The organism is Ureibacillus manganicus DSM 26584, assembly GCF_000772945.1.
GTDB lineage: Bacteria > Bacillota > Bacilli > Bacillales_A > Planococcaceae > Ureibacillus > Ureibacillus manganicus.
In genome coordinates, this window is the sequence record NZ_JPVN01000012.1 from 57,672 (window position 1) to 115,342 (window position 57,671).

Below are 57,671 nucleotides of genomic sequence, written 5' to 3' on the forward strand. Positions count from 1 at the left end.
GGCAAGTCTAATAAATAAATACCTCTTTGAATACAAGTAAATACTAGCTTTCCTGTCACTTCATGCGCTTCACGGAATGGCATACCTTTTGTTGCCAAATAATCAGCAAGCTCGGTTGCATTAGAGAAATCGCTATGAACTGCTTTGTGTAGTCTTTCCGTGTTTACTGTCATCGTGCGGACCATGCCTTCAAAGATCTTCAAAGAGCCTAGTATTGTTTGAACAGTATCAAACATACCTTCTTTATCTTCTTGCATATCTTTGTTGTAAGTTAACGGTGTTCCTTTCAATACCGTTAACAAGCCCATTAGGTTACCGTAAACACGACCAGTCTTGCCTCGAATAAGTTCAGCCATATCTGGGTTTTTCTTTTGAGGCATAATTGATGAACCTGTAGAAAATGCATCATCTAATTCGATAAATTTAAACTCATCTGTTGACCATATAATAATCTCTTCAGCAAAACGAGACAAATGGGTCATTAGAAGACTAGCGTTTGATAAAAATTCTACGATGAAATCACGATCACTAACCGCGTCCATTGAATTTTCATAAACTTTACTAAATCCAAGGTATTCTGCAGATTTCAGACGGTCAATTGGAAAAGTTGTTCCAGCCATCGCGCCAGCACCTAGCGGTAAAATATCGATACGTTTCATTGAATCATTGAAGCGTTCTTTATCACGCTCTAACATCCAAAAATAAGCCATTAAATGATGACCAAAACTGATAGGTTGAGCACGTTGTAAATGTGTATAACCTGGAGCAATTGTTTCAATATGTTGTTCAGCTTTATCTACAATCGTTTTTTGGAAAGTTTCAATTAGATCGATAACTTCCACAACACGTTTCTTTAAAAATAGATGAACGTCTGTTGCAACTTGGTCGTTACGGCTACGGCCTGTATGGAGTTTTCCTCCAACAGGACCGATTATATCCGTTAACATTTTTTCTAAATTTAAATGGATATCTTCGTTTGCTACACTAAACTCGAGCTCCCCAGCCTCTGCTAATCTGTTAAGCTCTGCTAAACCGCCAAGAATCTTCTCTACGTCTTCAGTAGACAAAATACCTTGTGCGCCTAACATTGTTACGTGTGCAACACTACCTTCTAGATCTTCCATTACTAATTGTTGGTCAAATCCGATTGATGCGCCGAATTCATCTACCCAGCTTTCCGCTGATTTCTGAAAGCGGCCACCCCATAATTTTGTCATGGTGACACCTACTTTTTTAGATCCAAATGATGCAAGTGGAAATTATTTAGTAACCTTTTCTGTGTTTTTTGCAACTTCTGCTGCTACTACTGTTGGAAGACCCCATAATTCAATGAAACCAACTGCAGAATTGTGATTGAATTTATCAGCTTTTGAGTAAGTTGCTAATTCTTCAGAATATAGTGAGTTTGGTGATTTACGTCCTTCAACAATTGCATGACCTTTGTATAACTTCACGCGAACTGTTCCATTTACATATTTTTGAGTTTCTTTTAAAAACGCTTCGAGTGCTGTACGAATTGGGTTGAACCAAAGACCTTCATAAATGATTTCAGATAGTTTTTGTTCAACAATTGGTTTAAAGTGAGCTAACTCTTTTACTAGAGTTATATCTTCAAGTTCTTTATGAGCAGTTAAAAGCACCTTTGCACCAGGTATCTCGTAAACTTCACGTGATTTAATACCAACTAAACGGTTCTCAACGTGATCGATACGTCCAATTCCATGTGCACCTGCTACTTTATTTAACTCTTGGATTAGATCAGCTAATTTCATTTCTTGTCCATTAATCGAAACTGGTTTACCTTCTACAAATTCAATTTCAACATATTCTGCTGTATCAGGTGCGTTTTCGATTGAAACAGTTAATCCATAAGCTTCTTCTGGTGGAGCAACCCAAGGATCTTCCATTACACCAGCTTCGTTCGCACGTCCCCAAAGATTTTGGTCAATTGAGAATGGTGAATCGATTGTTGCAGGAATTGGAACACCGTGTTTCTCTGCATATTCGATTTCTTCGTCACGACTCCATCCCCACTCACGAACTGGTGCAAGAACTTCTAGGTCTGGGTTTAAAGCTTTAATAGATACTTCAAAACGCACTTGGTCATTTCCTTTACCTGTACATCCGTGAGCAACTGCATCTGCATTTACTTGGTTAGCAATCTCTACTAATTTTTTAGATATTAAAGGACGAGATAATGCAGAAACTAATGGATATTTTTGTTCATACCAAGTATGACCTTGTAAAGAAATAAGAGCATATTCTTCAGCAAATTCGTCTTTTGCATCAACCATATATGATTCAACTGCACCTACTTGAAGTGCTTTGTTTTTAATGAATTCTAAATCCTTACCTTCACCTACATCTAAACATACAGCAATTACGTCCCAACCTTGTTCTTTTAACCAAGGAATTGCCACTGATGTATCTAAACCGCCTGAATAAGCTAAAACAACTTTTTTGTTTGCCATAATGTATTGCCTCCGATAAATTCATGTCTGTATTTTTATACAACTATATAAAACTTTATACACGAATAGTATCATGTAATAAAAATAAAAACAAGTGAAATTTTATTAATATAAGACAATTCAAAAAATGAGCAGAAACCTATACTTAACAAGCATTTTTGGTTCTACTCAGACAATAATTATTTCTTATTAAAAAATCTTCTTCCCACTTTTTCAGCTATACTAGGTGCAATTGCATAAAGTTTACTTGTAATCCCTAATACTTTCGGTAAATTTACTTCTCTTACTGGATGATTAATGCAATTTACTACACATGTTGCTACCTTTTCAGGCTTTAATAGGAAGTTTTTTATTGTTTCTCTATATGCATTTGTTGCATCAGCCTTTTGTAAAAATGGTGTATCAATTGGACCTGGATAAATCGTTGTTACCTTCACATTATAAGATTCAAGCTCTAATCTAAGTCCATTTGAAAAGCCTGTTATCGCATGTTTGGATGCAGCATATACACTAGCTTTTCTTGTTGCAACTTTTCCAGCTTGAGAGCCAATAAAGATAATATGCCCTGAATTTCTCGTAATCATGTTTTTCGCCAATCTTCTCGTTAAAACAATAGGAGCACGAACATTTACATCAATCATCATATCAATTTCTTCATCTAATAGATCAAATGCATTTTGAAATATACCTAACCCAGCATTCATTATTGCAACATCAATGGGAGGTAGAGAATTACAAACGTACTCAATATCTTCTGTTTTCGTTAAATCAGCTTGCAAGACATTTGCTCCTAATTTACTTAACATTTCAAGTGAAGGTTCATTTCGTCCAGTTGCATATACAGTATGTCCAGACTTTACACACATTTCTGTAATCAATCGACCAATTCCACTAGTAGCACCCGTTATAAAGATTACTTTACCATGCTTCAAATTGTATGTTCCTTTCTTAAATATCCATACTTTTTTATATAATGTGGACCCAATCGAAAGTTTTCTTTTTTGACTGCAATTAAATTAACCACATTAAAAAAGAGTATAGAAAACTCTATACCCTTCAAATTTAACCTATTTCATATTTAGCAAATTAAATAATTCATCTTTAGATGTTAAAAAGTCTGCTAAACAGTATTGGTCAAGTACTTTTAAGTAAGCCTTCAATGCTTCACCTAATGCATTTTTAAGTTGACAGGCAGGAGAAATCCTACACAAATTATTTTCAGAACTAAAACACTCAACTAAGTGGAAATCTTCTTCTGTTTGACGTACTACTTGCCCGATCTTTATATCCTTAGGATCCATGGCAAGTCGAATTCCACCACCTCGCCCACGGATTGTCTCGATATAGCCGTGTTGACCTAAATCATATGTTACCTTCATTAAATGATTTTTTGATATATGGTAAGCATCTGCAATTTCTTGTATTGTTGTTAACTTATCTGGACTTTTCAGGCCAAGATATAGCAAAGTCCTGAGTGAGTAATCTGTATATAATGTTAAGCGCATTAGTTACACCACACTTTCTAATTACATTATATCATCATTAATAGTCAAATATTAAATATGACACATAATTTTACCTCTTTAAAGATGTATTTTGAATACATCAATTGTGGCGATTTTGTTAAAGGTGTATTTTAGATAATTTTTTGTGACCATTTTGTTAAACATGTATTTATGATATTGCTTTTAAAAATACTCGAGAGTATAGTGGCATTAGAAAGGACGTGTTAGATTATGTTATCTCAACAAACAATCGACATTATTAAATCAACAGTACCGGTATTAGAACAACATGGTGTTACAATTACAAAAACTTTCTATCAAAACATGTTTAATGAACATCCAGAATTACTAAACATTTTTAACAAAGCAAACCAACAAAGAGGACGTCAACAAACTGCTTTAGCAAACACTGTTTTAGCTGCAGCAAAATACATTGACAACCTTGAGCCAATCGTTCCAGTAGTAATGCAAATTGCACATAAACACCGTGCATTAGGTATTCTTCCAGAACATTATCCTATCGTTGGTGAAAATTTATTAAAAGCAATTAAAGAAGTACTTGGAGATGCTGCAACAGACGATATTATCGGTGCGTGGGCAAATGCATACGGAGTTATCGCAGATGTATTTATCTCAGTTGAAGAAGATTTATACCAAAAAGCTGAGGCTAACGGAGGATGGCGTTTATTTAAGCTGTTTAAAGTAGCTAAAAAAGTTGAGGAAAATGCAGAAATTACTTCATTCTATTTAGTACCAGAAGATGGTTCTGCTTTACCTGGTTTTGAAGCAGGTCAATATATTACGGTCCGTGCAAAAGCACCAGGAGAAGAGTATATTGCAAATCGTCACTACACTTTATCTCAACCGTCGAATGCAAATGAATTCCGCATTTCAGTAAAACGTGAAGACGCTTGTGATCCAAAAGGTGTAATTTCAAATTACCTTCACAATAATGTAAACGAAGGCGACGTTATTGAAGTAAGTGCACCAGCTGGTTTATTTACTCTAGATAATTCGGACAACCCTGTATTATTTGTTAGCGGTGGTATCGGAGTAACACCATTAAACACAATGCTTCAATCAATCGAAACTGGACGCGACGTTACATTTGTTCACACAGCTCGCAACGAAAATGTAATCGCTTTCCAAGAACAAATTGAAACTAAAGTGAATGAATTAAACGGCAAATACCGCGCCTTCTATTCTGATTCTGAAGGATACATCACAAAAGAAGTATTAGCACCTTATGTGAAAGAAAATACAGAGCTTTACGTATGTGGTCCAACACCATTCTTAGAAGCAGTAGTTTCTATTGCTAAAGAATTAAATATTCCAAATGATAAAATTCACTATGAATTCTTTGGTCCTGCAATGACGTTAAAAGCATTCGCAAACGCTTAATTAATACGAGCGATTCAAATTTAAATCCTAACATTATTTAGTCCTGAATGATTGGCCCACCATCCAATCGTCCAGGACCTTTTTTAACTTCGCGAATATATATTTAGTCCTTCTATTACTTCACATTTTACTAAACCTTCACTTTCTAAAATATCTAAATATCCGATTGTTTTAGATATTGTTAGTCCTAGCTGAGTTCTGTAAATTGATGAATATAGTTGTTGTGTTACTTCTATGACTGATTTCGGTTTATCTAAAATATCATAAACCTGCTCTGCTCTCACTCGGTCTCTTTCAAGCCTTGTTGTAATAAGCTCAGACACGTTTGTTATTTCGTTACCGTGCCCAGCGTATACCTTATTTACTTGGAGATCTTTTAATAATACTAAAGAATTTCTATATTCTAGTAATGCTTTAGATCGTTCTAAAGTTAAATTTACAGGAGGTTCTATTAATGGGTTTGAGGCAACATGCTCTAACAGTAAATCACCACCGATAACAGAGTTTGATTTCGTATCATGGAAAATGAGATGGCTTTCAGCATGACCTGGCGTATAATACGCCTTTAAACCAGGATGACCAGGAACTTCATCTTGATCTTTAAGTAATTGAGTTAATGGAATCGTTCCAAAATAAGACATTTCTTCACGATTCTCTAAATATTTTTCAATAAACTTTTCAGGTACTGCGTTTCTCTTTAAATGAAATCTGTAAAATTCGCTTCGGTACTCTAGAAAGTCTTTATTTTTTCTTAGAAAATGATCAATATATTCATGGCCTAGAATGTTAGCTTTTGGAAAGGCATCTACCCATCCTGCATGATCTGGATGATGATGCGTTAAGACAACCTGTTCAATGTCATTAAGATTATATCCAGCATCATTAATACCCTGCTTTAATGCCTCATAAGCATCTTTCGTCTTAGTACCAGCATCGAAAAGTGATAAAGTATCTCCCTTGACTAAGAACGCATTGACATCGCCAATTTCATATGGAGTAGGAATGACGATTTTATGTATTTCCATTACAGTATCCCCCTAGTATTAAAAGCAACATATATAAAACTGAATCAGTATTCATTCTACTCTTATTTATTATTTTCGTCCAATAAAAGTTGACATTTTTGAATTTAGTGCATATAATTTGCATATTCAAATATTAAATACGATGATGAAGCCAAGTAAATGAATCGATGGTTATAGAGAGTGCTATAAATGGTGTAAATAGCATACCCTCTCGACTTCATTGAACCTACTTCTGAGTAGTTATGACAACATAACCGTAGCCTTTGCGATAAAAGGATTCGAGTTGTGCCATTTTTTTGGCGAACTAAGGTGGTACCGCGGAAATGATCATGCGTTTTTCGTCCTTATTGAAGGATGAAAAACGCATTTTTTTATACTCTAAGAAGTAAAACTGTTTGAGATGGAGGGATTGTTTTGCAGAAGATTGTTTTTGTAGGAGCTGGAGCAATGGCCGAAGCGTTAATCCAAGGATGGATTTACCAAGAAGTAGCCGAAACAAACAATATCTATATGTCGAACCGTTCAAATTATGAAAGATTAGATTACCTAAGCTCGACATATGGTGTCAACATTCTACAAAATAAAGAACAATTATTTGACGCTGATTTAGTTGTTTTAGCGATTAAACCTAAGGATGGTAAGATAGCAATGGAAGCAATAAAACCTTTCATCGCTGATAATACACCTATATTAACTGTAATGGCAGGAATTTCGATGGAAACTGTTAGCAATATTCTCGGGGAAAGACCAATTGCTCGCGTTATGCCAAATACTTCCGCTTCAATTGGGATGTCTGCTAGTGGTGTAGCGTTTAATGAATTTGTTACAGAAAAACAAAAAGAGCGATTTATCGAAATGCTAGATGCAATAGGAATCGTTATTGAAGTAGACGAAGACAAACTTCATGCAGTAACTGCACTATCAGGAAGTGGTCCTGCCTATTTATATTATTTAGTTGAGGCATTCGAAAAAGCGGGAACAGAATTTGGTTTACCAAAGGAAACAGTTCGAAAGCTTATGGTACAAACAATTGCTGGATCAGCAGCTATGCTAGAACGTGTTAAAGAAGAACCAAATGTACTAAGACGCAAAGTGACAAGTCCAGGTGGTACGACAGAAGCGGGTATTCAAGCATTAGAAGATCATCACTTTAATGAAGCAATATCTAATTGTATTAAAAGTGCTGAAGCAAGATCCCGCGAATTAGCAAAAAGTGAATGAACAAACCTATAAAAGGAGTTGTCTTTAACTATGACAACTCCTATGTATTTATAAAGTTCCTGCCTTTATACGTTTGACAATTGAGTATGTAGTATACAAAGCCATTGGCGCTAAAACTGCTGCAATTATGAGCCAAAGATTTAAAGCACCCGCAGCTTGTAACCCATTGAAATTTGTGACAATATAAATAATCATTCCAAAAAGTAGAAAATAACTTAATACATTTGGAAAAATGACAAGAAGCCTTAGAATTGCTGGATTGATTTTAGTTTCATTCATAAATACCCCTCCCCTATCTTCTATATTCTACTAAAATTTACTCGTTAATTCTATTTTTTTCTAAAATAAATAGAAAAGATAACTTGAATACGATTACTCAAGTTACCTTTACATTATATTTCCTGTATTAACTCATTATTTTTCCAAGAGAATTGATCAAAATCTTTTACTAAATATAAGTCTGGGAAGGTTTCTTTAGCATCTAATACCAATTTTTGAATATCTGCCGGCAAGAAGCGTGCGCTAATATGATTTAATAGGAGGTAGTGTGCACCTGCTTCTTTAGCGATTTGTGCAGCTTCAATATTAGTAGAATGACCGTAGTTTGCGGCGTGCTGTGATGTTGAGTGATCAAATGTTGCTTCATGCACTACAATATCCGCCTGACGACTTAATAGTTTAGAGTTGTCGCACAATCGCGTGTCCCCTAAAATTGTCACTATAAACCCCTTTTTAGGTGGTGAAGTGACCTCCTTACTTAATATAATTTCACCATCTTCTAAGGTGATATCTTGGCCATTTTTCAACTTTCCAAGAAGTGGTCCCTTTGGTACACCAAGTTCCCTCGCTTTTTCAACTAATAATTCACCTGGTAGTGGCTTTTGCTCAATACGAAAACCAAAACACTGAATTACATGTTCAAGCTCCATTGCCGTGACAATAAATTGTTCATCCTCAAAAATAACACCTTCTTGAATCTCCACAAATTCAATCGGATACGTAATATGTGTATTTGATAATTCAAATGAAAACTCAATCCACTCTTTCAAACCTTTTGGGCCATATAGTGTTAATGTATCTTCCCCACCTAAAAAAGATCTTGAGCTCAATAATCCTGGCAAACCAAAAATATGATCGCCATGTAAATGAGTAATAAAAATTTTCTCTATTTTCCTTGGACGAATGGAAGTGTGCAAAATTTGATGCTGGGTTGCTTCACCACAATCAAATAACCAAACTGTTCCTCTTTCCTCTAGTAATTTTAATGCAAGTGCACTAGTATTTCTTTCCTTTGAAGGCATCCCTGCGCCTGTCCCTAAAAATTGTATTTGCATGTTAACACCACGTTCATTTTTATAGTTAAAACACTATTTCTTTAGTTATCTTTTAAATCTTCTAAAAAATCTTTACTAAAACTTGTTTTTGAAGCATAAGTTGATTTTTTATCAATAGCTATTCCTTTTTGTATGGAGCCCTTTCCATATTTCTTCTCAATTTCATCGATTAATTCATAAATAGGTTCATCTTTTGCATATTGTTCGAAATTATCAAAAGATAATTGGACTGCAACGTTTTTTATATCTTGAACATTTGAAATGGTAATCCCTAACAAACGAATGGGAGAACCATCCCAAGCTTTATGAAACAGATTAATCGCTTCATCATAAATATCTACTTTTAAGGAAATGGGGTTTTGTAATGTCTTACTTCTAGAATGATTATGCCAATCTGCATCACGGATTTGTATACTTATTGTTGTACCACATAATTTCTTTACAGAAAGTCTCTCAGCCACCTTTTCAGCTAACCTTTCAAAGGTTTCTTCTAATTTTTCGATGTCTGTTTCGTCATAAGGAAGTGTGGTTGAATTTCCAACGCTTTTCGTATCATAAATGGAATCTGGGTCAACTTTTCGCGTATCGTTCCCATTTGCCCGTTCGCGTAGTCGTACTCCATTTTTTCCAAGTTCTTGTTTTAATAATCCTTCATTTGAGTTGGCTAGCTCTCCAATAGTGTATATTTTTAAAGAAGCTAACTTTTTAGATGTACTTTCTCCTACACCATGCATTTCAATTACCGCTAATGGCCAAAGTTTTTCCTTCACATCTCTTTTCCTCAATACTGTTATTCCCATCGGTTTTTTCATATCTGATGCAGTTTTTGCTAAAAACTTATTTGGACCAATCCCAATGGAACAAGGTAAATCTAATTCATGCAAAATGCGTAGTTGAATTTCTTTTGCTATTTCTAGTGGATGCCTTTTCTTTGAAACCTCAGTAATATCAATATATCCTTCATCTATAGAAACAGGTTCTACCATATCTGTATACTCTCTTAAAATAGAAAACATTGCCTTAGAAGCAGTTCGATATTTTACGAAATCTGGTGATAAAACTATAAGATCAGGGCATTTTCTCAAAGCTTCACCAACATTCATTGTCGTATAAATTCCCTTAGCTCTCGCTTCATACGAACTAGTAACAATAATCCCCCGTCTTTCTTTTGGATTGCCTGCAATAGCAACTGCTTTCCCTTTCAAATCCGGGTTGTATGCCTGTTCAACCGATGCATAAAAGCTATTCATATCTACATGGAAGATGATGCGTGCTGCCCCCATTATTCCACCTCACTTTCTAAAATATTATCATAATAGCGTCTCATTTAAAAAATGAGTTGACAAAAAAATGAAAATATAATAATCTCATTTGTGTAAACTTAAAATTTTAATAGGTTAACACAAAGGAGTGCTTTTATGAAATCCAAAACACAAATGTATGTAGTTACTGCCTTTGCGGCAGCAATCATCGCAGTACTTGCACAAATTTCAATTCCATTACCAATGGGCGTTCCAATTACAGGACAAACTTTAGCTGTAGGACTAGTTGTAACAATTTTAGGTACGAAGTATGGATCTTTAGCCGTATTAGTTTATATTCTTCTTGGTGCAATTGGTATGCCTGTATTCTCAAGTATGTCAGGTGGTATAGGTGTTTTAGTAGGCCCAACTGGAGGATATATTATCGGTTTCCTAGCACAAGCGTTTATCCAAGGTTTATATATGGATAAATTCGGTTACACATATGTACATGCAATTATTTCTAATTTAATCGGTATGGTAATAACTTTAGCATTTGGAACAGCATGGTTGAAAGTTGCACTGAGTATTTCTTGGGAAGCCGCTTTCATGGGTGGAGTTTATCCATTTATCATACTAGGTATTGTTAAAGCGGTAGCAGCTGCTTATTTTGGAATAATTGTTCGCAACAGGTTATTAAGTCAACAACTTATTCCATCATTAAAATACTAAATTCACTGTTATTTGTTAACCTCTCAATCTTGAGAGGTTTTTTATTTTTGCAAATTCCAACATACTTTTCTCACAATGATACTAAATATTATTTAGATTCTTCATACGGAAACAGTCTATAGGCTTATACATCTTTTTAAAAAATAGGTTTAAAACCATCTTAAGAATACACCTTTTCATATTTATATAGTGTAGCATCACTAAATTTTTTATGGGGGACATTTCTTCGAAAAATAAATATTCAAACACTATATAACCGTATACGGAAAGAATGTGAAAGGAAAATGCATCCAATAGTAATTATTACCATCCTAACATTTTTGGTTACCTTAGTATTTATCCTTTGGAGACCTAGAAACATAAACGAAGCAATTCCTTCTACGATTGGTGCTTTAGTTATTTTACTATGTGGGACCGTGACACTTGTAGATTTAATAGATATTACAAGAACAATTAGTGATGCTGCGATAACCATTATGGCGACGATTGTAATGGCGATTGTCTTAGAAAGCTTTGGGTTTTTTAATTGGGTTGCAGAAAAACTTGCGGAAATAGCAAAAGGATCGGGTATACGATTATTTTGGTATGTCAATCTCTTATGTTTCTTAATGACGCTTTTCTTTAATAATGACGGTAGTATTTTAATTACAACACCTATTTTAATCATGCTACTAAATAACATGGGATTAAAAAATCATCAAAAAATTCCTTATTTACTATCAGGTGCTTTGATCGCTACTGCATCTAGTGCTCCAATTGGCGTTAGTAATATTGTAAATTTAATAGCACTTAAAATTGTTGATATGAGTTTAACTTCACATACAGCCATGATGTTTGTTCCTGCTACACTAGGACTTTTACTTTTAGTTTCACTGCTATTCCTATACTTTAGAAAAATCTTACCAAAGACCGTTCCAACTAAAGTTGCTGGGATGTCATCCCCTTCATACCATCCGATTAAACAAAAATTATTACAACAATCAAAGAAAGATCGCAATAAATTCATGCTATATGTACTTCTTTTTGTTTTTGTCGTTCGAATTAGTCTATTCTTTGCGTCATTTTTATCAATTCCGATTTCTGTAATGGCAGTACTCGGATCAATCGTCTTGCTATGTTGGAGATGGATTTATTTAAAAATCCCCCCAACAGATATGATCAAAAAAACCCCATGGTATATAATCGTTTTCGCCTTCAGTATGTATGTACTCATTTACGGATTAACGAATATCGGATTAACGGATATGTTAGTACAAACAATGAGACCTATAGTAAATGATAACCTATTCCATACAAGTGTCTTAATGGGAACTCTACTATCTGTACTATCAAATATTTTCAATAATCACCCTGCACTGATGGTTGGAACTATTACACTTACTAATATGGATCTAAAACCGCTTGAACTAAAGGTTGCTTATCTAGCAAATGTAATCGGAAGTGATATGGGTGCACTCTTACTTCCAATGGGAACATTAGCAACTTTAATGTGGATGCACATTTTAATTAAAGGAAAAATAAAGATAACATGGTGGCAATATATTAAAGTTACAATTGTAGTAATTCCTCCAACAGTAATCTTTACATTAGTTGTTTTATACTATTGGGTTACATGGCTTTTTTAACATCAATTAATAAAAATTCACTAACAAACACATAAACAACTAATTACAACCCTCTTGTTTTCTAAGTAAAATTGCATTTACATTGTAGCCATGAAAAATGACCCGTCATAAAAAATTATAAAAAGAGAGAGCCATTTTTTGGACTCTCTCTTTTACGATTAGATTAATAAATGTTAAATTCATTCCAGTTATTCACTCTTGGAATATTTATTTCTTTGTTATAAGATTGATTTTTTACGTATACTTTCGTAGGAATATCTCTTAAAGTTTCTAGAACTGCTGGTTTATCATCAAAATAATAATCTAATTTCAAGTCTTTTATAATATTAATTTTTTCTTGATCCTGCATTCCACAAAAGAAATGTTCGTCTTTTACCGGAAAACCAAGATTCTTTACCCACTCTTTTGTTCGTGGACAATATTCTAAAGGCCGTGACGTAATATAAAAAATTTCGTGACCTTCTGCCTGCAGCCCATTTAAAAACTCAATTGCTCCATCGAATGCCGGACAGTTTGTGAAGTAAATCTCCTCTAACAAGCTTGTCCACATTTTTCCACCTTCTACTTTATCCATTCCAAAGGCTTCGTGAATTTCTACTGTCTTCAACTGGTGAAACACTTCTAATCCAACATCTTTATTTAATTTTTTATTATAAATATGGAAGGCGTGCTCCCTTAAATTAATTAAAGTATCGTCTATATCAAATCCAAATCTCACAATATACCTACCTTTTTATGAATAAATAACAAACTGAGTTGCAAAGTTTTGCTCTTTTTCAATTTGAATTTTTTGTAATTTTTCGATTTCCTTTTTCCGTTCTGTTTCACATTGTATTAAATCTAGTTTATTTATTTCTTCTGGTGTAATGATCTGTGCTAAACATTCCGCATCTTTCATTGCACTATTTAGACCAAATGCTCCTGTTGGGGTCATTGTGTGTACAGCATCACCTAAAAAAGCAACACCATCTCTCACCCAAGTCTCACTGAAATTACTATACACATCAAGTAAGACAAAATCATTCCATGATGTAATATTTTCTTTAACAGAACGGTCAAGTATAGGAAAAGCCTGAATTAATTTTTCAATAAATGTAGTAAATGGTTGTTTACGTAATTCAGGAAATGAACCTTCTTCGATGTTCCACCCGATTTGTATATACCCTTTTGCCTGTGTAAATAAAGAAAGCTGAAAGCCATCAATAAGTGCCATTTTAATGGAAGGTTCCCAACCAGGTGGTGCAGGAATTCTTGCCCATAGTAAATCGTAGCCATGTTTTATCTTCGAAACTTCAATTCCCGCTTTTTTTCTTACTGTAGAATAACGACCGTCTGCACCAATAGTTATTCTACTTTCAATTGTCACTTCTTTTCCTTCACACATCGCTTTAACACCGAGTATTCTTTCTTCATCGTTCATTAATAAATCAATGACTTTTGTATTTGTCATTAATGTGAAAGGAGGAAATTGTTGCGCTTCCCCAAGAATTACTTGTAAAAGATGCGCTTGTGGGACATGAATACCTAGATGCCCTATTTTAGGGTCAGGGAGAATTTTCTTTAACAGCTTTCCATTCTCCCAATATTCCAATGACTCCATGGCAAGGAGACCTAATTCCTCGATTTTAGAGTATAGATCATATTTCTTTAATATTTCTTCGCCAACTTCGTTTAAATGTTCTCCGCGAAATGCTTTGGCAATTTTTTGATGACGTTCGATTAAAATGACAGATACATTTTGTTTGGCTAATAAATAAGCTAGTAATGCGCCACCTGGTCCCGCGCCAACAATACATACATCCGTTTTATAATTCATTATTTCACCTTTTCTTTGGATAAGCTGTTACTAATAAGTCTTGTCCAAATTGTTGATAAGACTCAAATTCAAGCTCAATTGCATCGTCCATTGTTTGCAAATCTTCGCCTAAAAATGGAGACTTAGAATTTTTACCACCTAGAACTTTTGGTGCAATATAAACCAGGTATTTATTAATTAGTCCTGCTCTAAGGAAAGATGCATTCACTTCTCCCCCACCTTCAACTAATACATCAGTAATCCCAAGTTTATATAATTGGTCTAGCATTTCTTCTAAATCTAATCCATTATTGTTTTTCTTAACGAAAACTATTGTAATGCCTTTGTCCTCAAGTGTTGCCACTTTGGCTGTATCTATATTTGATGTAGATGTAACGATGATTGTTTTCGCTTCACTAGTGTCTAACACTTTCGCTTCCATTGGCATGCGTAGTTGACTATCTAAAATTACACGAATTGGATTTTTTACATTACCAGTCTTCAAACGCGTTGTTAACTGTGGGTTATCAGCTAAAACCGTTCCAATCCCAACTAAAATTGCATCTACATTATTGCGAATTTCATGCACATGATTCCTAGCATCTTCCCCAGTAATCCACTTTGAATGGCCATTCGAAGTCGCAATTTTCCCATCTAATGTCATGGCAAATTTAGAGATAACAAATGGACGGCTCGTTAACATGTTGTGAATAAAACGTTCATTGAGTTTAATAGCTTCATCTTCCAATACACCAACATCCACTTTAATGCCCGCATCCTCTATTAAACGAATTCCACGACCTGCAACCTCTGGATTAGGATCTCGAGTTGCAACAACAACACGTGATACTTTTGATTTCACCACTAGATTTGCACAAGGTGGTGTTTTCCCGAAATGGGAACAAGGCTCTAAAGTTACGTAAAGCGTTGCCCCTTCAGCATGATCTCCAGCCATATTAAAAGCATGCACCTCTGCATGAGGTTCCCCTGCTTTTCGATGCAACCCAGAACCGACAATGACACCATCTTTTACTAACACTGCACCTACGACAGGGTTTGGATTTGTTTTTCCTAATGCAGAAGCTGCTAAATCTAAAGCTAATTGCATATAATCTCTATCTGTTTTCAATACATGCACCTACTTACACACTAATTTTAGAATCAACAATATGTCCTGATTTTTCGATTTTTGTACTTAAATAAAGGCGATTTGTTTCTGTTAAACCACCCCAAATTGAAATATGTTTTTCTGCTAATAATCCGTGTTTTTTCAATGCTATTAATTTGTTCGGATTGTTTGTTATTAATGTAACAGGTTTCTCTCTTAGCGACTCTAATACTTGAATAGCTTCTTCATAAGATCGCGTATCGTCTTCAAACCCTAATGCTTCATTTGCTTCTACAGTATCATAGCCTTCTTCTTGTAGTAAGTATGCTAATGATTTTGAAAACAATCCAATTCCACGACCTTCATGGTTCGCTAAGTAAAAAATAGCGCCACAACCGTGTTCCTTTACCATTTTCATCGATTCATGTAACTGATAGCCACAATCACAACGTTGGCTACCAAAAATGTCTCCAGTATGACAAATACTATGCATACGAATAATTGCATCATCTTCGTTTATAAAATCACCATATACCAATACAGATGACTGTTGTTTCGAAGCCAAATTTTCACTCAAGATTAAATCAAGAATGTCTTCCTTCGTTTTTTGCCCATCAACTGTTAACCAAGTATACCATTGGAATGTAGTCTCAAAATCTCCCTGCTTAATCGGTAGTTTTACAGGTCCTACTATGCAAATAGTTTGTTTTTCTTTAAATTGTACAACTTTCATTTTATTAAATAATACTTCTTTTTTATTTTCTAATAAAAGATTTTTCATAAGAATCACCCATTCATTTCTGCTGTAATATCCCACAACTTACTTTTCGTAAGCAAGTGTACATTAATAATTAAATTGCGTCAAACTATTGTATGTAAAATTGGTATTTTTATATATGACGAATAACCAAATCGTTAAAAATAATACAATAGAAGAACATACTTGAAATAACAATTATAAATGATGTATTTCATTAGATACAGTAATTCGTTTTGATGAAGAAATGAGTGAAAGTTGGTGATTGTATTGAAAGATAAAATAGCTTGGGTCACAGATACTTCTGCTATGTTAAATGAGGAATTTATCAAAAAAAATAATATTTTTGTACTACCTATTGTTGTTATTTTTGAGGATGGGCCATTACGAGAAACAATAGATATGTCCCTTGAACAATTTTATGTAAAACTAAAGTCTGCTAAAAAACTTCCTACCACTTCACAACCTGTAATTGGGGAGTCCATAGAATTATATAAACGGTTAAAATCAGAGGGCTATACTTGTGCTATTGCAATTCACACATCAAGTAAACTTTCTAACACCTATGAAAGTTCATACACAGCTGCCCATCAAGCAGGTTTTAAAGTGTATGCGATTGATTCAAAAAGCATCTCTTACCCTATGGAAAAATTAATCGAACGTGGAATTGAATTAGAAAAGGCAGGATACGATACTCCAACAATCATTGACTCCTTAGAAAGAACTGCTGAAAATATATTTTTAACAGGTGTACCTGCAAATTTAACCCAACTATACAAAAGTGGTAGGGTTCCCGGAATTGCAGCAATGATTGGTAATTTACTTAGGCTTAATTTGATTTTATCATTTGAAGACGGACTTGTTGTGCTAAAAGAAAAAGTACGCACATTCAATAAAGCAAAAAACTATTTAAATAACCTACTAGAAGATCAATTACAACGACATACAATTTATGAAGTTGCAATTGTTCATTGTAATAATGAACAAGAAGCTATTAGATGGAAAGTAGAATTACAACAACAATTCCCAACGATTCAATTTATTATCTATCCATTTAGTGCTGCAATTGGAGTTCATGCCGGTGAAGGGACAACAGGACTAAGTTGGATACGTTACTAAAATAAAAAGGTTGATTTAAAACTTCTTCTCGTTTTAAATCAACCTCTTATTTTAAAAATTCACTTTTAACATCTTCGCCATTCGATGATTTAACTTTGAATTAGTGGTTCTCACAAATGTGAATCTCAGAAGCACTTTTCAAACGTCATCTTTCACTTTAGTTTTGCGTTGTAGCAGCTGTTGTTAATTTTGTATCTTCAATAGCAATTTGTTCTGGATATCCATAACTTCCGTGTTCACTAATATCAAGACCCATAATTTCTTCTTCCTCTGAAACACGTAATCCTATCACCATATCTAAAACTTTTAAAACGATAAATGAAACTGCAAATGCGAAAGCTCCTGAAGCCACCACCCCTAATGCTTGAATTCCTAACTGAGTAAAACCACCTCCATAGAATAATCCAGCTTGACCCCATTCGATATCAGTCGATAAAGCTGGAACTGCAAACAATCCATTTGACAAAGTACCCCAAACTCCCACAGTACCATGCACCGATAATGCAGCGATTGGATCGTCAATTTTCATTCGATCAAATAGTTTCATAGAGAATACAACCATTACCCCACCAACAATTCCAATGACTACTGCTGCCCAAGGTTCCACAAATCCACAAGAAGCAGTGATAGCAACTAATCCAGCCAGTGCTCCATTCAGTGTTGTTGGTACCTCAGCTTTACCTGTAACAGCCCAAACTGTAAACATGGCAGCAATCGCACCTGCACCTGCTGCTAATTGCGTATTTAATAGAACGAAGCCTAAAAATCCATCCGCTACGCCAAATGTTGATGCCCCGTTAAATCCAAACCAACCTACCCAAAGGATTAATACACCTAATGCAGTGTAAACTTGATTGTGACCTAAAAGATTATTTGAAGATCCATCTTTATTGTATTTTCCAATACGTGGTTTTAAGATCATTGTTGCAGCAAGTGCGGCCATTGCACCAGTTAAATGAACAACTGTTGAACCTGCAAAATCCTGTTTTCCATGTTCAGCTAACCAACCTCCACCCCAGACCCAGTGTGCAACAATTGGATAAATAATGGCTGAAAACACTACAGCAAAGATGACATATACAGATAATTTGGCACGTTCAGCAAAACCACCAAAGGCAATTGTTAAAGATACTAGAGCAAACATTACTTGGAATGTGAAATCTACAGCAGGAGTTAAACTTCCGTCAGTAGCAGAATAATCACCATAAAAGAAGTTCGATAAACCGATAAAAGCATTTCCTTCACCATAAATAAATCCATAACCAACTGCCCAGAAAACTAAAGATCCAATACCAGCAGTGAAAATTGTTTTACCAGCAATATGACCAGCATTTTTCATTCTTGTTGATCCAGCTTCTAATAAGATGAATCCCCCAATCATAAAGAAAACTAATATGGCCCCAATGGATACCCAAAGGTTATCCATTAGAACAACGACAGCACCTACATCCATAAAACATTCTCCCTTCCCTTAGTTTCCATGTAACTTCTATTACAATTTTAATGTTAGATAATGTTACATGATTAATATAGGTTAATTTTAACTTATTTGGAAACACAGTCAATATCATTATTCGATGATATTTATCTAATGTTAGAAATAGTTACATTAAGTGAAGGTGAAAGCATGTTTTTAAGATCCCCAACACGAAAAAGGTCACAATCACTTGTGACCTTTTTTAAGTATTGTTTAATTCAACATTTTATCAGTTAAATAACTCGGAAACATATAAATGCCATCAATCAGATCTAAATCATAATGCTTTTGTCTAAATTTTGATTGATATACGTATTCCATTAGGACAATTTCATCATCTGTTGCTTCACATAATACACCTGAAATTGACAAGCCATTTTTAAATGCTACTCCGATTGGCTGACCTATTAACGCTTTTATTCGATCCTGCATAGATTAGCCCCCCTTCCTAACAGTTTATGACTAGAAGGACCGGGGGCTTGTGTTTTTGTCTATATACAAGTTGGAACAAAATTTACTTACTCTTTCTTTTGGTGACCTTTCATTAGTCTCTCAAATCGTGACATCATTGGATCTTCTATTGGAGTAAAATGATACGGATTTTTTTCCACTCCAAATTCCTCATCTTGCTTCGTATAAGTGAAAACACTTAATTTGTCTCCAGCTGAAGCAGTTGAATCATTTATTATATTTTCTTGCATTCCATCTGCATGTGGACTTGCTTGGACATGCTGATTTTGTGTATCTTTTGGCATAATTACATCTCCTCCTATTATTATTTTGAGGCTAAAAGATATACTTTATGCAATTCAAAAAATACCATGTTATCTTTTCTGACACAACTTAATTGAAATGAACAATAGCTTAAATTGTATAACTTTAATCAATTACAAAAACATAATATAACTGACATCGCACAAACTTTAAATAGATTAATTACACAAAAAGCTTTGACATCGTAGAAGAAATAGGTTAAATTACCAAAGGGCGAACAATTATAGCCTATTATTAAAAAATATTCGTTTTTGGGGTGTGTTTTTATGGATAACGTATTTGACTATGAAGATATTCAACTAATTCCTAATAAATGTATTGTAAACAGTCGTTCAGAATGTGATACTTCAATACTTTTTGGTGGTCACAGATTTAAATTACCGGTTGTACCGGCAAACATGCAGACAATTATCGATGAAAAAATTGCTATTAATTTAGCTGAAAACGGCTACTTTTATATAATGCACCGTTTCAATCCTGAAACTCGTGCTGATTTCATTAAAGATATGCACGCAAGAAAACTTATTGCTTCTATTAGTGTTGGGGTAAAAGAAGAAGAATATAAATTTATCGAACAATTAGCGATTGAGGATTTAGTTCCTGAATTTATAACGATCGATATTGCTCACGGACATTCTAATAATGTAATTGCTATGATTAAACATATTAAAGTTCACTTACCACAAAGTTTTGTTATTGCTGGGAATGTTGGAACTCCTGAAGCAGTGCGTGAGTTAGAAAACGCTGGTGCTGACGCAACAAAAGTTGGTATTGGACCAGGTAAAGTATGTATTACGAAGATTAAAACAGGATTCGGTACTGGTGGATGGCAACTAGCTGCCTTACGCTGGTGTGCTAAAGCTGCAACAAAACCGATTATTGCAGATGGTGGTATCCGTACACATGGTGATATCGCAAAATCTGTACGATTTGGCGCTTCTATGGTAATGATCGGATCATTATTTGCTGGCCACGAGGAATCACCAGGTCAAACAGTTGTAAAAGACGGAAAAATGTATAAAGAATACTTCGGCTCCGCTTCTGAGTTCCAAAAAGGCGAGAAGAAAAACGTTGAAGGAAAGAAAATGTGGGTTGAACATAAAGGTAATTTGAAAGATACTTTAATTGAAATGGAACAAGATTTACAATCATCAATCTCATATGCAGGCGGTACGAAACTTGATGCTATTCGTACAGTTGATTATGTAATTGTAAAAAACTCTATTTTCAACGGCGATAAAGTATATTAATAAATAATAATGAGGAACCCTTTAAAAGGAGTTCCTCATTTCTTATTTATATTGTTCTAAAAGGGTATTGTATATCTCAAACCACTTTTCCCACTCATTATCCGGCACTTCTACCGATTCATCATTAATGACATTAGCTAAATGCATTAAGCAAACTTGCCAACCCGCTAAGTCTTTCGGTGTATGATCAGTTAAATGATGAATAGATTCCTTCATAATTAATGTTGTCCCTTCATCAGTTTGTATTACTTCAAAACGGACGAAGTCTTCACCCCATTCGAATTCAATCATAGAATGTTCTTCATAATCTGTTATGACCATTTCTTCAAATTGATCAGACCCATCATTGTAATGAAAAAGAATTTTTCCGTTTTTACGTAAATCCACGATTTCTAAATGATCCATCCATTTTTTCAATTTCTCATTATTTGTAATACTGTTCCATACCTTTTCTGATGGTTGTTTTAATTGTCTAACATACTCTGCTGTATAACCATTTTCGTCTTTCATTAAAGTTGCAATTGTCAATTGAATTTCCTCCATAGTGTTATTTACTACATTCTACCTTAATTTCTAAACAAATGTTGAATAGTTATCTTTAAGTATTCCGCGTTATAACTAATCATGTCTGATTTTGTTACAGTAATTAATAATCAAGTGTATCTTTACACACTAAAAAATATTCTCAATCGTAATCTACATACGACATATTTAAAATTATGTGAAACTTACGCATAATTCTTAATATGTCGTATGTCAAACTCGGTCAGTGAGTGAAATGTGCTATAAAAAGTTCAATTACAAGAGAAAACGACTATGAATAGTCAATAGTCGTTTTACTTTTTAAGCTAAATATGCTTCTTTAATTTGTTCGTTCTCAATAAGCTCAGAACCTGTTCCCGTTAATACAATAGATCCATTTTGTATAACATAACCACGGTGAGCAATACTTAAAGCCTGATAAGCATTTTGCTCGATTAATAGAATGGTAATTCCCATAGAATTCAATTGAAGGATGATTTCAAAAATTTGCTCTACAATAATCGGAGCTAAACCCATGGAAGGCTCGTCTAACATTAATACTTCCGGTTGCATCATGAGTGCACGACCTATTGCAAGCATTTGCTGCTCCCCACCACTCATCGTTCCACCTTTTTGACTCAATCGTTCTTTTAATCTAGGAAAGTAACTAAATACCGTTTCCATCCGTTCTTGTATTACGTCTTTCCCTTTGACAGAATACGCGCCCATTTGTAAATTTTCCTTCACAGTCAATTGTGCAAAAATTCTCCTACCTTCCGGAACATGTGCAAGTCCCAAAAGTGTTGTTTCATGTGGAGGTCTATTTGTAATATCCTTATCTTTATATAGGATCGATCCAGTTTTCACTTTTGCTAAACCACTAATTGACTTTAACGTAGTTGATTTACCCGCACCATTACTTCCAATTAGTGTAACAATCTCTCCTTTTCCGACTTCCATACTAATCCCTTTTAATGCTTGAATGGCACCATAATATGTTTCAATATTATTCAACTGTAGTATTGGCATTTGTCTCACTCCTTTGCCCTAATTGCACCGCACCTGAACCTAAGTAAGCTTCGATAACTTTAGGATTTGTTCTAATATCATCTGGATTACCTTCAGCAATTTTTTCACCATGATCTAATACATAAATGTGTTCGGAAATTTCCATAACGAGCTTCATATCATGCTCAATAAGCAAGATCGATACACCAAATTCTTCGCCCATTTTCTTAATGATATCAGTTAGCTCTTTTGTTTCCTTTGGATTCATTCCTGCTGCAGGTTCATCTAATAATATTAATTTAGGTTTCGTTGCAAGGGCACGAGCTATTTCAAGCTTCCGTTGTGCACCATAACTTAAATTCTTCGCCTTTTCATTCAACAATTCTGCAAGATCAAAATATTCCAACAAACGATAAGCTTCCTTTTCCGCCTCTATTTCTTCATGTCTAGTACTAGGTAAATTTAATAGTATTCCAAGCAAACCAGTCTTTAAATGTTTGTGCATACCAACTAGAACATTTTCAATAACAGTCATTTCTCCAAATAAGCGAATATTTTGAAATGTTCTTGAAATACCTCTTTTTGCTACTTCATCAGGCTTTAAACCAACAACCGATTTACCCTCTACTAAAATCTCTCCAGAAGTTGGTTGATATACTCCTGTTACTAAATTAAAAAATGTAGTTTTACCTGCTCCATTAGGTCCAATAACTGCAGTAATGGAGCCTTCTTGTACACTTAACGTTATATCTTTATTAGCAGTTAACCCACCAAATTCCTTCGTTACATTTGTTACTTCTAATATCGGCATATATACCCCTCCTACAATGAATTGCTGAATGAAGTTAAACGTTATCTTTATCTATCGCTACAGTATTTTCCCGGTCGATAGCAAGTCTGTTTGTTTTCAACTTTTTCTCATCAAACTTTTTGTTTTTCGCAGGGATTAATCCAATAGGTCTGTATAATGCAAAGATTACTAGAAGTAAACCAAATATTAGTTTTTGCATTTTAGCTGGTGATAAGGCATCTGGAACATTAATGATTCCATTTAAAGTTAACTGATTTACCCAGTTTGTCAGCTCTGTTAAAACTTGTAAGTTCAAGATTGTAACAAGAGCAGCACCTAAAATAACTCCAGGAACACTACCCATACCACCTAAAACAACCATTACTAGAATTGTGAATGATTCTAACAAGGTGAAACTAGTTGGGTCTATGAATGCCTGTTTAGCTGCAAAGACAACTCCCATCATCCCTGAAAATGTAGCCCCTAGCGCAAATGCCAAAAGCTTCGTTTTAACTAAAGGAATTCCCATAGCTTGAGCAGCTATTTCATTTTCACGAACGGCCTTCCAGGACCTTCCAAGCTTTGAATGTTCAAAACGTAAAACTGCAAAGATTGTAAAAGCTAGAATCACTAAAGTTACAAAATAGAAGTGGTGTGGAAATACTAGCTGTATACCAAAAATAGATGGAGGTGTAACAGAGGAAATACCCATTGCACCATTAGTAAAGTTCACTGGTCGATCTAGATTATTAAACACGATACGAATAATTTCCCCAAAGCCAAGTGTTACAATTGCTAAATAATCCCCTTTTACACGTAGTACCGGTATCCCAATAAGTACTCCCGCAATAGCAGCGCAAATACCGCCAATAATTAAAAAGATCCAAAAGCTTTCCCCACCTAATGGGTAACTTCCAAACGGCATAAAGTTGGAAGCTTGTGGTGTAGCGAAAATAGCATACGAATATGCACCAACCGCAAAGAATGCAACAAACCCTAAGTCTAGTAATCCAGCTAAACCAACAACTATATTAAGTCCAAGTGCCATTGCAACATATATTCCAACCATCGTTGCTACTTCCATATACGACTGGAATGCTGGTCCTCCACTTGACGCCATCGGTAATAAGATAAATAAAATTCCTCCACCAATGATCCACTTTGTTAAATTCTTTAATTTCATATAATAAAGAATAAGTAATGATGCTAATAACAATAAAAAGGCTACTACTGATTTTTGAGATAAATATAAAGATAGGGAAGTAATCACGACAAATAATGTAAATAAAATAACTTGTGACCATTTATTTTGTAAAAAGCCAATTAATTTCTCTTTCATCATAGTCACCTACACTTTCTCTGCAGTCGGTTTGCCTAGTAATCCTTCTGGCCTGAAAATAAGCACAATGATTAAAATAGCAAACGCGAATACATCTTTATATTCTGCACCGAAGATTCCTCCTGTTAGAACAGAGAGATTTGCAGCTGCAAACATTTCCATCACACCAAGTAAAATCCCCCCAAGCATAGCTCCGCGAATATTACCGATTCCACCTAATACTGCAGCAATAAACGCTTTTAACCCAAGGATGAACCCGATGTAAGGGTCAATCGTCCCGTATTGCATAGCAAATAATACACCTGTAGCTCCACCTAGCGCAGATCCTACAAAAAATGTAGTTGAAATTACTTTATTCACATTAATAGACATTAATGAAGCTGTCTCACGATCTAATGAAACCGCACGGATAGCAGTTCCCCATTTTGTTCGATTTACAAAGTAATCAAGTGCAACCATTAGCAAAATTGCAGTAATTAAAACAATAAGGAAAGATGTTTTAAAACTAGCGTTATTAAACCAACTTGAAATTGAAGAAAAACTAATTGTTATTTGATCAGAGAATAGTGAAGGACCTGTTAAGATGTAGCGACCAGTCGTAAGTTCCGCGATGAAACGGATTACATCTTGCAGGATAAATGAAATACCGATTGCCGTAATTAATGGAATTAATCTTGGAGCACCTCTTAACGGTCTATAGGCAACCCTCTCCATTCCCACTCCAATCAATCCAGTAAATGATGCAGTTATTAATATTACAATTATAAATAAAAGTAATTGAGGAATTGCCGCAGCCCAGCTCATTCCCATTAGCATTATAAAGAAGCCTGTTCCTATGAAAGCACCAGTCATAAAGATTTCACCGTGTGCAAAGTTAATCAGTTGTAAAATACCATAGACCATCGTGTAACCAAGTGCTACTACAGCATAAATAGCACCTAATGCAAGTCCATCTATTAATACTTGAGGTAAACTGAATAATAATTCCTGAAGCATCCTAAACCCTCCCTAAATCAATCTTTTCCTAGATGCGAACCATATTCAATGCTATTAATCATCTCGATTAATTCGATAAATGCATTCGGATAATATTTTTTAAAGTTGTCCCAATCCTATGTACAGAAAAAGTGTTGAGAGAGAAACCCCAACACCTTTTTTTGCACATTAAGAATGTGGTCTATTGTCTAGCTTCGAACGCCAGCTCCTCGAAAACTTCAGAACTGCCACCAAGGGCAAAGAGCGCGCCATTGTTGTCAGTTCTTCCAGTTTTTTTCGGAGCTAAGCGGGCGTTCTTCGCTTTTCTATTGACCTACTTCACCAACTTGGACTGGAGGATATGAGGCTTCTTCAAATTCATAGATAAACACTTTCGCATTTACGTTATCACCTTTATCATCGAACGTTACAGTAGTTAATGCACCTTCATAATTTTCAATTGCACGAACTGCTGCAGCCACATCTGCTTTAGATGGAAGCTTACCACCATTAGCTTTAATTGCATCCTCTAAACCTTTTAAGAATACACCCATTGAATCGTAAGCATATACAGAGAATGATTCAGGATCTTTATTAAATTTCGCCTTGTAATCAGCTACGAACTTCTTACCAGCTTCTGTCGCATTACTGTCTCCTGCGATTGAAGTGATAAATGTGTTCTTAACTGCATCACCAGCAATATCAACTAAACCAGATGAGTCCATCCCATCTCCACCCATGAATGGTACAGTTATACCTTTGTCACGAGCTTGTTTAATTAAAATTCCACCTTCAGAATATAGACCACCAAAGTATACTAAATCAGGTGATGCTGTTAAAACTTGGTTAATTACTCCATTGAAATCTTTCTCACCGATCGTAACAGAACCTTCACCTACAATTTCAGCACCTAATTTTTTTGCTTCTGCAGTAAATGTATCTGCAATTCCTACACCATAAGCTGTTTTGTCAGTAATAACGAAAATTTTCTTTGCACCTAATTCGTTAACCGCATAATCTGCACCTGCAGGACCTTGTAAATCATCACGAGCTACAATTCGGTTTACTGTCTTTAAACCGCGCTCTGTCACTTCTACCGCAGTATTTGCCGGCGAAACCATTACAAGATTATATTTTTCATACACCTCAGAAGAAGGAATGGCAACACCGGAGTTATAATGTCCAATTACACCATAAATCGCTTCATCCGCACCAATTACGTTCGCATTGGATACACCTTTTTTCGGATCTCCCTGATCATCATATGGCTCTAGTTGAAGAACGAAGCCCATTTCTTCAAATTTTGCTTTTTCTTCTTCTAATTTCATTTGAGCCCCTGATTTAATTGCATCTCCAATTACTGAAGATCCACCTGAAAGTGGTGATTGCGTAGCTATTTTGATAACTGTTTTTCCGTTACTTGTCTCTGTGCCTTTACTTGAATCAGATGTACCTGATGAACAGGCAGCTAATAACCCAACCGTAAGTACACTGGAGAGAAGTACCCCAATTGCCTTTTTAAACTTCATAGCAAACCCCCTATTTCTTTTTAGTTGTTATTTTACTAGTTTTGAAACTAGTTCTTTCTAAGTATAAAGATGAAATTTTTAAATCACATTAAGCTTGTCAGATGTTCTTACACACTTTTTATTAATCAAAGTAATTTGTAACATTAATATTTTTCATACATCGAATATTTGTTGGATATTGTCAAAATATAGGGTTATTTGTGTAACGTTTTCTTACGCCATCGACAGGATTTTTGTTGTTTTCGTTAAGTAAAATAAGTAGAATATAATGAATTATCCATTTTTCCGAATCTTTTGAAAGTGAGGTCATTCAATGCCATTAACTGATGGTTCGTTTAAACATAAAAAGGTAATTTCGATTGGTACAGTAAGTGAACTAACTGGCTTAACTGAAAGACAAATTCGTTACTACGAGTCTCGTAAACTAATCTTTCCTGAACGTTCTAAAACGGGCCTTCGAAAATTTTCATTTCAAGATATTGAAACCTTAATAGAGATCGCAAATCGACTTGAAGATGGAGTATGGACAAATGAGATTCGTAAAGAATTAAAAGGACGGGAGCAATTCATAGCAGAAGCTAAATTATCAAATCACCTCATTAATGGTAAAATTAATGCGCAACTTAAACTGTAAGTCACTTAATCATAATTTTATGTTCTCTCGATCTAAATATGAATAAAAAAGACTAATTTGAAAATCACATTTATATTAAATATGATTTATCAATATTAGTCTTTTTTACTATTATGTTATTTAATTGCTAACCATGTTCGATTCTGCTCGTACTGAACGGAAATTCGCCTCTCAAAAAATGTAGACAAGGTACCTTCAGTTAACAAGTTTTCAGACTTCCCTTGTGCAAAGACAGTACCTTTTTTTAATAATAAAGAATGTGTAAAACAAGGTAAAACTTCCTCAATATGATGAGTTACATAGATTAATGTGGGGCCATCCTCTTGTTGTGCCATTTTTTCTATAAACATCAATAATTCTTCTCTTGCAATGATATCAAGCCCATTACATGGCTCATCCAATATTAAGATTTTTGGGTTAGCCATAAGGGCTCTTGCAATCAGCACTCTTTGCTGCTCACCTTGTGAAAGCACACCATAATCCTCATCTTCTAAATGTAAACAATTTAAAAATTCCAAATATTTTCGAGCTATTTCTACATCTTTCTTATATACTGCTTCATATAAACCAATAGAAGCAAATTTCCCACTTAATACAACACCCAGCACACTTTCATTTTTCAGGAATTCATGTTTTATAGATGAACTAACCAAGCCAATTTCTTTTCTTAATTCTTGTAAGTTTGTTTTTCCAAACTCTTTACCAAGTATGCTTACTCGACCTTCTTGAGGGTACACATAGCCATTAATTACATTTAATAATGTGGTCTTACCTGAACCATTGAGACCAAAGATGCACCAATGTTCTCCCCTATTAACAGTCCACGAAAGATCCTTAAGTATATATTTTTTATTGCGTAATACATTTATATGTTCGATATTAATCATTTTATATCGCCTCTATTTTTACTAACTTTCTTTTCTTTTACAATCATTGAAATTAGTAATACTAAAATTACACCTGCACAAATCATATTAAAATATGATAATACTCTATCTTCTGTCCAAAAGAAAAAGCCTTGGATTATAAAAATGATAACAAGTCCTACTCCATAAAACTTCATCCACTTTTTTGGTGATTTATTTATTTGTTACTACTTCCTTTAACCAGTTTTCTAGCACTATATTAAATTCAGAAGCTACTTTGAATGGTGCATTATGTGCAACTTTTTCAAAAACATGGCCAGTTGAATTCAATGAGTTGTTTATCAACTTTTCAAAAGATTGTTTCACAATATTTTGTTCCTTACTTCCCATTGTAAAAAGAATAGGAAGCTCTATTTCATGGAATGATGCCGGAACGTGAAAGCTCATATTTTCTTTCATCATATTGAGAAAAGCTTCTTTTGAGAATTTCAGTGATTCTTTAAAATATGTATTAAAATATTTTTCAGGTACCCCCATACTACTAGCTTGAACTTTTGCAAAAAGTCGACTTTTAGTTAATGGATATGAAGATTTTAATGTTACGTCCATAAATCGATTTTGAATTGGAATTGTTAATGCGCTATTAATCATTGCAGTTGAAAATATTTTAGGATCATTCCCAAGCATCTCTATACTTATTTGAGCACCTATACTAAAACCAACGAGTATAACTTTTCGGTTTTCAATGTAGTCATATAAGATTTGATTTAACTCTAATGCAGTTTTGTTAATTGTAAACTGAGGATTAGAAAGTGGGAGTTCCGGTACTAGAAGATAATAATTCTTTTCAAAGTACTGAATTTGTTCCTCCCACATCCATCCTCCTACACCTCCACCGTGAAGGAATAGGATGATTGGATTTTTCTGATCCCCATAAGTATTTATCTTCATAGGCTTTGTTTTCCCCCTTTACCAAAACAGTTTTATATTTTGAAAAGGGAATATTCTTAACTTAGACTCACCCAAAATTGAATCTATTGGAATTAACCCATAATGTCTACTGTCAGCGCTTTTTAATCGATTATCCCCTAATACGAATATAAAACCCTCTGGTACAGTATCTTCACCTGTAATTTCTTGAAGTGTAAAATTCTCTGTAATTCGATTTTGTAAAGGATTGGCATCCTCACGATTTACATATGATTCTTCATATTCGACACCATTAACGGTTAATACATCATCTTTCATCTCTACAGTATCGCCCGGCAATCCAATCACTCGTTTAATATAGTATTCATCTTCATATGGTGCTTTAAAAACGACATGGTCAAATCGGTTGAGTTGACTAATTTTACTTACTATGATGACATCTTTATTTTCATAAGTTGGAATCATAGAAGCACCTTTGACGACAACAGGAGAAAATATATATTCTCTACATACAAATGCAACAACAATCCCAAAAATAATAGCAAATACCCAAGAGATGAACTCTCTTTTAGCTGAAGTTTTTTTCTCTGTCATTCACCCTACTCCTCGTATCAATTCATTCACTGATTTAATATTACATGATTTTCCGTAATTTAGAAAATAATGACTACCAATTTAATATAGTATTAACATACATATTGTATTCAAAAGGAGTTGAATTAAGAAAAAATGACTCAAAAGGAGTTACAAACCCCCTTTTGAGTCATTCGTCTATTTTATTTATTTACGAACTGTTTTTAATGCTCCGCTCCATGCAATTAACTGGTCAAGCATATCATTGACAGATTGCTTTTGAACATCAGCTGGTTTGAATACATTTCCATTTTCAAAATCAGTGAATAGTGATAACGCTGGATGTACACGAACATCCGCTACTAATAACTCGCCTAGAATACCTCTTAAGTGTTCAGCTGCACGAGCACCACCTACTGAACCGTAACTTACGATACCAGCAGCTTTGTTGTTCCATTCTTCACGTAAGAAGTCTAGAGCGTTCTTTAAAGCACCTGAAATACTATGGTTATATTCAGAAACGATGAATACGAATCCATCACAACTTGCAACTCTTTGAGACCAAGCTGCTACACCAGAAGCGTCGCCACCAGGTTCACCTAATAATGGTAATTTGAATTCTGCGATATCGATGATTTCATAAGTTGCATCTCCGCGCGATTCAGCAATTCCTTTTACCCATTCTCCAACTTGTGGGCTTACACGGCCTTCACGAGTACTTCCTAGGATGATCCCGATTTTTAACATTTCTTTTCCTCCATTTTGTTGTTCGTTCACTTCTTGTTTGCTTACTTGTTGAGTTACTACTTCTTTTTTTCCAAATAATTTACTGAAAAATCCCATGTTAATCCTCCTGTAATTCCATCAAATACGTCGTAATTGAATAGAAGCTATATTGTGAATTTGTTTGTCATACATCAATCCTTTTACAACTTATTAAATGGAATTGGGAAAACATTTAACATTAATAATTTCACCATTCATAGTTCCATTTATTCACGTTTTAAATAGGATAATATTAGTAAAGACAAAAATTTTGAATTCAAGATATTTAAAAATTAAATAATTTTAGCGTTATAACCAACCTTTTTAAGGGAATCAATTAAGATTTTTATTTCTTCTTTTGTTAATATGCTAAAAATTTCCTCAATCTTTTCAACGTGTGCTGGAAAGATTTCATCCATTAATTTTTTTCCTTCAACAGTAATTACTGCATAAGTTACACGACGATCAGTTGGGCATGCTCTTCGTTTTACAAAACCTTTCTCAACTAACTTGTCCACAACATATGTGATACTACTACTAGCTATTAAAATTTTCTTACCTATAACCTGAATGGGCTGTTCACCTTTATGGTATAGGAACTCCATAACTGCAAATTCAGTTGGATTGAGCCCTAATTTTACATGATCTTTTCTAGAAGCGTCCTGAATCGACTGACTTGCTCTTAAAAGAACAGTAAATGCTTTTAATGCACTGTTTTGTTGGTTCAAAGGTGCTCCCTCCTTATCACACCAACTATCTCGAAGCAATATATCTTTAATTCGAGATAAATATACCATTATATTTTATAATTGTCAATGAACGAAACTTAGAATGCATTAATATTAATAAAAACTCGTGAACAATCATCACGAGTTTTATTTATGGCGTTTGATATATTTTTGCAATTCTTCTATTGTAATTTGTATACTTTGAAATCTAGGGATTTCGGGAACACTTTTTTCTGGTGCACTGATTTTTAGTTCCACCGCATTTGCTAATGTTTCAAAAACAAGTAAATATTGTGCTAGCTTTTCATCACTTAATTCGGTTCTATACTTCAATCTTGAACTCTGTTCTAGTAAATAGCCCAATTCTTCAATTGCAAAAACAATTGGCCAATAATATTCTAGCGCTTGTTTATCTTTCGGAATTTCACCAGATGACGTATCATAAACCGTTTTTAAATTCAACATATTTGTTGTCATTTTATTAAACTCAATGTTTTCCGTAAATTTAGTATGTGTTTTATGATCTGAAAATAGTAAATAAAAACTTTGTGCTTGGCTACGAATCGTTTTGGATATTAAGTGTGGTAATCTACTTGAAGCAGATTTTCTTCCTACTAACCAAACACCAATTAAACCAATTATAACCCCAATCGCCACATCGATTAACCTTGCAGAAGCAAAAAATTGAAACGAATACACACCTGGGTTTCCACTTTCAGCCATGATGAGGGCATTTGGAGTAAAGAATAGTGCAGCTAATCCATAATTTTTTACGATAAATAATTCAGTTATGAACGTTAATAAGAAAACCAAAATTGCAACAAAGAATCCTGAAGGATGTAAGGATAGAATGACACTTGCTATTAGAATCCCCAAAATGGTTCCAAAACTTCGTTGGATTGCACGGTGGAATGTCGCCACCGCAGTAGACCCAGCCATCACTGCAACACAGGACAAAGGTACCCAAAAAGAACGCTCAAATTCAAATTCATAAGCAATAATTGCCGCTATTACCGTGAAAAAACCAAATCTTATAGCATTAATAAAAATAATCGAGTTTTTATCAAATGCACCTAAAATAACATTTATAGCAGATGGTTGAGTAATATTTACTTGTTCTTTTAAATTTACACTGGATAGTTTTAGACTATCCTTTGCTTCCTGAATTTCCATGAAAAGCAAAGCGCTTTTTTCTTCCATTGATTTTGGATGTGGTAATTGTATTGTTGCATCATCTTGAAGATTATTAGAGTCAATAAGTTTTGCAATTAACCTCAATGATTCACCAGTTTGTAGAGGTATTTTTTCATTTGATTTTTGAAAATTTTCCACAACAAATAGAAAAATTTTATGCGCATAATTACTTAAAACATAGAGGCGATTAAATATATCTGTTCTTCTCCAAGGTAGATATCCTGAGGTTAGAATTTCACTTGCCTCTTTTAAAGTTGCCATTACATGATGTTGTCTATCGTTTTCTTTCTCTGTACCTAAAGCATCTAAATAATCAGCTAATACATTGTACGTTCTTTTAACTATGTTCTTCTCTGAACCATAAGGGTTAAATATCCAACCAGTCATAGCTATGATAAATGATAATAATCCGCCTAAGAATGCTAATCCAGCTCTAATAAAGGCATCATCAGGCTTCACTGGCATGCCGGTTGTCATTGCAAAAACAAGAACAAAGAATATGGCAGACGGTCCAATTAATCGAAATGCACCGAATATAAATATTGCAGTTGATCCAATCAATCCCATCATAATTGCTGTTGCAATAGGATAAGGGGCTAAAATAGTACCTAGAAATACACAAGCAGTAATTGATAGTACTACCAATGCTAACTTTTTCGCTAATTGTGCATAAGGAATTGGAAATACATATAAATAAGTAAAACCACCTAATCCAGCGATAAGTCCATATTCAAATTTACCAGTTAAAAAACTAAACAAGATTATTGGAAGACCTGCAGCTACACCAGCTAAAAATGCCTTTAACCATGGAAATGGTTTTTTATTTACACTGATTGCTTGTCTAAATAATGAAGGTGTTTTCTTACTTTTTTGCACAAATCGGTCTCCTTACTTTAAAATTACATGAAATTACACTCAGAATCCCCTTTTTTAGTTATAATCATCCTAAAGATTCGTTAATCATGCTCAACATTTATACAAAAATACTATAGTAGAATTATATCATACCAATTTCTCTCAATATTCAGGATTAGAATTTTATGCTAAATGTAAGTAATTTCATGATAATATGTAGAAAATGGAGGAGTTATCAATGGGACAAAATGAAACAATATTTTATTCATTATTTGAGTATAATGGTTGGTCTATGTATATCGCAGCTACAGAAAAAGGATTATGTTACACGGGATCACAAAATGAACCATTTGACGAATTTGAGAAATGGGTCAATAAAAAATGGAAGAACCGAATCCTTCTAAAAGACGATGAAAGACTAACTCCTTATGTCAAAGAGTTAGTTCAATATATAGATGGGGAATTGAAAGAATTTACTTGTTCTTTTGACTTAAGAGGCACTACTTTTCAAATAGACGTTTGGAATGTTTTGCTTAAAATTCCATATGCTAAGACTATTTGTTATTCTGATGTTGCGAATATGATTGGAAATCCTAGAGCAGTTCGAGCAGTTGGGACAGCAATTGGAGCTAACCCAATTGCAATAATTATCCCTTGTCATCGTGTACTTGGTAAAGATGGTTCGTTAACAGGTTATAGTGGTGGTATTCCTGTAAAAGAAAAATTACTTCAGCTTGAAGGAATTCAATATAAACAATAACCTATTATTTTGATCTTCGTTTTAATTGACGTAGTTCATTTTTAGTATCTTCAGTAATTCGATTAGATTCAATCATTTTTTGTATTGCTTTATTATGAGTAAAGTCATCTAAATCATTATTACCGAGAAACTTAATTGTCTTGTTTGGGAAATGTATACAACAAACTGAAACTGCCCAAGCAACTGCCATTTTTACATAATAACCATCATGTTTAACACTATTAAAGAGTCTTAAGATCATTACGATATATTCTTTTTCGACAAAATAGTTTAATAACATGACAACTCCAAAACGAACATCATATTCGTTCGTTGAATTTAAGTATGGCATAATAAAGTCCCATACTTTTTTTCTATCTTTCTCTGAAATTTTTAGTCCAGAACAAAAACTATCACCAATAGACCAATTCGAGATTTTAGGTACAAACCATTCAATCCATTGTAGTTTTTCATCTATTGACATTTTTATGTATCCAATAACTAAACCTTTTAACATGACTTCATCGAAGTACTCTTCAGGTGCTTGTTCTAAAAAGTTTTGCCAATCGCCTTTTGAAATGTCTTTTGCCATTTTTCGAAGCACAGGTAATCGAACCCCGATAAAACTTGAAATTTGTAAATTAGGTATTAGTTTGGATTGAAATTCCTGATATTTTTCATCAGACTGTTCAATTAATAGCTTTCTTATCGTATTATCCATTTACTACCTCAATCATTTTCATATAATATTATACACAGTTAATCATTTTAGTGTATTTTACCACTTACATCAAAGGAAAGGATTTTTACATGAAATTAAATAAGTGGATTTTATTGTTTATTATTATTTTTTCTATCACTGTATCTTTTATAGCTGGCTATTACGTAGGAAAACATAATAATTCTGAATACTTAACTGAATCCTTTTATGCTAACGTATTAAATAATGACAATGGCACGCTCCATCTTGGTGGTATACCTGAAAATGATATAAACCATCGCGGAGAATTTACGATAGCCCATAAAAATATTGACGAAGTGTTCAATAATCATTTAGAAAGTATTAATGTAGTAGATTTGCCAAAAGGGTCCCAAATACGCGTTATCTACGATGGGATGGTAATGGAATCCTATCCAGCTCAAATTACACATGTATTGCGAATCGAACAAATCGAATAAACAACTTTAACAAGGTAACTTTATGATGAAAAGTTACCTTGTTTTATTACTTGTTATATTACTTGTTTAATTCTTTTCTTACTACTGGAGCTACCTTTGTAGCTAGGAGTTCAATTGTTCTTTCAATATCCCGGAACGGTACGCCACCAATATCTACCTGTGCTAAAAATCTTTGATGGCCGAACAGCTCATGTTGATGAAGAATTTTTTCAATAATTTCATTTGGACCTCCAACAAATAATGCACTATTTGGAGCAGTCATTCCTTCAAATCCTTCTTTAGTAATTCTAAATCCCATACCTCTTTGTTTGTTTACATATGTCCAATAGTTTGCGTAATATGGGAAAAACTCATCTCTTGCTTGTTCAATCGTTTCTGCAATATAAGTATGACCAGTCACACCAATTTTTAAGTTATCCTTTGCATGACCAGCTTCTTTGGCAGCTTCATAATAACCATCAACTAAGAATTTAAAACGCATTGGATCCCCACCTAAAATTGCAAGAGCCATCCCTACTCCCAATCGACCAGCACGTAAGGCACTTTCATATGTACCCCCTACACCAATCCATAACGGAATTTCTTTTTGAACTGGTCGGGGGGCTATTTGTGCATTTACCAGTGCAGAACGGAATTTTCCTTCCCACGATACAATTTCTTTTTCGTTTAATAATTGAAGTAACTCAAGATGTTCTTCAAATAATTCATTATAATCATTTAAATCATAGCCAAATAACGGAAACGACTCTATAAAAGCACCTCTACCAGCAAGGATTTCAGCTCTACCACCAGATATGAGATCAAGTTGCGCGAAATCTTCAAACAAGCGAACAGGATCTAATGTACTTAACACAGAAGTAGTACTAGTTAAACGAATTTTTTTTGTAACCATAGCCACTGCAGCTAACAATACTGCTGGTGACGAAACCGCATAATCTAGTCGATGATGTTCACCAACCCCAAATATGTCAAGGCCTGCATCATCTGCAAGCTTTGCTGCCTCGATAATCTCTTTCGTACGTTCTTCTGCACTTATAGTCGTTCCAGTTAATGGATTTGGACCTATATCTGCTAATGTGTATACACCTATTTCAAACTTTGACATTAAATTGTCCTCCTAAATTTCAAGTTACATTTTGTAACTAAGTATATTTTAGTAATTTAATATAGTCAAATTTCCGATATAAAAAAACAGTGCACAAAAATGCACTGACGCTTAAATATAATATCCAATTGCAAAGAGTAGAAGTCCACCAACTAAATTTATTAATATATAATTGATGCCTTTACTTATATGTCCTTTATTAAAAAGTCCAACAAAATCAAATGCAAAAGTTGAAAATGTAGTAAAAGCACCTAATACACCAACTACTAAAAATGAAATTATCATTTCTTCATTTAGACTATGGATTACTATTCCAAGTAAAAATGAACCCACTAAATTGACAACACCAGTGGCGTAATATGCGGGATAATGTAGTTTAGTAATAAATAATGTTACTGCGTATCTTAGAAAAGCTCCAACTCCACCACCTATGGCTACCATGATCCACTCCACACTAATCACCCCGAACTATTCGATACCCTAAAAAAGCAGAAATCAAACAGGATGCTGTCATAACAATACCGAAAAGTATTCCTTCAATTAAATTTACCTTTAGGATGTGAAACCACATTTCCGAAAAGGTTGAAAACGTAGTAAAAGCTCCTAACATACCTGTTGTTAAAAATAATCTCAGTGCTTCATTATCCTTTTTAGTAAACAAACCATTTAAACAACCTATTACAAAGCTACCTATTATATTAACTATCCAAAGCATGGTATAAGTGTTTGTAAGTGATTGAACAAGAAATCGTAAGGTAGCCCCTGTTGCTCCACCCATAAATACAAATAGCCAATTTTTCAAGTTTAAAACTCCCAAACAAAAACATATATCATATGTTTAGTATTACTTTATTTTTGAAATTTTATAAATTCCAATAATCATAGGAATCATTACTAATCCTATAAATACCGGAAGAAACCAGCCACCTAACGACTGAATTTCGCCCTTAGCTACACGAATAATTTGTATTATTAGTATTGCAAAAATAATTAGGCACATATTTTTTGTCATATTTAGCATAAGTCTACTATTTAGATAAAATTGTTTTACATTGTTCTCATTTAGCCGTTTAGGATAGTTATGCATATGTGGTGCTTTTTCGAATAAGTTCATTAAAACAAAAATAAACAGGCCAATAACTGGCAAAATAATAATTTCATATTTCGAGCCCCAGCGGTCAACTTCGCCTAAACTATTAAAATGACCCGGTATTTGATCAGGCAATTGAGGCCAACTTACGACTGCATACAGTATTGAGAATAGAAAGATTGCACCACAAATAGCATTTAGAACTTTTTCTAAACGAGTTTTAGGAATATCTAAAATGGGACGATATGGATTATACATAATCATCACCTCGTAATCATAAAAATCGTACTTACTTACATTATTATAAAAGAAAGGCTAGAATTAACCAATTATTATTGGTAAATTCTAACCACTACATTAATGATTATTCTCATCATCGAGCATTTCTCTCAAATACTCAATAATTTCCCTGATCCCTTCTAGAGAATTTACTAAAATTTTAGGATCTACACAAGTAATCATTCGATTCTCTAAATTTGCAATAGCAGTGAAATATTGGGTCTTGGCATAGTTTACTAATCCCATTTGAGTTAGTTCTTTTTCACTAAAGTTAAGTATTTCTTTTGCTTCTTCTACAACTAGACCGTAGTTTACAACTTCAGTATTCAATACAATCAACTTTGATGTACTACTTGGACTGGGTGTATTGTATAAAATGATTCCAAAATCCAAAACAGGAATTAATTCACCACGAATACGAGTAAACCCTAATAAATAATGTGGTAAATGTGGTACTGGTGTAATCTTTTCCATTTTCTCTATGGAAACTACTTGCTCTACTGGTACTGCATATTCTTCTGTTCGAGATTGGAAGACAATAGATTTTTCAAATGACATAAATTCGGCACCCCTATTTTTACTTAGCAGAACATTTTACAATTTCAACTAATAGATCAGCTAATTTTTCTAATTCTACAATTGGCATGCGCTCATTTGTTGTATGAATTTCTTCATATCCAACCGATAAGTTAACAGTCGGAATTCCAAACCCTGAGATAATGTTTGCATCACTACCACCACCAGATACCCCTAAGTTTGGTTCTCTACCAATATTTTTTACAGCTTCCATTGCAACTTGTACAACTCGATCTTCTTCAGTAACAGAAAAACCAGGATACATTACTTTAACTTCAACTTCAGCTCTACCACCATTTCCTTCTGCAACTGTTTCGAAGATTTCTTTCATATGTTGTGTTTGAGTATGAAGTTTTTCTTCATTAATTGAACGTGCCTCAGCTAAAATATAGACTTCATCACAAACGATATTTGTAGCTTTTCCACCTTCAAAGCGACCAATATTTGCTGTTGTTTCATGATCAATTCTTCCTAAATTCATTTTGGCAATTGCCTTTGAAGCTAATGTAATCGCCGAAATCCCTTTTTCTGGTGCAACACCTGCATGTGCTGTTTTACCAATAATTTTCGCGTTCACTTTTGCTTGATAAGGTGCACCAGTAACAATACCACCTACCTGACCAGTACTATCAACTGCAAATCCATATTTAGCGATAATTTTTTGTGGATCTAATTCTTTTGCTCCCACTAAACCAGACTCTTCTCCAGCAGTTATGATCAATTGAATCGTTCCATGAGGGAAATTTTGTTCTTTAAGTCGTCGTGCCATTTCAAACAAAGCAGCCACTCCTGCTTTATCATCCGCACCTAAAATCGTAGTACCATCTGAATAAATATAACCATCTTCTTTTATCACAGGTTTGATCCCTACACCAGGTACTACTGTGTCCATATGAACTGTAAAATAGATTGGTTGCACGTCAAGGGAACCTTTTAGTGTAGCAATAATATTACCTGCTCCATGTCCGTTTCTAGTATGTGCATCATCTTGGTATACTTCAAATCCCATGTCTTCTAATTTATTTATAAGAATTGGAGCAATAATTTCTTCATGTTTTGTCTCAGAATCTATTTGTACTAATTCTAAAAATTCATCCACTAATCGGCTATTCAATGCAAAAACTCCTTTTTTTACTATATTTTCTTCCTATTTTACGCCTGTAAGTATATAAAAACAACATTTCTACTTTTTTAGATTCGTTACATTAAGAGTGATATCACTTTTTGATATTTGCCTAATCATAACAATATTTTTATTTTTGTGATTGGAATTCGGTACATCCGTTTGGTGTTCCTGTTAATAAGGGTAGGAATTGTTACACATACATGTTTAAGAAGAATACTTAAAGTAGCATACTTCAAATTAGTGATAGTTTAGTAAGTCTAGAATTAATGCTTAAAGCTAGAGGAGGGGTTGAATGTTCCAATCCATTGGAGTTCCAGGACTTGTAATTATATTAGTTATCGCTTTAATCGTTTTTGGTCCATCAAAATTACCACAACTTGGCCGTGCAGTTGGTCAAACTATAAAAGAATTTAAAGATGGAACTAAAGAAATTGTAGATGATGTTAAAGAAGAATTTGTATTAGATGACCCTAAATTAGGGCTATCTGTTGGGGAAACATTAAAATTAACTGAAGAAGGTGAAGCAATCAAAAAGAAAGAAGTAAAATAATCATTTTAAAAACTGATTACCTATGAATTAAAGTAATTTGAAATAAAAGGCTGGGACATAAGTGAAAAGGTACAATCCATCATTCAATTTGGATTGTACCTTTTTGATATAGTGACGTTCGTTTCCGATGCATGCCTTCGCGCATCCAAGGGAAGCCATGAGCCTCCGGGAGCTAAAGCTCTCCGGGGTCTCGGGCCAACAGGATGTTGGTCACAAAGGCGTTGCAACAGGACGTTGCGCTCTTAGCCTTTGATCCTTGAGGCTTCTACGTCCTGCAGGACAAGGAATGCTTCCTTGAAATATCATCGCAACGAGAAAATACTTTAGTATTTTCGAGAGAGTCTTCGCATGCCTCGGAAGCGACGACTTTCTAATATAGCGTTAGCAGATTTTTATCATAAGCAATACTGACTCTTGGTTGAAAGTTATCTTTTGTCCCAGCCTCTTTCTTTGATTATAGCGGGATATTCCCATGTTTTTTCGCTGGTCTTGTTTCTTCCTTGTTAGACAACATATCTAGCGCTTGTATTAGCTTAATGCGTGTATCGCGAGGGTCAATAACATCATCTACCATACCTCGAGATGCTGCTACGTAAGGGTTTGCAAATTTCTCTTTATATTCTTCAATTTTAGCTGCACGAGTGCTTTCTGGGTCTGGTGAATTTGCAATTTCACCGGCAAAGATAATATTTGCTGCACCAGCTGCCCCCATTACTGCAATTTCAGCATTTGGCCATGCAAACACTAAATCTGCACCAATAGATTTAGAGTTTAATGCTACATATGCACCACCATATGCTTTACGTAGAATAACTGTAATTTTAGGAACTGTTGCTTCGGAATAAGCATAAAGTATTTTTGCACCATGGCGTATAATTCCACCGTGTTCTTGCTTAACTCCAGGGAAGAAACCAGATACATCCTCAAATGTAATAATAGGAATATTGAATGAATCACATGTTCGGATAAAACGAGCAGCCTTGTCAGAAGAATCAATATCTAATCCACCTGCTAACGCTTTTGGTTGATTGCAAACTAACCCAACTGACTCCCCAGCAATTCTTGCAAAGCCAACAACGATATTTTTCGCAAATTCAGAATGTACCTCCATAAATGAGTCGGCGTCTACAACTTGTTCGATCACTTTGCGTACATCATACGGTTTCGTAGGTTCGATTGGCACATAATCGATTATATCTGGACGATAATCATTACCTTCTGGACGAGGTACCTTAGGAGTCTTTTCCTTATTGTTTTGTGGTAAGTAACTTAGTAATCTTTGAATCTGTTTAATAGATTCTTCTTCGTTTGGCGCACGGAAATGTGCATTCCCACTGATTGAATTATGAACCTTTGATCCACCTAAATCTTCTGATGAAATTTTTTCCCCAGTTACTGTTTCTATTACTTTCGGTCCTGTTATAAACATTTGTGATGTTTTATCAACCATCAATATAAAATCGGTAATTGCCGGAGAGTAAACTGCTCCACCAGCAGATGGCCCCATAATTACTGATATTTGAGGAATTACTCCAGAATAAATAGAGTTACGATAGAAAATATGACCGTATCCATCTAAAGATAATACCCCTTCTTGAATACGAGCACCGCCAGAATCGTTGATACCGATAAATGGCGTTCCATTTTTAGCTGCTAAATCCATTACAGCTGCAATCTTTTTCGCATGCATTTCACCAAGTGCACCGCCAAAAACAGTGAAATCTTGTGCAAATAAATAAACATTACGACCGTTAATTTTACCGAATCCTGTAACTACACCATCTCCAGGTCCATTTTGCTTGTCCATACCAAAATCAGTAGTTCTATGTGTAATGAACGGATTAATTTCTACAAAAGTACCTGCATCAAGCAATAAATCGATACGTTCTCTAGCAGTTAACTTTCCTTTTTCATGTTGCTTTTCAATTCTTTTATCTCCACCACCAAGCTCGATTTCGCGCTTACGGTCATATAATTCATTAATTTTATCAAACATATCCATATCCACTATTCCCCTTTGTCACTTTTTTCATATAATTCATACAGAACGCCGAAAGAGTCTTTTGGATGTAAAAATGCTGCTTTCGATCCTCCTGCACCAGGAACTGGTTCTTCAGAAAGAAGGCGAACTCCCTTTTCACGCAATTCTGACATTTTATGATAAATATCAGGTACCTCAAAGGCAATATGCTGAATGCCTTCTCCACGTTTTTGAATATGATTATATATAGCTCCCTCAGCACTTAATGGTTCTAATAGTTCAATATGAACATTTCCTGCATCAATAAATGCAACACGCACATTTTGCGAAGGAACTTCTTCAATTTTTAATAGTTTTAAACCTAGAGTTTCAGTATAATATGTAATTCTTTCATCTAGATTATTTACAGCAATCCCAATATGATCGATTTTTTCCATAATAACACCCCTCTATTCTTATTTTACATAATTTAAAAGATTCGCGCTACGTACTTGAGAATTTTTTCATATTTGATAAACTAACAATAGATAAAATTAGTATTTCATCTTTTGGATCGGGGATTTTCTTCTTCACCACTGGGTGTTTGCAAAACACATTTCAGCATTTTATGGCTGTTAAACATATACTTTAGCTAGTTTAGATACTCAAAGTATAGTTATTTCAGTCTTTTAAACGGGCAAAAAGGAGCGATTTTTCATTGAGTAATAAGAAGTTTCAAAAAATAGTAGTTTATATAATGATAGCTATTATGATTATTTCAACTTTTGCATTTGGACTAGCAGTGTTTAACTAATAAAAAGCGAGGGTACGTTCATGAAACAATGAATGCACCCTTTTTTGATGAACCTCACAATATTTACTCTTTCAAACCTTTAAATCCTTGCTTTATCTCTAAATACTCATCCATTTCCTCTATAAATTGATAAAGGGACGCCATCGCGAGGAATTTTTCATGAGATTTGGGTAATGGCATCTCTGCAAATTCCTTTTTCACAATTTCCAATTTATCTCTAAAAGAACGTGCAGTATTTCCAGAGTGGACATTTTCGCTCAAGTCTTTCATAAAATCTGCAACTAATTGTGCTTGCTGTACCATCACTGGAAGGGTTGTAATTTTAGGTAGTACTCTTTCAATTATTTCAAGCTGTCTTTCTCTCATATCAAAATAAAGATAGTATTCGTTTTCCTTACGTGTTAAATGGTTTTCAACGTCTTTAAATGCTAATGATTTTGCCTTGTTTAATACTTTTTCAACTTCGATTAATTCTTTACCATCCCAATTTGTGTCTCCACTTTCTAAATACTTGTAAATTTCCGAAAATATTTTCCTGTACAAATCTTCTACCTTTACACGGTAGTGATCCAATTGTTTTTGTATATCGCCCATATACATATTAACAAGGAGTGCGACTCCAAAACCGACTGCCATTAACCCAAGTTCGTTATAGAATAGAGCTAGTGTGAAGTTTGCCTCGGAATAAATATGCATCATAATAACCGCGCTAGACACAAATCCTGGAGCAACTCCAATAGTAACGATCGTTGGAATGAATATAAGAATTGTCAGTAGAAGAACTATTGGATTATATCCAAACGTTTCAAGAGCGATGAATGAAAAAAGCATCCCTACTAAGCTTGCGACCAAACGTGTGTACACCGCATGTACTGATTTCTTTTTTGTTGTTTGAATACAAAGAATCGTAAGGATCCCTGCTGAAGTAAAATATTGCAGTCCAAAGTATTGAGCAATTGCAATCGATAGAGCAACCCCGATTGCAGTTTTAATTGTTCGATAGCCGATTCGAAATGGTTTAATACAGATTGCCTCCTTTGTATGAGCAACAAAATAGTATGTATGTATGTTTGTAGTTTGTAAGATTTGCAATAATGAAGAAATGTCCTTAAGCGAAACACTTAAGGACAATTTTTTTAAATACTATAATTCTTCGCAATGTTCTTCGAAGTTTGCTTGTAGGTTTGTAATTACAGACATTGGGTCATGCCCTTCGATTTCATGGCGTCCAATATCAGCTACAACTTTTCCATCTTTTAATAGAACAAAAGAAGGTGATGATGGGATATGGTCTTCCCCAAACATGTAACGAGCTGCTGCTGTTGCTTCTTTGTCTTGTCCAGCAAATACTGTTACTAAATGATCTGGTCTTTTATCATAATGTACTGCGTTTGTTGCTGCAGGTCGTGCAATCCCACCAGCACAACCACATACAGAGTTAACCATTACTAAAGTAGTACCTTGGCGAGCAAAAGCTACTTCAACATCCTCAGGTGTACGTAATTGTTCATAACCAGCTGCTTCCATTTCCGAACGAGCAGTTCTAGTAATTTCTTGCATAAATAAATCATAATCCATATTCATTAATATCCACTCCTTTCACGTTCATATTTTATCATATTTAGAAAAGATATTAAGTATTAAAGACTTATTAATTTGAGGTATTTTGTTTTCTATTCAAATAATTTTTTAACACCTTGTGTTACAGTTATTTCTCCATGTAAAATGGATTTTTCTAAAGATTGGATTAGACTTTTTCTGTCGGATGCTTGATAAAAGGATTCAATTAAATGATCTGTAATCATAGAATGGAACCAATCTTTCGTCTGCTCTGACCTTCTCATATTCCAATAGGATGAAGCTTTAATAGTCTCTTCAAACTTACAAATCATATCCCATGTTTCTTTTAGGCCAGTTTTTTCTACAGAAGATACTGCTAAAGAAGTACTCATCCATCCAGGTGTTGCCGGCTGCAGGAAATGAAGAATTTGTTTATATTCACGAACTGTTCTTCTCGCTCGAACAACATTATCTCCATCACTCTTATGAACAATTATCCCATCCGCTAATTCCATAATTCCCTTTTTCATGCCTTGTAATTCGTCACCAGCTCCAGTTAGGACAAGTAATAGGAAAAAGTCGACCATGCCTCTTACAAAAGTTTCACTTTGACCAACGCCAACTGTTTCAATTAAAATAACGTCAAAACCAGCAGCTTCACATAGTAACATCGTTTCTCTTGTTTTTTTATGGACACCACCCAATGTTCCAGCACTTGGAGATGGCCTAACAAAAGCATTCGACGTACGGCTTAATTTCTCCATTCTTGTTTTATCCCCCAAAATACTACCACCCGAAAGTGATGAGCTGGGATCTATTGCAAGAACAGCTACTTTTTTGCCCATATCACAAAGCATTGAACCAAAACTTTCAATGAAAGTACTTTTACCAGCACCAGGAACACCAGTTATACCGATTCGAATACTGTTACCAGTAAAAGAAAGCAACTCTTGTAATAGTTTTTGTGCTTGTTCCTTATGATCACTATTTGAGCTTTCTACAAGTGTAATCGCACGTGACAGAGCAATTCGGTTTCCAGAACGAATTTCAGCTGCTAAATTAGGAATATCGAGCTTGTCTTCTCTTTTTTTACGAAATTTTTTGTGTGAAATTTTCGTTAATCCGTCATGACCACCTTTTACCCCATCCATGACAAATAAAGCACTTTCCTCTACCCCTTTGTTTTCATTCATTATTCAGACACTTCCTCGTAGCCTAAACGTTTATAAATTTCTTCGATAATTTTCATTGCAGAAATTGGTATTACACTACCTGGTCCAAAAATCGCCACAGCACCGGCCTCGTAAAGAAATTCATAATCTTGTGCTGGAATAACCCCACCTACAATGACGATAATATCTTCACGACCTAGTTTTTTTAGTTCTTCAACTAATTCAGGTACAAGTGTTTTATGGCCAGCTGCTAGTGAAGATACACCGACACAGTGAACATCGTTTTCCACAGCCATAATTGCTGCTTCTTCCGGAGTCATGAATAATGGTGAAATATCCACATCAAAACCTAAGTCTGCATAGCCTGTTGCAACAACTTTTGCACCACGATCATGTCCATCTTGACCCATTTTTGCAACTAAAATTCTAGGTCGTCTTCCTTCGTTTTCAAGAAATTCATTTGTCATTTGTTTTACTTCCGAAATTAGTTCCTCATCTGAGAAGTTTGAGGAGTAAATTCCTGAAATTGAACGGATGATTGCTTTATGACGACCTGAAACTTTTTCGATGGCATCAGAAATTTCTCCTAGAGAAGCACGAGCTCTGGCTGCATCTACTGCAACTGCAAGTAAGTTTTCTTCACCTGTTTGAGCAGCACGAGTTAAACGCGCCAAATGTTTTTGTACATCTTCTTCGTTTCTTTCTTGTTTCATTTTTTCAAGTCTCTCAATTTGTTTTTGTCTTACAATTGTATTGTCTATATTTAAAATTTCAATTGGTTCTTCTTCCTGTAGACGGTACTTGTTAACCCCAATAATTGTTTCAGCTTTTGAATCAATTTTCGCTTGGCGTTTTGCAGCAGCCTCTTCAACTTTCATTTTTGGTAGTCCGGTTTCAATCGCTTTTGCCATTCCACCTAATTCTTCAATTTCTTCGATTAATGCCCACGCTTTTTCAGTTAATTCTTCTGTTAGCTTTTCAACGTAATATGACCCACCCCATGGATCAATTACCTTCGTCATTCCTGTTTCTTCTTGTAGGAATAATTGTGTGTTACGAGCAATACGGGCTGAGAAATCAGTTGGTAATGCAATTGCTTCATCTAATGCGTTTGTATGAAGCGATTGTGTATGACCCATTGCAGCTGCATTTGCCTCAACTAATGTACGAGTCACATTATTGAATGGATCTTGCTCAGTTAAAGACCAACCCGAAGTTTGAGAGTGTGTACGCAATGCAAGTGATTTTTGGTTTTTAGGGTTAAATGTACTCATCATTTGTGCCCAAATCCGACGTGCTGCACGCATCTTCGCAACTTCCATAAAATAATTCATACCTATTCCCCAGAAGAAAGAAAGTCTAGGTGCAAATGAATCGATATCAATGCCTGCTTTAAGTCCAGTACGAACATACTCTAATCCATCTGCAAGTGTATAAGCTAATTCAATGTCGGCTGTAGCGCCAGCTTCTTGAATATGGTATCCAGAAATCGAAATGGAATTAAACTTCGGCATAAATTTACTTGTATATTCAAAAATATCTGCAATTATTTTCATTGACATTGCTGGTGGATATATATACGTATTACGTACCATGTATTCTTTTAAGATATCGTTTTGAATTGTCCCTGCAAGTTTTTCAGGAGTAACACCTTGTTCTTCAGCTGCAACAATATAGAAAGCCATTATTGGGAGAACTGCACCGTTCATCGTCATAGAAACCGACATTTGATCCAGTGGAATTCCATCGAATAATATTTTCATATCTTCAATGGAGTCTATCGCAACTCCCGCTTTACCTACATCCCCTTTTACACGTGGATGATCTGAATCGTAGCCACGGTGAGTCGCTAAGTCAAATGCTACAGATAATCCTTTTTGTCCCATTGCTAAATTTCTGCGGTAGAATGCATTTGATTCTTCTGCAGTGGAAAACCCAGCATATTGACGTACAGTCCATGGGCGTGCAACATACATTGTTGGATAAGGGCCGCGTGTATTTGGGGCAATACCTGCACTATCACTTAAATGTTTTACATCTTGTATATCTTCTTTCACATAAAGATCTTTTACTTCAATTTCTTCATTTGTTATAAATGAACTTGTAGGAGTTAATTTTTCGTCGATTAATATTTGATCTATATTCACCGCTTTGAAATTTGCGCTCATGATTGTACCCCCTTTAAACGATTAGCTACTTCATTTAATTTTTCAATTACATTTTGGCCAGCATATATAAAACCATTTAATCCTTTAGCTTGCCATTCCCCTTCTTCGTCTTTAAATCTTCCAGCTACATCAAGTAATAAGTCTTTAGGTTTAATTGCTAAAAGTTCAGGTACAATCTCTTTTGTATCATCATCTGTTGTTGCAACTACAACATAGTCGTAATTGTTATTCATTAACCATTCTTTAGCTGCATCAATTGTTTTTATTTCACCAGATTGTTCACACACAATCCCCGCAGTTGAAAAGAATCCTGAAACAAAATCAGCACGTGCTTTAAAGTTTTTCAGTTGCCCAAATGTTAAAATAGCAATCTTAGGTCGGATTGTTTCATAGGTTGAACGCAATTCTTCAAATGGTGTTGCTAAACGATTCACATAAGCAAATATAGGATTCGTTACAGTTTGTAACTCATCACTTGGATTAGCATAAATATTCGTCCCAATTAAAGACTGTTTTCTTGTTGCTAATGCATTTTGTCTACCTTCATTCACTTCTTCCATTAATGCTGTAAGTTTTCCAGATTGACTATACGCATCAAGTCCGCCTGCTTCTTCGATTTCCAAGAATAGCTTCCAAGCCTGTTCAACGTATTCGCTAGTTAATGTTTCAATGAAGTAAGATCCACCTGATGGATCGATTACATTTTGAACAAGTGACTCTTCTTTTAACACGAGTATCACGTTTCGAGCGATTCGAATTGATTGGTCTGTTGGCTTTGTTAGTACATCATGAGGATGAACAGTAAATACATCCGCTCCACCAATTAGTGCCGAGAAAGCTTCGTTCCCTGCTCGAAGTAAGTTTACATATACGTCTAATTTTGAATAGCTTCTTAAGGAAGTTTCAGCAACTATTGGTAAAGTGATGTTTTCCGAAACACCATAAGCAGTTGAAAGCGCTTTCCACAATACTTTAACAGCTCGTAATTTCGCTATCTCTGAGAAGAAATTCGTATCAATCGCAAAATTAACAAAAAATTTGTTTGCAAAAGACTCAAAATTATTTTCCTCTACATATTTACGAGCGATAGCTAAAGTTAACGCTAATTCCTGAACTGCGTTTGCACCTTCATAATGATAAGGTATCGTATTTGCACAAATAGTACGTATTTTTGGATAGCTTTTTAAAATGATAGGTTCATCTGAAATAATATAACCTTTTACGTTTTCACGTTTACTTTCTTCAATAGTCTCAAAAACAGATAAAAGAACATCCGAAGAATCACGTACTAATAATTTAAACTCATGGTTTGATAGTAAAGTTGCTAGTTTAGAAAGTGATTGCTCAGACCATTCAAATGAAACTTGACTATCTATTGTTAATACAGCATTCCCTCGTTCTATACTATTTGTAATATTCGAGAAAAACTGATCTTCTGTATGACCGAAAATTTGCTGCGCAGGAGAAAATGATGTTGATGCTTTTAGCTTTCGGATTGTTGTAATTTGTTTCTCCAGCTTTTCTCCAAGCTTGTCTACTAAAGTTTCTTGAGTGTATAAAGGTTGTAAAGTAATTCCCTCAATTGATCGAGTAAAAAGAGATTTGAACGGCTTCCCCTTTAAAGCGCTAATTGCTTGCTCTTTCCATTGATCATAGTTCACTTGTTCAAATTGAATATCTTTCATTTTTGACATACTTTCGCTTTACAGCTTCCCCCTTTATGATGTCCTAATAATATTTTACAATAGAAAGACTTTCCATAAAAGAGAAAAAACAAAGGGTACGTCTGAAAAGTCCTTTTGAGACGTACCCTTTGCGCCGAGGATGGTGACATCTTGATGTGACCACCGCAGAAGCAATAATTTTTAACAGGTAATTATTATAAGCAAGACGGGGTTGTCTAGAAAGTTCACTTTCTAGACAACCCCTTGCTTTTAATAAATTGACATATTGTTAGCATCTGCATTTTCAAGAATTGATTTTACTCGATTTAAAAATCTACCAGCCACTAACCCATCTAAAACTCGATGGTCAATCGATAAACATAAATTCACGATATCTCTTGCAGCAAACATACCACCGTTTAGAATCACAGGTTTTTTCACAATTGATTCTACTTGTAATATAGCAGCTTGTGGATAATTAATAATTCCCATTGATTGTACAGAACCAAATGAGCCAGTATTATTTACGGTAAATGTTCCGCCTTCAATATGTTCGGAACGAAGCTTTCCAGATCTGACAATTTTAGATAATTCATTAATTTCCTTAGCAATACCTTTGATAGATTTTTCATCAGCATTTTTTATGACAGGGACAAAAAGGGAATCCTCAGTAGCAACTGCGATCGATAGATTAATCGCTTTTTTCTGAATGATTTTATCTCCCGCCCAAACTGAATTCATGATTGGATATTCTTTTAAAGCAATCGAAACTGCTTTGATGAAAAAGGCAAAATACGTTAAATTAAATCCTTCTGTCTCTTTAAACTCAGATTTAATACCATCACGGTAACTAACTAAATTAGTGACGTCCACTTCCATCATCATCCAAGCATGTGGAATTTCAGTTTTACTGCGGACCATATTATTAGCGATTGCTCTTCGAATCGATGTTACTGGAATTTCGATATCTCCTACTGCTGATACTTGAACTGGTTCAGTTGTTGTTTTCACTGGTTGAGCTATAGGAATAGAGACTTCCGGAGTCGTCAAATTCGGTTGGGAGCCGTTATTTATTACGCCACCTGATTCAATTAACTTTAATAGATCTTTTCGTGTGATTCTTCCTTCTATACCAGTTCCATTCACTAAATTTAAGTCAATATTATTTTCCTGTGCGATTTTCAAGACTGCAGGTGAATAACGTGTTTTTTGACTGTTAGAAATTGGCTTGATTTCAGATGCGGGTTGTTTAAGCTCAGTCGTTGTAGCTTGAATAGATTCAACAGTCGGTTTTGACTTTACTGTTGCTCCCGAATCATCACCTACTTGTATGGTACAAATTATCTTACCAACAGCTAAAGTTTCACCTTCTTTTGCAATCAACTCATGGACAACACCTGTGAAGGAAGATGGAACTTCAGCATTTACTTTATCAGTCACTACCTCAGCAAGAGGTTCATATTTGTTAACAAAATCACCTGGCTTCACTAACCATTTTTCAATAGTTCCCTCTGTTACACTTTCTCCTAACTGGGGCATTAATATATTTTCAATTGGCATCACTTACACCTCCATTAGAAAGCAGCTAACTCACGCATCGCTTGCTCAATTTTATCTGGATTAATCATAAAGAATTTTTCCATTGTTGGTGAATATGGCATAGCAGGAACATCTGGACCAGCTAAACGCTTAATTGGGGCATCAAGTTCAAATAAGCATTCTTCTGCAATAATTGCAGAAACTTCACTCATTATGCTGCCTTCTTTGTTATCCTCAGTAACTAATAGTACTTTACCCGTTTTACTAGCTGCTTCAACTATTGCCTCTTTATCAAGTGGATACACCGTTCTTAAATCCAAAATGTGAGCTTCAATTCCATCAGCTGCAAGTCTCTCAGCAGCCTGTAAAGCAAAGTGGACAGCTAATCCGTAAGTAATGACAGTTATATCATCACCCTCACGTTTTATATCTGCTTTTCCTATAGGCAATACATAGTCATCCGTTGGTACCTCACCTTTTATTAAACGATAGGCACGCTTATGTTCAAAGAATAATACAGGGTCTTCATCACGAATTGCTGCTTTTAACAATCCTTTGGCTTCATATGGAGTTGACGGAATGACAATTTTTAAGCCAGGAGTACCTGCAAAAAGCGCTTCTACTGATTGAGAATGATACAATGCTCCGTGTACTCCACCTCCAAACGGGGCGCGAACAACTAAAGGACAAGTCCAATCATTATTAGATCTGTATCTTATTTTAGCAGCCTCAGAAACAATTTGGTTAACAGCAGGCATGATAAAGTCAGCAAATTGCATTTCTGCAATTGGCCTCATCCCTACCATTGCTGCTCCTATTGCTACTCCTGCGATTGCACTTTCTGCTAATGGTGTATCTAAAACTCGATATTCACCAAATTGATTATATAAACCTTGGGTTGCTTTAAATACCCCACCCTTAAGGCCTACATCCTCACCTAATATAAAGACGCGATCGTCTCGTTCCATTTCTTCTTTCATCGCTAAATTAATAGCTTCTATAAATGACATAACAGCCATTATTCATCAGCCCCTTCCGCATAGACATGTTTAAGTGCATGTTCAGGTGGAGAGTATGGAGCTTCTTCTGCATAATCTGTTGCTTCATTGACAGCTTGCATAACTCGGACATTTATTTCATTTAAAATTTCGTCCGTAGCTACACCATTTTCTTTTAAATAATTTTCAAAGCGAGTAATTGGATCGTTTGCTCTGCCTTGTGCAATGTCATCTGCTGAACGATATTGACGATCATCATCATCAGAAGAATGTGCTGTAAGACGATAAGTAATTGCTTCAATCAGTGTCGGACCTTCTCCCGCACGTGCTCGATCAGCAGCTTCTTTAACGGCTTTATAAACCTCCAATGGATTCATGCCGTCAACAGTATACCCGGGCATACCATAGCCAATTGCTCGGTCAGAAACTTGGGCACAACCTAATTGTTTTTCTATAGGTACACTAATTGCATATTTATTGTTTTCGACCATTGTTATAACTGGTAATTTATGAACACCTGCAAAATTAAGTCCCTCATGGAAGTCCCCTTGATTTGTAGAGCCTTCACCTAATGTTACAAAAGAAACATAGTCTTTATTTTGCATTTTTGCGACTAGAGCAACACCTACAGCATGTGGCACTTGAGTTGCAACAGGAGAAGAACCTGTTAATATTCGATTTTTCTTTTGTCCAAAGTGTCCTGGCATTTGCCTGCCACCGGAGTTTGGATCCTCTGCTTTTGCAAAAGCAGATAACATTAAATCTTTTGGTGTCATACCAAAGTGTAAAACAACTCCCATATCACGGTAATAAGGAGCAATATAATCTTTTGTATGGTCCAATGCAAAAGCAGCGCCTACTTGTGCTGCTTCTTGACCTTGGCAAGAGATTACAAAAGCAATTTTACCAGCACGATTTAGTAACCACATACGTTCATCTATTCTTCGAGCCATTAGCATTGTTTCATACATATTTAATACAGCTTCGTCAGTTAATCCTAAGTCTTTATGGTGTAAATTATCATTTGTCAAACAGATCATCCCCTTTCTATTGAATTAGTCCATTAAAAATGGATTGCTCGACCATCAACACTTAGTGCGGCTTCCCCTATGACCTCACTTAATGTTGGATGTGGGTGTATTGTTTCCCCTATTTCCCAAGGTGTTGCATCTAGTAGCATAGCTAAAGAAGCTTCAGAAATTAAATCGGTTACATGTGGTCCTATCATATGAACGCCTAAAAGATCATTCGTGTCTTGATCGGCAATTATTTTGACGAAACCTTCCATTTCCCCATAAACTAATGCTTTACCAATTGCCTTAAATGGAAATTTTCCCACTTTAATGTTATATCCTTGATTTCTTGCCTTTTCCTCTGTTAAACCAATACTTGCAGCTTCTGGATTTGAATATATACATCTAGCAATATTGTCATAGCTAATATTTTTTACAGTTCCATTTACAATATGTTCCACAGCTGCAATGCCCTCATGTGACGCAACATGTGCCAACTGCAATCCACCGATACAATCACCGATTGCGTAAATATGTTTTTCCTTCGTCTGATACGTTTCACTTACTTTTAAAAAACTAGATTCTATTTCAATTTCAGTATTATCCAGTCCAATATCAGAAATATTCCCTTTTCTCCCTATTGATATTAACATTTTTTCAACTTCAAGTCTCTTTTCTTCACCATCTATTAGGACAGTGGCTTTAATATTCTTATCTGATAGATTAAGTTTGTCAGTTTGAAGAAATGCGTTAGTATAAATTTCAATACCACGGCCTCTTAGCATTTTTGCCATTTCTTTTGAAATATCTTTATCTTCAGAAGGTAATATTTGTTGACTTGTTTCAATAATTGTAACTTTTACTCCAAAATCAGAAAGCATGGAAGCCCACTCAATACCAATAACTCCTCCACCAACAATAAGGATTGATTTAGGAAGTTCTGAAAGTTCTAATGCATGATCTGAGTTTAATACTTTTTTTCCATCTGGGATAAGCCCTTCTAAATTTCGAGGAGAGGAGCCTGTTGCGATGATAATGTTTTTAGGAATTAACATTTCATTTTCTTCCCCTTCTTTCTCAACAGAAATCGTTCCTGCCATTGGTGAGAAAATAGAAGGTCCAAGAATTCGCCCAGTTCCATAATAAACATCGATTTTCCCTTTTTTTACAAGGCCTTTTACGCCGTTATGAAGTTGTTCTACAATACTATTCTTTCTTTTCTGTACTGCATTAAAATTGACGCGAACAGCTGCTACATCAATTCCATATTCACTAGCATTTAATGATTGACGGTACACTTCTGCACTTCGGAGTAATGCTTTACTTGGAATACATCCTTTATGCAAACAAGTACCCCCAAGTTTTTCTTTTTCCACAATTGCTGTTGAAAGCCCTAGTTGACTCGCTCTTATTGCAGCGACATATCCTCCAGTTCCACCACCAAGAATGACTAAATCGTATTCACGAGACATAAGTATCCCCCTTGAAAAATTTGAGAATGAAAGATATGACACCTTCCATTCTCAGTCAGTATTCTATCTACCATTAAGTATATTTTTTTCACTAGTCAAAAATTGTTTACGTGATTTTGCGACACGCGCAATTCTATTCTCTGCTAATTTGTTTGCAGCTAAATATGTTGGGATGTTTTGTTCTTTTGAAATTGCGTATATTTTAGAAAGACTATCATAAATCGTTTCTACACGTTTCATCGCTCGATCACGATTATAACCATATAATTCATCAGCGACATTAATTACTCCTCCAGCATTAATCACATAATCTGGAGCATATATTATACCCTTTTCATGTAGTACATTGCCATGTCTAGACTCTTTTAATTGATTATTTGCAGAACCTGCAATGACCTTTGCTTTTAATTGCGGAATTGTCTCGTCGTTAATGATTGCACCTAATGCACATGGTGAAAATACTTCAGCTTCTTGTTTATAAATTTCATCTGGTTGAACAGCACGGGCACCAAAATTACTTACGACGCGTTCAACTGCCTTTTTATTTATATCGGTAACAATAAGTTCAGCACCTTCCTGATGAAGGTAATCACATAGTGCGTACGCTACATTTCCAAGTCCTTGTACAGCCACACGAATTCCTTTTAGTGAGTCTGATCCAAATGCTTCTTTCACAGATGCTTTCATACCTAGAAATACACCATAAGCTGTTACAGGTGATGGATTTCCTGATGAACCAAAAGTTGGTGAGATACCAGTAACATAATTTGTTTCTTCATGAATGAGGTCCATATCCGCTTCAGTTGTACCAACATCTTCAGCAGTAATGTAGCGCCCATTTAGCCCTTGAATGAATCTCCCTAAGGCTCTAAACATTTCTTCATTTTTATCTTTCGAAGGATCCCCAATAATTACTGTTTTACCTCCACCAAGATTTAAACCCGCAGCTGCATTTTTGTAGGTCATACCACGTGCTAAACGCAATGCATCTTCAACTGCTTCATCTTCAGTAGCATAAGGCCACATTCGAACCCCACCAAGTGCTGGGCCCAATGTAGTGTCATGAATAGCGATGATTGCTTTTAGTCCAGATGTTTGATCTTGACAAAATACCAGTTGTTCGTAATCGTACTTTTCCATATACTTAAAAATTTCCACGACTAAATCCTCCCCTTGCGAAAGCGCTTTCTTTTAAAAAAGCCATTTTCTCTATTTTATTCAAAATATTTCTCGGTAAGTTTCCCTTATTTCTACAATACTTATAAATCCTAACCGAATCAAGATAATAATTTACAAATAATATTTTTCGTTCAATAGTATGAATTCTCCCAAAAGACAAATGTCGTTCCTTGACATTCATTATCACCATTGTAAAATGAAGATAGTTGTAAGGAGGACTTTTTATGGCTCGAATGGCTGCATTTATTGTGTTATTAATCCCTGCTCTAATGGCTGGAGCTGGAATTAAATTTCTACGTGATACTTTATATGGTAAGTTAATCTCTCCATTTCCTTGGCTATGGTTACAGTTTATAATTGGGATTGCTTTTTTAATAATTGGCCTTGGATTCTTTGCTGGTTATTTACTAAATCGTGATCGAAAAAATGGTCGAGTTGCTCCAAAATTTGATAAGCAATCAAAATAATAAGAGACTCAAAAAGTAATGTTCCACTTTTTGAGTCTCTTTATTATTATCCCAGTTATAATTTTTTTAATACTTTATCAGGGTAGTCGGTGATCCAACCGACAACAGAAGTATCGGGGCTAGCTAAAAACAATTCAGTGCCAATAATTGAATAAAATCGCACTTTTTTATTTGCCTTTTTGCAGTATTCTAAATATAAAGTTTTGTAAAATCGCTTGTGTGCGTGAACTGCATCAATATGGGACATTTTGTTTAACTGTTCCCAATTAAATTTCTTTGTTACTAATATGGCTGTTTCAAAATCTGGCCTTTGCATTTTGACAATTTTCATCAGTTCATCATGAAAGGATGAAAAATGGCTTCCTTTTGGTAAATTTAATGTTTGTAGTACTTCAACTAAGATGTTCGTATTCTCCAAAACAGTTTCTTTTAATTCAATATTGAGTGGAACTTGATGTTTATTTGCCCATTCTACAACTTGATGCAAGCTTGGGATTTTATGATTTGTAAATTTTCTAAAAAAGCGTTTCCCAATTCTCAGTTCACAAAGTTCGTCAAAGGTACAATCTAAAATTGATTTATTAACGCCTGCTAGCCTTGAAAGATTTACATCATGAAATACAACAAGAACTTGATCTTTCGTAATTTGAACGTCTAATTCAATACCACTTGCTTCTAATTTTCGTGCTTTTTCAAATGCAGCAAATGTATTTTCTACCTCGTAACCCGAGGCGCCTCGATGAGCAAAAATAGATATATTCCTATACATTCAACTCTCCATTCTCAATACGAAATGTTCCATTTGTAAGATTATTTAACAAACTTGATTTTCTACCAATTTGTATATGTGTACCGGGATAAGCTTCTTTTCTTACAATAATTTCTTCTTTGGCCGACAGTCTTAACTCTTTCATCATTTCTTTTATTTCAGTGTCTATTTTTTCAGCGAATTGTTTCTTCTGTTCAATCATTTGCTTCACTTGATTAAGAGCATCCAATTGTGTACTGTTCATTTTATCGAATGATAAATGCATATTGTTTAATTGAGAGGAAATTTGGATTATTTCTTCATGTATTCCTTTTAAGGTTTGTGCTTTTTCTTGGATGAATTCCATTTTTTTTCGCCTCTGATTACCTTCTACTATAAGTTCTGTTCTTCTTTCCATCTTATTTCCTGATATAGCAGTAATAATCGTATATTGAGCAACGGCCCTACCGCCTATTATTTTTCCTTTTTGTTCATCAACATGTATTTTACTTGCTGTTAAATTTGAACCTAATGCATATGAACCAATAATAATTTCATTACCAGCGATTAAGTTTGCTTCATGAACATGTTTTGCATAAACATTATTTTTTGCTTCAACTCTCGTTTTACCTAAGCCAAAAATACCCCCACGGATAAAAATATCACCTTCAGTGGACATAATTAACTTCGCACCATTTACACCTTCTAAGTGCTCGATAGAAATATCTCT

The 57,671-nt window shown here is 34.8% G+C and carries 61 protein-coding genes, 1 pseudogene and 1 other annotated feature (2 of these 63 cut by a window edge); of the genes and pseudogenes, 12 read left to right on the forward strand and 50 right to left on the reverse strand.

From position 1 onward, the window contains the following. From argH to CD29_RS11010, 4 genes are all read right to left on the reverse strand, one after another. Positions 1-1,217, reverse strand: partial view of an argininosuccinate lyase gene (argH, locus tag CD29_RS10995; protein WP_036186564.1) — the 5' portion only. The gene continues 169 nt to the left of window position 1, outside the view; the window shows 1,217 of its 1,386 coding nt (coding positions 1-1,217); it begins with the start codon at positions 1,215-1,217; the stop codon falls past the left edge of the window. Positions 1,218-1,259: 42 nt separating this feature from the next. Continuing rightward, positions 1,260-2,471 carry an argininosuccinate synthase gene (locus CD29_RS11000; protein WP_036186567.1) on the reverse strand — a complete coding sequence of 404 codons (1,212 nt, stop codon included), beginning with the start codon at positions 2,469-2,471 and terminating at the stop codon, positions 1,260-1,262. A gap of 179 nt (positions 2,472-2,650) precedes the next feature. Then, on the reverse strand, positions 2,651-3,403 hold the full coding sequence (locus CD29_RS11005; RefSeq protein ID WP_036186570.1) for an SDR family NAD(P)-dependent oxidoreductase: 753 nt from the start codon (positions 3,401-3,403) through the stop codon (positions 2,651-2,653). A gap of 135 nt (positions 3,404-3,538) precedes the next feature. After that, complete coding sequence (locus CD29_RS11010; protein WP_036186573.1) at positions 3,539-3,976, reverse strand: Rrf2 family transcriptional regulator; 438 nt, start codon at positions 3,974-3,976, stop codon at positions 3,539-3,541. A 231-nt stretch (positions 3,977-4,207) separates the two neighbouring features. On the opposite strand from CD29_RS11010, the gene hmpA reads away from it, so the two are divergent. After that, on the forward strand, positions 4,208-5,377 hold the full coding sequence (gene hmpA, locus CD29_RS11015; protein ID WP_036186575.1) for an NO-inducible flavohemoprotein: 1,170 nt from the start codon (positions 4,208-4,210) through the stop codon (positions 5,375-5,377). Positions 5,378-5,460: 83 nt separating this feature from the next. Here the strand turns inward: hmpA and CD29_RS11020 are convergent, their stop codons facing one another. After that, the gene (locus CD29_RS11020) at positions 5,461-6,402 is read right to left on the reverse strand and encodes an MBL fold metallo-hydrolase (protein WP_036186578.1); all 942 of its coding nucleotides are present in this window, start codon (positions 6,400-6,402) and stop codon (positions 5,461-5,463) included. 133 nt (positions 6,403-6,535) lie between these two features. After that, positions 6,536-6,751 (forward strand) — a binding site (T-box leader). A 65-nt stretch (positions 6,752-6,816) separates the two neighbouring features. Here CD29_RS11020 and proC point away from each other — a divergent pair. After that, on the forward strand, positions 6,817-7,623 hold the full coding sequence (proC, locus tag CD29_RS11025) for a pyrroline-5-carboxylate reductase (protein WP_036186581.1): 807 nt from the start codon (positions 6,817-6,819) through the stop codon (positions 7,621-7,623). Positions 7,624-7,671: 48 nt separating this feature from the next. On the opposite strand, the gene CD29_RS11030 is transcribed toward proC, so the two are convergent. The 3 genes from CD29_RS11030 to CD29_RS11040 form a co-directional block, all read right to left on the reverse strand. Beyond that, a complete protein-coding gene (locus CD29_RS11030; protein ID WP_036186584.1) occupies positions 7,672-7,902 on the reverse strand; it encodes a hypothetical protein in 231 nt (76 codons plus the stop codon). A gap of 113 nt (positions 7,903-8,015) precedes the next feature. After that, positions 8,016-8,957, reverse strand: coding sequence for a ribonuclease Z (gene rnz / locus CD29_RS11035; protein WP_036186587.1), 942 nt, complete (start codon positions 8,955-8,957; stop codon positions 8,016-8,018). 41 nt (positions 8,958-8,998) lie between these two features. Further along, complete coding sequence (locus CD29_RS11040) at positions 8,999-10,240, reverse strand: DNA polymerase IV (protein WP_036186591.1); 1,242 nt, start codon at positions 10,238-10,240, stop codon at positions 8,999-9,001. Between the two features lie 135 nt (positions 10,241-10,375). Between CD29_RS11040 and CD29_RS11045 the strand changes: the two genes are divergently transcribed. Together CD29_RS11045 and CD29_RS11050 are read left to right on the forward strand one after the other, a co-directional pair. Further along, entirely contained in the window at positions 10,376-10,930 is a 555-nt protein-coding gene (locus CD29_RS11045; protein WP_036186594.1) for a biotin transporter BioY, read from the forward strand. A 284-nt stretch (positions 10,931-11,214) separates the two neighbouring features. Further along, positions 11,215-12,555: an arsenic transporter gene (locus CD29_RS11050; protein WP_036186597.1), complete on the forward strand. Its 1,341-nt coding sequence runs from the start codon at positions 11,215-11,217 to the stop codon at positions 12,553-12,555. Between the two features lie 163 nt (positions 12,556-12,718). Here the strand turns inward: CD29_RS11050 and CD29_RS11055 are convergent, their stop codons facing one another. Genes CD29_RS11055 through CD29_RS11070 form a run of 4 tightly spaced genes read right to left on the reverse strand, consistent with a single transcriptional unit; the run spans position 12,719 to position 16,191 of the window. Further along, positions 12,719-13,273, reverse strand: coding sequence for a 5' nucleotidase, NT5C type (locus CD29_RS11055; protein ID WP_036186599.1), 555 nt, complete (start codon positions 13,271-13,273; stop codon positions 12,719-12,721). 15 nt (positions 13,274-13,288) lie between these two features. Continuing rightward, complete coding sequence (locus CD29_RS11060) at positions 13,289-14,371, reverse strand: FAD-dependent monooxygenase (RefSeq protein ID WP_036186602.1); 1,083 nt, start codon at positions 14,369-14,371, stop codon at positions 13,289-13,291. A 4-nt stretch (positions 14,372-14,375) separates the two neighbouring features. Beyond that, complete coding sequence (gene ribD / locus CD29_RS11065; protein WP_036186605.1) at positions 14,376-15,479, reverse strand: bifunctional diaminohydroxyphosphoribosylaminopyrimidine deaminase/5-amino-6-(5-phosphoribosylamino)uracil reductase RibD; 1,104 nt, start codon at positions 15,477-15,479, stop codon at positions 14,376-14,378. Between the two features lie 13 nt (positions 15,480-15,492). Continuing rightward, positions 15,493-16,191, reverse strand: a complete 699-nt coding sequence (locus CD29_RS11070) for a GTP cyclohydrolase II (RefSeq protein ID WP_408056618.1) — start codon at positions 16,189-16,191, stop codon at positions 15,493-15,495. Between the two features lie 294 nt (positions 16,192-16,485). Between CD29_RS11070 and CD29_RS11075 the strand changes: the two genes are divergently transcribed. Continuing rightward, positions 16,486-17,334, forward strand: a complete 849-nt coding sequence (locus CD29_RS11075) for a DegV family protein (RefSeq protein ID WP_036186820.1) — start codon at positions 16,486-16,488, stop codon at positions 17,332-17,334. Positions 17,335-17,491: 157 nt separating this feature from the next. Here the strand turns inward: CD29_RS11075 and CD29_RS11080 are convergent, their stop codons facing one another. The 3 genes from CD29_RS11080 to CD29_RS11090 form a co-directional block, all read right to left on the reverse strand. Further along, positions 17,492-18,787 carry an ammonium transporter gene (locus tag CD29_RS11080; protein ID WP_036186611.1) on the reverse strand — a complete coding sequence of 432 codons (1,296 nt, stop codon included), beginning with the start codon at positions 18,785-18,787 and terminating at the stop codon, positions 17,492-17,494. A 237-nt stretch (positions 18,788-19,024) separates the two neighbouring features. Continuing rightward, positions 19,025-19,243 carry a hypothetical protein gene (locus CD29_RS11085; RefSeq protein WP_036186614.1) on the reverse strand — a complete coding sequence of 73 codons (219 nt, stop codon included), beginning with the start codon at positions 19,241-19,243 and terminating at the stop codon, positions 19,025-19,027. A gap of 86 nt (positions 19,244-19,329) precedes the next feature. Further along, entirely contained in the window at positions 19,330-19,566 is a 237-nt protein-coding gene (locus CD29_RS11090) for a hypothetical protein (RefSeq protein WP_036186616.1), read from the reverse strand. A 285-nt stretch (positions 19,567-19,851) separates the two neighbouring features. Here CD29_RS11090 and guaC point away from each other — a divergent pair, with 285 nt between their 5' ends. Continuing rightward, positions 19,852-20,835 (forward strand): GMP reductase, encoded by a 984-nt coding sequence (gene guaC, locus CD29_RS11095; protein WP_036186618.1) that lies wholly within the window; start codon positions 19,852-19,854, stop codon positions 20,833-20,835. A 42-nt stretch (positions 20,836-20,877) separates the two neighbouring features. Here guaC and CD29_RS11100 read toward each other — a convergent pair whose 3' ends face one another. The 6 genes from CD29_RS11100 to CD29_RS11125 all read right to left on the reverse strand — a co-directional run bounded on the left by CD29_RS11100 (position 20,878) and on the right by CD29_RS11125 (position 26,998). Then, positions 20,878-21,363 (reverse strand): SRPBCC domain-containing protein, encoded by a 486-nt coding sequence (locus CD29_RS11100; protein WP_052124122.1) that lies wholly within the window; start codon positions 21,361-21,363, stop codon positions 20,878-20,880. A 315-nt stretch (positions 21,364-21,678) separates the two neighbouring features. Continuing rightward, complete coding sequence (locus tag CD29_RS11105) at positions 21,679-22,386, reverse strand: ABC transporter ATP-binding protein (RefSeq protein ID WP_036186620.1); 708 nt, start codon at positions 22,384-22,386, stop codon at positions 21,679-21,681. Then, the gene (locus CD29_RS11110) at positions 22,364-23,176 is read right to left on the reverse strand and encodes an ABC transporter ATP-binding protein (protein WP_036186622.1); all 813 of its coding nucleotides are present in this window, start codon (positions 23,174-23,176) and stop codon (positions 22,364-22,366) included. The genes CD29_RS11105 and CD29_RS11110 overlap by 23 nt, the downstream gene beginning before the upstream one ends. 34 nt (positions 23,177-23,210) lie before the next feature. Further along, the gene (locus tag CD29_RS11115; RefSeq protein ID WP_036186625.1) at positions 23,211-24,494 is read right to left on the reverse strand and encodes a branched-chain amino acid ABC transporter permease; all 1,284 of its coding nucleotides are present in this window, start codon (positions 24,492-24,494) and stop codon (positions 23,211-23,213) included. 9 nt (positions 24,495-24,503) lie between these two features. Next, positions 24,504-25,490 carry a branched-chain amino acid ABC transporter permease gene (locus CD29_RS11120; protein WP_036186627.1) on the reverse strand — a complete coding sequence of 329 codons (987 nt, stop codon included), beginning with the start codon at positions 25,488-25,490 and terminating at the stop codon, positions 24,504-24,506. 305 nt (positions 25,491-25,795) lie between these two features. Further along, positions 25,796-26,998: a branched-chain amino acid ABC transporter substrate-binding protein gene (locus CD29_RS11125; protein WP_036186629.1), complete on the reverse strand. Its 1,203-nt coding sequence runs from the start codon at positions 26,996-26,998 to the stop codon at positions 25,796-25,798. 313 nt (positions 26,999-27,311) lie between these two features. On the opposite strand from CD29_RS11125, the gene CD29_RS11130 reads away from it, so the two are divergent. Beyond that, entirely contained in the window at positions 27,312-27,632 is a 321-nt protein-coding gene (locus tag CD29_RS11130) for a MerR family transcriptional regulator (RefSeq protein WP_036186630.1), read from the forward strand. A gap of 116 nt (positions 27,633-27,748) precedes the next feature. On the opposite strand, the gene CD29_RS11135 is transcribed toward CD29_RS11130, so the two are convergent. The 7 genes from CD29_RS11135 to CD29_RS11165 all read right to left on the reverse strand — a co-directional run bounded on the left by CD29_RS11135 (position 27,749) and on the right by CD29_RS11165 (position 33,564). Continuing rightward, positions 27,749-28,519 carry an ABC transporter ATP-binding protein gene (locus tag CD29_RS11135; protein WP_036186631.1) on the reverse strand — a complete coding sequence of 257 codons (771 nt, stop codon included), beginning with the start codon at positions 28,517-28,519 and terminating at the stop codon, positions 27,749-27,751. After that, positions 28,516-28,695 (reverse strand): hypothetical protein, encoded by a 180-nt coding sequence (locus CD29_RS11140; RefSeq protein ID WP_036186646.1) that lies wholly within the window; start codon positions 28,693-28,695, stop codon positions 28,516-28,518. Before CD29_RS11140 ends, CD29_RS11135 begins: the two co-directional genes overlap by 4 nt. A gap of 16 nt (positions 28,696-28,711) precedes the next feature. Continuing rightward, complete coding sequence (locus CD29_RS11145) at positions 28,712-29,449, reverse strand: alpha/beta fold hydrolase (RefSeq protein WP_036186649.1); 738 nt, start codon at positions 29,447-29,449, stop codon at positions 28,712-28,714. Between the two features lie 18 nt (positions 29,450-29,467). Continuing rightward, positions 29,468-30,022 (reverse strand): signal peptidase I, encoded by a 555-nt coding sequence (lepB, locus tag CD29_RS11150; RefSeq protein ID WP_036186653.1) that lies wholly within the window; start codon positions 30,020-30,022, stop codon positions 29,468-29,470. A 186-nt stretch (positions 30,023-30,208) separates the two neighbouring features. Further along, positions 30,209-30,748 (reverse strand): NADPH-dependent FMN reductase, encoded by a 540-nt coding sequence (locus CD29_RS11155; RefSeq protein WP_408056619.1) that lies wholly within the window; start codon positions 30,746-30,748, stop codon positions 30,209-30,211. Positions 30,749-31,059: 311 nt separating this feature from the next. After that, positions 31,060-31,494, reverse strand: coding sequence for a MarR family winged helix-turn-helix transcriptional regulator (locus CD29_RS11160; protein ID WP_036186660.1), 435 nt, complete (start codon positions 31,492-31,494; stop codon positions 31,060-31,062). 147 nt (positions 31,495-31,641) lie between these two features. Continuing rightward, complete coding sequence (locus CD29_RS11165; RefSeq protein ID WP_036186663.1) at positions 31,642-33,564, reverse strand: FUSC family protein; 1,923 nt, start codon at positions 33,562-33,564, stop codon at positions 31,642-31,644. A gap of 217 nt (positions 33,565-33,781) precedes the next feature. Here CD29_RS11165 and CD29_RS11170 point away from each other — a divergent pair, with 217 nt between their 5' ends. Beyond that, the gene (locus CD29_RS11170) at positions 33,782-34,303 is read left to right on the forward strand and encodes a methylated-DNA--[protein]-cysteine S-methyltransferase (RefSeq protein ID WP_036186666.1); all 522 of its coding nucleotides are present in this window, start codon (positions 33,782-33,784) and stop codon (positions 34,301-34,303) included. Between the two features lie 4 nt (positions 34,304-34,307). Here CD29_RS11170 and CD29_RS11175 read toward each other — a convergent pair whose 3' ends face one another. After that, entirely contained in the window at positions 34,308-35,003 is a 696-nt protein-coding gene (locus CD29_RS11175; protein ID WP_036186669.1) for a DNA alkylation repair protein, read from the reverse strand. Positions 35,004-35,092: 89 nt separating this feature from the next. Here CD29_RS11175 and CD29_RS11180 point away from each other — a divergent pair, with 89 nt between their 5' ends. Further along, positions 35,093-35,461 (forward strand): DUF3221 domain-containing protein, encoded by a 369-nt coding sequence (locus CD29_RS11180; protein ID WP_036186672.1) that lies wholly within the window; start codon positions 35,093-35,095, stop codon positions 35,459-35,461. Positions 35,462-35,519: 58 nt separating this feature from the next. Here CD29_RS11180 and CD29_RS11185 read toward each other — a convergent pair whose 3' ends face one another. From CD29_RS11185 to CD29_RS11210, 6 genes are all read right to left on the reverse strand, one after another. Beyond that, entirely contained in the window at positions 35,520-36,566 is a 1,047-nt protein-coding gene (locus CD29_RS11185; protein ID WP_036186674.1) for an LLM class flavin-dependent oxidoreductase, read from the reverse strand. Between the two features lie 111 nt (positions 36,567-36,677). Next, positions 36,678-37,019 carry a fluoride efflux transporter FluC gene (locus CD29_RS11190; protein WP_036186677.1) on the reverse strand — a complete coding sequence of 114 codons (342 nt, stop codon included), beginning with the start codon at positions 37,017-37,019 and terminating at the stop codon, positions 36,678-36,680. A gap of 1 nt (position 37,020) precedes the next feature. Beyond that, the gene (locus CD29_RS11195; protein WP_036186680.1) at positions 37,021-37,368 is read right to left on the reverse strand and encodes a fluoride efflux transporter FluC; all 348 of its coding nucleotides are present in this window, start codon (positions 37,366-37,368) and stop codon (positions 37,021-37,023) included. A gap of 42 nt (positions 37,369-37,410) precedes the next feature. Then, positions 37,411-37,914 carry a DUF1648 domain-containing protein gene (locus CD29_RS11200; RefSeq protein ID WP_036186683.1) on the reverse strand — a complete coding sequence of 168 codons (504 nt, stop codon included), beginning with the start codon at positions 37,912-37,914 and terminating at the stop codon, positions 37,411-37,413. Between the two features lie 99 nt (positions 37,915-38,013). Next, positions 38,014-38,493, reverse strand: a complete 480-nt coding sequence (locus CD29_RS11205) for a chemotaxis protein CheW (RefSeq protein ID WP_036186685.1) — start codon at positions 38,491-38,493, stop codon at positions 38,014-38,016. A gap of 19 nt (positions 38,494-38,512) precedes the next feature. Continuing rightward, on the reverse strand, positions 38,513-39,625 hold the full coding sequence (locus tag CD29_RS11210; RefSeq protein ID WP_036186688.1) for a M20/M25/M40 family metallo-hydrolase: 1,113 nt from the start codon (positions 39,623-39,625) through the stop codon (positions 38,513-38,515). Positions 39,626-39,929: 304 nt separating this feature from the next. On the opposite strand from CD29_RS11210, the gene CD29_RS11215 reads away from it, so the two are divergent. After that, positions 39,930-40,187, forward strand: coding sequence for a twin-arginine translocase TatA/TatE family subunit (locus CD29_RS11215; protein WP_036186689.1), 258 nt, complete (start codon positions 39,930-39,932; stop codon positions 40,185-40,187). A gap of 454 nt (positions 40,188-40,641) precedes the next feature. Here CD29_RS11215 and CD29_RS11220 read toward each other — a convergent pair whose 3' ends face one another. Both CD29_RS11220 and mce read right to left on the reverse strand, forming a co-directional pair. Continuing rightward, the gene (locus CD29_RS11220; protein ID WP_036186692.1) at positions 40,642-42,189 is read right to left on the reverse strand and encodes an acyl-CoA carboxylase subunit beta; all 1,548 of its coding nucleotides are present in this window, start codon (positions 42,187-42,189) and stop codon (positions 40,642-40,644) included. Between the two features lie 5 nt (positions 42,190-42,194). Then, positions 42,195-42,605: a methylmalonyl-CoA epimerase gene (mce, locus tag CD29_RS11225; protein ID WP_036186694.1), complete on the reverse strand. Its 411-nt coding sequence runs from the start codon at positions 42,603-42,605 to the stop codon at positions 42,195-42,197. A 260-nt stretch (positions 42,606-42,865) separates the two neighbouring features. Here mce and prli42 point away from each other — a divergent pair, with 260 nt between their 5' ends. Then, on the forward strand, positions 42,866-42,961 hold the full coding sequence (prli42, locus tag CD29_RS20275; RefSeq protein ID WP_156111891.1) for a stressosome-associated protein Prli42: 96 nt from the start codon (positions 42,866-42,868) through the stop codon (positions 42,959-42,961). Positions 42,962-43,024: 63 nt separating this feature from the next. On the opposite strand, the gene CD29_RS11230 is transcribed toward prli42, so the two are convergent. The 11 genes and pseudogenes from CD29_RS11230 to CD29_RS11275 form a co-directional block, all read right to left on the reverse strand. Further along, complete coding sequence (locus CD29_RS11230; protein ID WP_036186823.1) at positions 43,025-43,984, reverse strand: aromatic acid exporter family protein; 960 nt, start codon at positions 43,982-43,984, stop codon at positions 43,025-43,027. Between the two features lie 120 nt (positions 43,985-44,104). Further along, a complete protein-coding gene (locus tag CD29_RS11235; protein ID WP_036186696.1) occupies positions 44,105-44,545 on the reverse strand; it encodes a BrxA/BrxB family bacilliredoxin in 441 nt (146 codons plus the stop codon). An 89-nt stretch (positions 44,546-44,634) separates the two neighbouring features. Then, positions 44,635-45,714, reverse strand: coding sequence for a methylmalonyl Co-A mutase-associated GTPase MeaB (gene meaB / locus CD29_RS11240; protein WP_036186699.1), 1,080 nt, complete (start codon positions 45,712-45,714; stop codon positions 44,635-44,637). Beyond that, positions 45,714-47,861 (reverse strand): methylmalonyl-CoA mutase, encoded by a 2,148-nt coding sequence (gene scpA, locus CD29_RS11245; RefSeq protein WP_036186701.1) that lies wholly within the window; start codon positions 47,859-47,861, stop codon positions 45,714-45,716. The genes meaB and scpA overlap by 1 nt, the downstream gene beginning before the upstream one ends. Continuing rightward, positions 47,858-49,555 (reverse strand): methylmalonyl-CoA mutase family protein, encoded by a 1,698-nt coding sequence (locus CD29_RS11250; RefSeq protein WP_036186704.1) that lies wholly within the window; start codon positions 49,553-49,555, stop codon positions 47,858-47,860. The genes scpA and CD29_RS11250 overlap by 4 nt, the downstream gene beginning before the upstream one ends. A 240-nt stretch (positions 49,556-49,795) precedes the next feature. After that, positions 49,796-50,536 carry a dihydrolipoamide acetyltransferase family protein gene (locus tag CD29_RS20935; RefSeq protein ID WP_408056620.1) on the reverse strand — a complete coding sequence of 247 codons (741 nt, stop codon included), beginning with the start codon at positions 50,534-50,536 and terminating at the stop codon, positions 49,796-49,798. Positions 50,537-50,608: 72 nt separating this feature from the next. Further along, a pseudogene (locus CD29_RS20940) lies at positions 50,609-51,085 on the reverse strand (biotin/lipoyl-containing protein); the annotation flags it as partial. A 14-nt stretch (positions 51,086-51,099) separates the two neighbouring features. Further along, the gene (locus tag CD29_RS11260) at positions 51,100-52,083 is read right to left on the reverse strand and encodes an alpha-ketoacid dehydrogenase subunit beta (protein WP_036186709.1); all 984 of its coding nucleotides are present in this window, start codon (positions 52,081-52,083) and stop codon (positions 51,100-51,102) included. Then, on the reverse strand, positions 52,083-53,033 hold the full coding sequence (locus CD29_RS11265; RefSeq protein ID WP_235801821.1) for a thiamine pyrophosphate-dependent dehydrogenase E1 component subunit alpha: 951 nt from the start codon (positions 53,031-53,033) through the stop codon (positions 52,083-52,085). The genes CD29_RS11260 and CD29_RS11265 overlap by 1 nt, the downstream gene beginning before the upstream one ends. A 92-nt stretch (positions 53,034-53,125) precedes the next feature. Beyond that, the gene (gene lpdA, locus CD29_RS11270; RefSeq protein WP_036186712.1) at positions 53,126-54,547 is read right to left on the reverse strand and encodes a dihydrolipoyl dehydrogenase; all 1,422 of its coding nucleotides are present in this window, start codon (positions 54,545-54,547) and stop codon (positions 53,126-53,128) included. Positions 54,548-54,610: 63 nt separating this feature from the next. Continuing rightward, entirely contained in the window at positions 54,611-55,705 is a 1,095-nt protein-coding gene (locus tag CD29_RS11275) for a Glu/Leu/Phe/Val dehydrogenase dimerization domain-containing protein (protein ID WP_036186714.1), read from the reverse strand. Between the two features lie 245 nt (positions 55,706-55,950). Between CD29_RS11275 and CD29_RS11285 the strand changes: the two genes are divergently transcribed. After that, positions 55,951-56,193: a DUF2627 domain-containing protein gene (locus CD29_RS11285; protein ID WP_036186717.1), complete on the forward strand. Its 243-nt coding sequence runs from the start codon at positions 55,951-55,953 to the stop codon at positions 56,191-56,193. A gap of 55 nt (positions 56,194-56,248) precedes the next feature. Here CD29_RS11285 and CD29_RS11290 read toward each other — a convergent pair whose 3' ends face one another. Together CD29_RS11290 and CD29_RS11295 are read right to left on the reverse strand one after the other, a co-directional pair. Further along, positions 56,249-56,962, reverse strand: coding sequence for a glycerophosphodiester phosphodiesterase (locus tag CD29_RS11290; protein ID WP_036186719.1), 714 nt, complete (start codon positions 56,960-56,962; stop codon positions 56,249-56,251). Beyond that, on the reverse strand, positions 56,955-57,671 hold the final stretch of the coding sequence (locus CD29_RS11295; protein ID WP_036186720.1) for a DUF342 domain-containing protein. 855 nt of this gene lie beyond the right edge of the window; the window shows 717 of its 1,572 coding nt (coding positions 856-1,572); its start codon lies beyond the right edge, outside the window; its stop codon occupies positions 56,955-56,957. Before CD29_RS11295 ends, CD29_RS11290 begins: the two co-directional genes overlap by 8 nt.

Bases quoted from the DNA above. Each gene is read 5' to 3' on its own strand.
- CD29_RS11000 (WP_036186567.1), bottom strand. From the start codon at position 2,471: ATGGCAAACAAAAAAGTTGTTTTAGCTTATTCAGGCGGTTTAGATACA.
- CD29_RS11010 (WP_036186573.1), bottom strand. From the start codon at position 3,976: ATGCGCTTAACATTATATACAGATTACTCACTCAGGACTTTGCTATAT.
- hmpA (WP_036186575.1), top strand. From the start codon at position 4,208: ATGTTATCTCAACAAACAATCGACATTATTAAATCAACAGTACCGGTA.
- CD29_RS11020 (WP_036186578.1), bottom strand. From the start codon at position 6,402: ATGGAAATACATAAAATCGTCATTCCTACTCCATATGAAATTGGCGAT.
- CD29_RS11030 (WP_036186584.1), bottom strand. From the start codon at position 7,902: ATGAATGAAACTAAAATCAATCCAGCAATTCTAAGGCTTCTTGTCATT.
- rnz (WP_036186587.1), bottom strand. From the start codon at position 8,957: ATGCAAATACAATTTTTAGGGACAGGCGCAGGGATGCCTTCAAAGGAA.
- CD29_RS11040 (WP_036186591.1), bottom strand. From the start codon at position 10,240: ATGGGGGCAGCACGCATCATCTTCCATGTAGATATGAATAGCTTTTAT.
- CD29_RS11045 (WP_036186594.1), top strand. From the start codon at position 10,376: ATGAAATCCAAAACACAAATGTATGTAGTTACTGCCTTTGCGGCAGCA.
- CD29_RS11050 (WP_036186597.1), top strand. From the start codon at position 11,215: ATGCATCCAATAGTAATTATTACCATCCTAACATTTTTGGTTACCTTA.
- CD29_RS11060 (WP_036186602.1), bottom strand. From the start codon at position 14,371: ATGAATTATAAAACGGATGTATGTATTGTTGGCGCGGGACCAGGTGGC.
- CD29_RS11070 (WP_408056618.1), bottom strand. From the start codon at position 16,191: ATGAAAGTTGTACAATTTAAAGAAAAACAAACTATTTGCATAGTAGGA.
- CD29_RS11080 (WP_036186611.1), bottom strand. From the start codon at position 18,787: ATGGATGTAGGTGCTGTCGTTGTTCTAATGGATAACCTTTGGGTATCC.
- CD29_RS11085 (WP_036186614.1), bottom strand. From the start codon at position 19,243: ATGCAGGATCGAATAAAAGCGTTAATAGGTCAGCCAATCGGAGTAGCA.
- CD29_RS11090 (WP_036186616.1), bottom strand. From the start codon at position 19,566: ATGCCAAAAGATACACAAAATCAGCATGTCCAAGCAAGTCCACATGCA.
- guaC (WP_036186618.1), top strand. From the start codon at position 19,852: ATGGATAACGTATTTGACTATGAAGATATTCAACTAATTCCTAATAAA.
- CD29_RS11105 (WP_036186620.1), bottom strand. From the start codon at position 22,386: ATGCCAATACTACAGTTGAATAATATTGAAACATATTATGGTGCCATT.
- CD29_RS11110 (WP_036186622.1), bottom strand. From the start codon at position 23,176: ATGCCGATATTAGAAGTAACAAATGTAACGAAGGAATTTGGTGGGTTA.
- CD29_RS11115 (WP_036186625.1), bottom strand. From the start codon at position 24,494: ATGAAAGAGAAATTAATTGGCTTTTTACAAAATAAATGGTCACAAGTT.
- CD29_RS11120 (WP_036186627.1), bottom strand. From the start codon at position 25,490: ATGCTTCAGGAATTATTATTCAGTTTACCTCAAGTATTAATAGATGGA.
- CD29_RS11125 (WP_036186629.1), bottom strand. From the start codon at position 26,998: ATGAAGTTTAAAAAGGCAATTGGGGTACTTCTCTCCAGTGTACTTACG.
- CD29_RS11130 (WP_036186630.1), top strand. From the start codon at position 27,312: ATGCCATTAACTGATGGTTCGTTTAAACATAAAAAGGTAATTTCGATT.
- CD29_RS11135 (WP_036186631.1), bottom strand. From the start codon at position 28,519: ATGATTAATATCGAACATATAAATGTATTACGCAATAAAAAATATATA.
- CD29_RS11140 (WP_036186646.1), bottom strand. From the start codon at position 28,695: ATGAAGTTTTATGGAGTAGGACTTGTTATCATTTTTATAATCCAAGGC.
- CD29_RS11145 (WP_036186649.1), bottom strand. From the start codon at position 29,449: ATGAAGATAAATACTTATGGGGATCAGAAAAATCCAATCATCCTATTC.
- lepB (WP_036186653.1), bottom strand. From the start codon at position 30,022: ATGACAGAGAAAAAAACTTCAGCTAAAAGAGAGTTCATCTCTTGGGTA.
- CD29_RS11155 (WP_408056619.1), bottom strand. From the start codon at position 30,748: ATGTTAAAAATCGGGATCATCCTAGGAAGTACTCGTGAAGGCCGTGTA.
- CD29_RS11170 (WP_036186666.1), top strand. From the start codon at position 33,782: ATGGGACAAAATGAAACAATATTTTATTCATTATTTGAGTATAATGGT.
- CD29_RS11175 (WP_036186669.1), bottom strand. From the start codon at position 35,003: ATGGATAATACGATAAGAAAGCTATTAATTGAACAGTCTGATGAAAAA.
- CD29_RS11180 (WP_036186672.1), top strand. From the start codon at position 35,093: ATGAAATTAAATAAGTGGATTTTATTGTTTATTATTATTTTTTCTATC.
- CD29_RS11185 (WP_036186674.1), bottom strand. From the start codon at position 36,566: ATGTCAAAGTTTGAAATAGGTGTATACACATTAGCAGATATAGGTCCA.
- CD29_RS11200 (WP_036186683.1), bottom strand. From the start codon at position 37,914: ATGTATAATCCATATCGTCCCATTTTAGATATTCCTAAAACTCGTTTA.
- CD29_RS11205 (WP_036186685.1), bottom strand. From the start codon at position 38,493: ATGTCATTTGAAAAATCTATTGTCTTCCAATCTCGAACAGAAGAATAT.
- CD29_RS11215 (WP_036186689.1), top strand. From the start codon at position 39,930: ATGTTCCAATCCATTGGAGTTCCAGGACTTGTAATTATATTAGTTATC.
- CD29_RS11220 (WP_036186692.1), bottom strand. From the start codon at position 42,189: ATGGATATGTTTGATAAAATTAATGAATTATATGACCGTAAGCGCGAA.
- mce (WP_036186694.1), bottom strand. From the start codon at position 42,605: ATGGAAAAAATCGATCATATTGGGATTGCTGTAAATAATCTAGATGAA.
- CD29_RS11235 (WP_036186696.1), bottom strand. From the start codon at position 44,545: ATGAATATGGATTATGATTTATTTATGCAAGAAATTACTAGAACTGCT.
- meaB (WP_036186699.1), bottom strand. From the start codon at position 45,714: ATGAATGAAAACAAAGGGGTAGAGGAAAGTGCTTTATTTGTCATGGAT.
- scpA (WP_036186701.1), bottom strand. From the start codon at position 47,861: ATGAGCGCAAATTTCAAAGCGGTGAATATAGATCAAATATTAATCGAC.
- CD29_RS11250 (WP_036186704.1), bottom strand. From the start codon at position 49,555: ATGTCAAAAATGAAAGATATTCAATTTGAACAAGTGAACTATGATCAA.
- CD29_RS11260 (WP_036186709.1), bottom strand. From the start codon at position 52,083: ATGGCTGTTATGTCATTTATAGAAGCTATTAATTTAGCGATGAAAGAA.
- CD29_RS11265 (WP_235801821.1), bottom strand. From the start codon at position 53,033: ATGTATGAAACAATGCTAATGGCTCGAAGAATAGATGAACGTATGTGG.
- lpdA (WP_036186712.1), bottom strand. From the start codon at position 54,547: ATGTCTCGTGAATACGATTTAGTCATTCTTGGTGGTGGAACTGGAGGA.
- CD29_RS11285 (WP_036186717.1), top strand. From the start codon at position 55,951: ATGGCTCGAATGGCTGCATTTATTGTGTTATTAATCCCTGCTCTAATG.
- CD29_RS11290 (WP_036186719.1), bottom strand. From the start codon at position 56,962: ATGTATAGGAATATATCTATTTTTGCTCATCGAGGCGCCTCGGGTTAC.